Annotated in this window: 42 protein-coding genes (2 of these 42 cut by a window edge); 30 read left to right on the top strand and 12 right to left on the bottom strand. The window is 37.4% G+C overall.

Annotated elements, in window-relative coordinates:
• The 12 genes from QM524_RS15205 to QM524_RS15150 form a co-directional block, all read left to right on the top strand.
• Nucleotides 1-722: the 3' portion of a 3'-5' exonuclease gene (locus QM524_RS15205; RefSeq protein WP_283345230.1), read on the top strand. 94 nt of this gene lie to the left of the window's left edge; the window shows 722 of its 816 coding nt (coding positions 95-816); its start codon lies off the left edge, out of view; the stop codon is at nt 720-722.
• A 233-nt stretch (nt 723-955) separates the two neighbouring features.
• The gene (gene nuoK, locus QM524_RS15200) at nt 956-1,285 is read left to right on the top strand and encodes an NADH-quinone oxidoreductase subunit NuoK (RefSeq protein ID WP_095160129.1); all 330 of its coding nucleotides are present in this window, start codon (nt 956-958) and stop codon (nt 1,283-1,285) included.
• Between the two features lie 67 nt (nt 1,286-1,352).
• On the top strand, nt 1,353-3,254 hold the full coding sequence (nuoL, locus tag QM524_RS15195; RefSeq protein WP_283345229.1) for an NADH-quinone oxidoreductase subunit L: 1,902 nt from the start codon (nt 1,353-1,355) through the stop codon (nt 3,252-3,254).
• Between the two features lie 75 nt (nt 3,255-3,329).
• Nucleotides 3,330-4,781, top strand: coding sequence for a complex I subunit 4 family protein (locus QM524_RS15190; RefSeq protein WP_283345228.1), 1,452 nt, complete (start codon nt 3,330-3,332; stop codon nt 4,779-4,781).
• Between the two features lie 52 nt (nt 4,782-4,833).
• On the top strand, nt 4,834-6,255 hold the full coding sequence (locus tag QM524_RS15185; RefSeq protein ID WP_283345227.1) for an NADH-quinone oxidoreductase subunit N: 1,422 nt from the start codon (nt 4,834-4,836) through the stop codon (nt 6,253-6,255).
• Between the two features lie 2 nt (nt 6,256-6,257).
• Nucleotides 6,258-6,755, top strand: a complete 498-nt coding sequence (locus QM524_RS15180) for a GtrA family protein (protein ID WP_166577262.1) — start codon at nt 6,258-6,260, stop codon at nt 6,753-6,755.
• Nucleotides 6,756-7,117: 362 nt separating this feature from the next.
• On the top strand, nt 7,118-7,303 hold the full coding sequence (locus tag QM524_RS15175; RefSeq protein ID WP_095160125.1) for a putative periplasmic lipoprotein: 186 nt from the start codon (nt 7,118-7,120) through the stop codon (nt 7,301-7,303).
• A gap of 96 nt (nt 7,304-7,399) precedes the next feature.
• The gene (locus QM524_RS15170; RefSeq protein ID WP_283345226.1) at nt 7,400-8,008 is read left to right on the top strand and encodes a SprT-like domain-containing protein; all 609 of its coding nucleotides are present in this window, start codon (nt 7,400-7,402) and stop codon (nt 8,006-8,008) included.
• 27 nt (nt 8,009-8,035) lie between these two features.
• On the top strand, nt 8,036-11,449 hold the full coding sequence (gene porU, locus QM524_RS15165; RefSeq protein WP_283345225.1) for a type IX secretion system sortase PorU: 3,414 nt from the start codon (nt 8,036-8,038) through the stop codon (nt 11,447-11,449).
• 96 nt (nt 11,450-11,545) lie between these two features.
• Nucleotides 11,546-12,706, top strand: a complete 1,161-nt coding sequence (gene porV, locus QM524_RS15160; RefSeq protein ID WP_283345224.1) for a type IX secretion system outer membrane channel protein PorV — start codon at nt 11,546-11,548, stop codon at nt 12,704-12,706.
• A 120-nt stretch (nt 12,707-12,826) separates the two neighbouring features.
• On the top strand, nt 12,827-14,116 hold the full coding sequence (locus tag QM524_RS15155; protein WP_283345223.1) for a M16 family metallopeptidase: 1,290 nt from the start codon (nt 12,827-12,829) through the stop codon (nt 14,114-14,116).
• A gap of 115 nt (nt 14,117-14,231) precedes the next feature.
• On the top strand, nt 14,232-14,669 hold the full coding sequence (locus tag QM524_RS15150; RefSeq protein WP_095160121.1) for a CBS domain-containing protein: 438 nt from the start codon (nt 14,232-14,234) through the stop codon (nt 14,667-14,669).
• A 211-nt stretch (nt 14,670-14,880) separates the two neighbouring features.
• Here QM524_RS15150 and QM524_RS15145 read toward each other — a convergent pair whose 3' ends face one another.
• On the bottom strand, nt 14,881-15,795 hold the full coding sequence (locus QM524_RS15145; RefSeq protein WP_283345222.1) for a PfkB family carbohydrate kinase: 915 nt from the start codon (nt 15,793-15,795) through the stop codon (nt 14,881-14,883).
• Between the two features lie 90 nt (nt 15,796-15,885).
• A complete protein-coding gene (locus tag QM524_RS15140; protein ID WP_283345221.1) occupies nt 15,886-17,061 on the bottom strand; it encodes a hypothetical protein in 1,176 nt (391 codons plus the stop codon).
• Between the two features lie 206 nt (nt 17,062-17,267).
• Here QM524_RS15140 and QM524_RS15135 point away from each other — a divergent pair, with 206 nt between their 5' ends.
• The 10 genes from QM524_RS15135 to typA all read left to right on the top strand — a co-directional run bounded on the left by QM524_RS15135 (nt 17,268) and on the right by typA (nt 38,411).
• Nucleotides 17,268-17,648: a HEPN domain-containing protein gene (locus QM524_RS15135; RefSeq protein WP_095160118.1), complete on the top strand. Its 381-nt coding sequence runs from the start codon at nt 17,268-17,270 to the stop codon at nt 17,646-17,648.
• Between the two features lie 165 nt (nt 17,649-17,813).
• Nucleotides 17,814-19,304, top strand: a complete 1,491-nt coding sequence (gene cysS, locus QM524_RS15130) for a cysteine--tRNA ligase (RefSeq protein ID WP_283345220.1) — start codon at nt 17,814-17,816, stop codon at nt 19,302-19,304.
• Between the two features lie 185 nt (nt 19,305-19,489).
• Nucleotides 19,490-20,269 (top strand): rhomboid family intramembrane serine protease, encoded by a 780-nt coding sequence (locus tag QM524_RS15125; RefSeq protein WP_283345219.1) that lies wholly within the window; start codon nt 19,490-19,492, stop codon nt 20,267-20,269.
• Between the two features lie 183 nt (nt 20,270-20,452).
• Entirely contained in the window at nt 20,453-21,364 is a 912-nt protein-coding gene (locus QM524_RS15120; RefSeq protein ID WP_095160115.1) for a rhomboid family intramembrane serine protease, read from the top strand.
• A gap of 258 nt (nt 21,365-21,622) precedes the next feature.
• Nucleotides 21,623-23,584 (top strand): 1-deoxy-D-xylulose-5-phosphate synthase, encoded by a 1,962-nt coding sequence (gene dxs / locus QM524_RS15115; protein WP_283345218.1) that lies wholly within the window; start codon nt 21,623-21,625, stop codon nt 23,582-23,584.
• Between the two features lie 162 nt (nt 23,585-23,746).
• Entirely contained in the window at nt 23,747-25,570 is a 1,824-nt protein-coding gene (locus QM524_RS15110; protein ID WP_166577256.1) for a sensor histidine kinase, read from the top strand.
• Between the two features lie 156 nt (nt 25,571-25,726).
• Nucleotides 25,727-27,454 carry a hypothetical protein gene (locus tag QM524_RS15105; RefSeq protein ID WP_283345217.1) on the top strand — a complete coding sequence of 576 codons (1,728 nt, stop codon included), beginning with the start codon at nt 25,727-25,729 and terminating at the stop codon, nt 27,452-27,454.
• A gap of 97 nt (nt 27,455-27,551) precedes the next feature.
• Nucleotides 27,552-34,316 (top strand): carboxypeptidase-like regulatory domain-containing protein, encoded by a 6,765-nt coding sequence (locus QM524_RS15100; protein WP_283345216.1) that lies wholly within the window; start codon nt 27,552-27,554, stop codon nt 34,314-34,316.
• Between the two features lie 81 nt (nt 34,317-34,397).
• Complete coding sequence (locus tag QM524_RS15095; RefSeq protein WP_283345215.1) at nt 34,398-36,359, top strand: fibronectin type III domain-containing protein; 1,962 nt, start codon at nt 34,398-34,400, stop codon at nt 36,357-36,359.
• 237 nt (nt 36,360-36,596) lie between these two features.
• On the top strand, nt 36,597-38,411 hold the full coding sequence (gene typA, locus QM524_RS15090) for a translational GTPase TypA (RefSeq protein ID WP_095160109.1): 1,815 nt from the start codon (nt 36,597-36,599) through the stop codon (nt 38,409-38,411).
• Between the two features lie 638 nt (nt 38,412-39,049).
• On the opposite strand, the gene QM524_RS15085 is transcribed toward typA, so the two are convergent.
• Nucleotides 39,050-40,792, bottom strand: a complete 1,743-nt coding sequence (locus QM524_RS15085) for a hypothetical protein (protein ID WP_283345214.1) — start codon at nt 40,790-40,792, stop codon at nt 39,050-39,052.
• 372 nt (nt 40,793-41,164) lie between these two features.
• Between QM524_RS15085 and panB the strand changes: the two genes are divergently transcribed.
• Together panB and QM524_RS15075 are read left to right on the top strand one after the other, a co-directional pair.
• Nucleotides 41,165-41,980 (top strand): 3-methyl-2-oxobutanoate hydroxymethyltransferase, encoded by an 816-nt coding sequence (gene panB / locus QM524_RS15080; protein ID WP_095160107.1) that lies wholly within the window; start codon nt 41,165-41,167, stop codon nt 41,978-41,980.
• 38 nt (nt 41,981-42,018) lie between these two features.
• Entirely contained in the window at nt 42,019-42,744 is a 726-nt protein-coding gene (locus tag QM524_RS15075) for an RluA family pseudouridine synthase (RefSeq protein WP_176464323.1), read from the top strand.
• On the opposite strand, the gene QM524_RS15070 is transcribed toward QM524_RS15075, so the two are convergent.
• From QM524_RS15070 to QM524_RS15045, 6 genes are all read right to left on the bottom strand, one after another.
• A complete protein-coding gene (locus tag QM524_RS15070; RefSeq protein WP_095160105.1) occupies nt 42,710-42,895 on the bottom strand; it encodes a hypothetical protein in 186 nt (61 codons plus the stop codon). The genes QM524_RS15075 and QM524_RS15070 overlap by 35 nt on opposite strands.
• A gap of 247 nt (nt 42,896-43,142) precedes the next feature.
• Entirely contained in the window at nt 43,143-43,802 is a 660-nt protein-coding gene (locus tag QM524_RS15065; protein ID WP_166552274.1) for a phosphatidylserine decarboxylase family protein, read from the bottom strand.
• Between the two features lie 666 nt (nt 43,803-44,468).
• Nucleotides 44,469-45,551, bottom strand: coding sequence for a type III polyketide synthase (locus tag QM524_RS15060; protein WP_283345213.1), 1,083 nt, complete (start codon nt 45,549-45,551; stop codon nt 44,469-44,471).
• 97 nt (nt 45,552-45,648) lie between these two features.
• Complete coding sequence (locus tag QM524_RS15055; protein ID WP_283345212.1) at nt 45,649-46,425, bottom strand: alpha/beta fold hydrolase; 777 nt, start codon at nt 46,423-46,425, stop codon at nt 45,649-45,651.
• 308 nt (nt 46,426-46,733) lie between these two features.
• On the bottom strand, nt 46,734-48,167 hold the full coding sequence (locus tag QM524_RS15050) for an MFS transporter (RefSeq protein ID WP_095160102.1): 1,434 nt from the start codon (nt 48,165-48,167) through the stop codon (nt 46,734-46,736).
• Nucleotides 48,168-48,381: 214 nt separating this feature from the next.
• On the bottom strand, nt 48,382-48,810 hold the full coding sequence (locus tag QM524_RS15045) for a Dabb family protein (protein ID WP_095160101.1): 429 nt from the start codon (nt 48,808-48,810) through the stop codon (nt 48,382-48,384).
• A gap of 203 nt (nt 48,811-49,013) precedes the next feature.
• On the opposite strand from QM524_RS15045, the gene QM524_RS15040 reads away from it, so the two are divergent.
• Nucleotides 49,014-49,604, top strand: a complete 591-nt coding sequence (locus QM524_RS15040) for an NADPH-dependent FMN reductase (protein WP_283345211.1) — start codon at nt 49,014-49,016, stop codon at nt 49,602-49,604.
• 192 nt (nt 49,605-49,796) lie between these two features.
• On the opposite strand, the gene QM524_RS15035 is transcribed toward QM524_RS15040, so the two are convergent.
• Nucleotides 49,797-50,498 (bottom strand): molybdopterin-dependent oxidoreductase, encoded by a 702-nt coding sequence (locus QM524_RS15035; RefSeq protein ID WP_283345210.1) that lies wholly within the window; start codon nt 50,496-50,498, stop codon nt 49,797-49,799.
• Between the two features lie 283 nt (nt 50,499-50,781).
• On the opposite strand from QM524_RS15035, the gene QM524_RS15030 reads away from it, so the two are divergent.
• From QM524_RS15030 to eutC, 4 genes are all read left to right on the top strand, one after another.
• Nucleotides 50,782-52,158: an ethanolamine ammonia-lyase subunit EutB gene (locus QM524_RS15030; RefSeq protein ID WP_283345209.1), complete on the top strand. Its 1,377-nt coding sequence runs from the start codon at nt 50,782-50,784 to the stop codon at nt 52,156-52,158.
• A 293-nt stretch (nt 52,159-52,451) separates the two neighbouring features.
• On the top strand, nt 52,452-52,718 hold the full coding sequence (locus tag QM524_RS15025; protein ID WP_283345208.1) for a hypothetical protein: 267 nt from the start codon (nt 52,452-52,454) through the stop codon (nt 52,716-52,718).
• Nucleotides 52,681-53,580 (top strand): YitT family protein, encoded by a 900-nt coding sequence (locus tag QM524_RS15020; protein ID WP_166552265.1) that lies wholly within the window; start codon nt 52,681-52,683, stop codon nt 53,578-53,580. The genes QM524_RS15025 and QM524_RS15020 overlap by 38 nt, the downstream gene beginning before the upstream one ends.
• 175 nt (nt 53,581-53,755) lie before the next feature.
• The gene (eutC, locus tag QM524_RS15015; RefSeq protein ID WP_283345207.1) at nt 53,756-54,511 is read left to right on the top strand and encodes an ethanolamine ammonia-lyase subunit EutC; all 756 of its coding nucleotides are present in this window, start codon (nt 53,756-53,758) and stop codon (nt 54,509-54,511) included.
• Between the two features lie 153 nt (nt 54,512-54,664).
• Here the strand turns inward: eutC and QM524_RS15010 are convergent, their stop codons facing one another.
• Nucleotides 54,665-55,333, bottom strand: a complete 669-nt coding sequence (locus tag QM524_RS15010) for a metal-dependent transcriptional regulator (protein WP_283345206.1) — start codon at nt 55,331-55,333, stop codon at nt 54,665-54,667.
• A 673-nt stretch (nt 55,334-56,006) separates the two neighbouring features.
• Between QM524_RS15010 and QM524_RS15005 the strand changes: the two genes are divergently transcribed.
• Complete coding sequence (locus QM524_RS15005) at nt 56,007-57,317, top strand: Nramp family divalent metal transporter (protein ID WP_283345205.1); 1,311 nt, start codon at nt 56,007-56,009, stop codon at nt 57,315-57,317.
• A gap of 261 nt (nt 57,318-57,578) precedes the next feature.
• Here the strand turns inward: QM524_RS15005 and QM524_RS15000 are convergent, their stop codons facing one another.
• On the bottom strand, nt 57,579-57,671 hold the 3' portion of the coding sequence (locus QM524_RS15000) for a phytoene/squalene synthase family protein (RefSeq protein ID WP_283345204.1). 744 nt of this gene lie beyond the right edge of the window; only the last 93 of its 837 coding nucleotides appear in the window; the start codon falls outside the window, past its right edge — the gene reads right to left on this strand; it ends in the stop codon at nt 57,579-57,581.

Genomic DNA, 57,671 nt, shown 5'->3' with positions numbered 1-57,671 from the left:
TCAGTATTGCCAAAGCAAATATTGATGGGACAGTAACGGTCAAAACTCGTCGTGTCAATCCAGGAATACCAATTCCAGTGGAGTCATCGATGGTCCACGGTATTTATGATGACGATGTTGCCAATGAGCCATCATTCAAGCAAATTGCCAAATCTATGGCTCAATTCTTGGAGGGTTGTGACTTAGCAGGCTTCAACTCGAATCGCTTTGATGTACCAATGTTGGTTGAAGAATTTTTGCGCAATGATGTAGAATTCGATGTCAAAAACCGTCGCCTTATCGATGCTCAAAGGATTTTTCACATGATGGAACCACGAAACCTTTCGGCGGCTTATAAGTTCTACTGTAGTAAAGAGCTTATTGATGCGCACTCAGCCGAAGCGGATACGATTGCAACTTTGGAAATTTTGAATGCCCAAGTTAAACGATATGAAGGTGTCGTCATCAAAAACGACAAAGGAGAAGATTTCATCCCTGTCAAAAATGATATGGATGCTCTTCATGAGTTAACTTCTGCCAAACTGGTAGATTTTGCGCAAAGAATTGTGTTCAATCGTGAAGGCGTAGAAGTAATCAACTTTGGAAAGCACGCTGGAAAGCCTGTGGTACAAGTACTTAAGGACGAGCCATCGTATTATGATTGGATGATGAAAGGCGATTTTCCACTTGATACTAAGCGAAAACTTACCGAGATAAAGTTACGCGCTTTTAATAATCGTTAATAGGGAAAATAATTATAATGAAAAACCGCTTGTATTTGGTTCATATTTTAGCGACTTTTCAAACATATTCCTTATTTTTGCCCCGAATTTTCCGAAAACTGTAAGAACTATAAATGAGCCTCGCACTTCGAGGTTAACCATTTAAAGTTGAATGTTTAGACGAATCTATTCTTTCTTAGTTTGACAAAAAACAAAAGAGATAGACTTCATCTATCCACCAAACTTAAAGACTTATGCAACAAATACCTGACGTTATCCGACAAATTCCTCTGAACAACTATGTGTGGTTCAGTACGGCTTTATTTTGTATCGGCATTATTGGAGTATTAACACGCCGAAATGCAATCATCATCTTTATGTCAGTCGAATTGATGCTAAATGCAGCCAATCTTCTTTTAGCAGCCTTTTCTTCGTACAAAGCTGACCCAACTGGGCAAGTATTTGTATTCTTTATTATGGCTGTGGCGGCTGCCGAAGTAGCGGTAGGTTTGGCCATCATTGTGATGATTTATCGCAATATTCAATCAATTGATGTAGGTATTTTGAATAAATTAAAGTGGTAATTATCAGGTGTGAGTATTTGTTTTAAATCATTTACAGCAAGACTCACTGCTTATAGCTCTAAAAATTATGTCATTAGCAGTACTTATCCCCCTTTTTCCACTAATTGGTTTTTTAATCAACGGGCTTGGATTCCGTCGTGTACCAAAATCATTAGTTGGTGTAATTGGCTCGGCAGCAGCGTTAGCTTCATTTGCCTGTGCGCTTAGTCTGTTCCTCAACTTTTCTGGACAACCAGAAGTTGCTCATATCTTCGACTGGATTACCATCGGAGATCTCAACATTTCGATGTCTTTTCAAATCGATCAATTATCCTTGTTGATGTTGCTGATTATCACAGGAGTTGGTTCTTTGATTCACATATACTCAATTGGTTATATGCACCACGATGAAGGTTTTGGAAAGTTCTTTGCTTTCTTAAACCTTTTCTTGTTCTTCATGCTCTTGTTGGTATTGGGTTCAAACTACGTGGTAATGTTTATCGGTTGGGAAGGCGTAGGTTTATGTTCTTATTTATTGATCGGTTTCTGGAACAAAAACACTAACTACGGCAATGCAGCTCGCAAAGCCTTTATTATGAACCGTATTGGTGACTTAGGCTTTTTATTAGGTATCTTCCTTATTATTACACACTTTGGCACCGTTGAATACGCTGACGTATTTAGCAAAGTAGCTGAAGGTGGTTATGAGTCAGGTGACAAAACGTTGATGTACATCACGCTTTTGTTATTTGTAGGAGCCATGGGTAAATCAGCTCAAATTCCATTGTACACCTGGTTGCCAGATGCGATGGCGGGTCCTACTCCTGTATCAGCCTTGATTCACGCTGCAACGATGGTAACTGCGGGTATCTACATGATTATCCGTTCTAATGTGTTGTATAGCCTTTCACCAGAAACACTTGAAGTGATTGGATGGGTAGGTACAGCAACAGCATTGTTGGCAGCATCAATTGGTTTGTTACAAAACGACATCAAAAAAGTACTGGCTTATTCAACTGTTTCGCAGTTAGGATATATGTTTATGGGCTTAGGCGTCATGGCTTATAGTTCTTCTTTCTTCCACGTAATGACTCACGCATTCTTCAAGGCATTGTTGTTCTTGGGTGCAGGTTCAGTAATTCATGCGATGTCAGATGAACAAGATATTCGTTCAATGGGCGGTTTGCGTAAAAAATTACCAATTACATTCATTACATTCTTGATTGCTACAATTGCAATTTCTGGTATTCCTCCATTTGCAGGTTTCTTCTCAAAAGATGAAATTTTAGCTCATGTATACGAACACAACAAATTGATGTGGGTATTGGCATTGGCAGGCTCTATGATGACATCATTCTATATGTTTAGATTATTGTTCTTGACATTCTTCGGAGAATTTAGAGGAACTCACGAACAAGAGCATCATTTGCATGAATCACCAATTGCCATGACAGCGCCATTAATGATTTTGGCAGTACTTTCGGCAGCAGGTGGTTTCTTTAACTTACCACATATTTTTGGTGGACATGCAAGTCTTGCTACATTCATGGAACCATTGTTTGCTCAAAGTCATGTAGAAGCTCATGCACCAGACGAAGCTACAGAAAAAATGTTAATGATTATTTCTGTAATAGCGGCGTTAGTATCAGCAGGTGTTGCTTATGTGATTTATGTAAGCAAAAAGGCTGTTCCTGATGCAGATGGTACTGAGACTGGTCTCCAAAAAGTGGTGTATAACAAATACTATATCGACGAACTATATGATACAGTGTTTGTAAAACCAATCACAGCACTTTCAAACATCTTCTCTTCATTTGTAGAATTCTTGGTTATTGACTTAATTGTTGAAGGAATTGGCAAATTAGTAAAAGGACTTTCGGGAGAAGCACGTTTGGTACAAAATGGTACAACAGGTTATTATATCTTCGCTATGGTAATCTCGATTGCTGTGATGTTGATATGGGGTTTAAGAATCTTCATTTTAGGTTAATATTTCCCCAAAGGTATTCAGCTGTTTTCAAAACAGTTTTTCTAAATAGAATGATTAACAGATAACGTTTTTATAATGTTAACACTTACACTCATACTTCTTCCCATTATCGCAGGGTTGTTGACCCTTAGCACGAAAGGAGAAAATGCGAAAGTTATAGCTTTGGTAGCCGCATTAGTCGAGCTAGCATTAGGAGCTTATACATTTTTTGCTTTTGTACCAGACGCTACTAGCCAGTTTGGCGTATCGTATAATTGGATTGCATCAGCAGGCATCAAGTTCTCAGTGGGTATCGATGGCATTAGCCTTATCTTAGTAAGCCTTACCACTTTGGTAGTGCCGTTTATTATTTTATCTACTTTTCAAAACAATTACGACAAAGCTTCTACTTTCTACTCACTCATCTTGTTTATGCAAGCGGGTTTAGTAGGTGTATTCACTGCAAAAGATGCTTTCTTGTTCTATTTCTTTTTCGAAGCAGCCCTTATCCCAATTTACTTCATTGCAGCAATTTGGGGTGGTGAAAATAGAATCAAAGTAACTTTCAAGTTCTTCGTTTATACTATTTTCGGATCATTATTTATGTTGTTAGCTTTGGTTTATTTGTACATCAAAACGCCAACACATAGTTCTGAAATTACAGCATTGTACGAAACAGCGAGATTACTTGATGCGTCTCAACAAGGCTTTATCTTCTGGGCGTTCTTTATCGCTTTTGCTATTAAAATGCCTTTATTCCCATTCCACACATGGCAACCAGACACATACGTTGAAGCTCCAACGGCTGGTACAATGTTATTGTCGGGTATTATGTTGAAAATGGGTACTTATGGTTTGATTCGTTTATTGTTACCAATTGCACCACTAGGTGTTAAAGCATGGGGAACAGTTGCTGTTGTTTTGGCCATTATCGGAATCGTATATGGTTCAATCATCGCCATTCAGCAAAAAGATATGAAGCGCTTGATTGCTTATTCGTCTTTCGCACACGTTGGCCTAATGGCAGCAGGTATTTTCTCTGGCAACTTAGATGGTATTCAAGGTTCGTTAATTCAAATGCTTGCGCACGGTATCAACGTAGTGGGCTTGTTCTTTATCGTAGAAATCATCCAACAACGTACCAAGTCTCGTGAATTATCTAGCTTAGGAGGTATTACCCAAACTACTCCACAATTGACGGTATTATTTATTATTATCATGTTGGGCTCGGTAGCACTACCATTAACAAATGGATTCGTTGGTGAATTCTTGTTATTGAAAGGCGTATTTGAGTACAACGCTTGGATGGGAGCAGTTGCAGGACTTACAATCATCCTTGGTGCAGTGTATATGCTACGCTTAGTACAAAAATCAATGTTTGGAACAACTACTTCATTGACTGAAGGATTTGAAGACCTTGGCTTGACAGAAAGAGCTACTTTATTGCCAATTGCAACATTAGTAATTGTATTAGGTATTGTGCCTAATATCATACTGAAAGCTTCTGAGCCTGCGGTAAGTCAATTGTTATCAATCATAAATAAGTAAGAAATTTAATCGAGTCTGATGGTTCTGCTGTCAGACTTAGGATATAGCAGATATGAACGCAATTATAGCTTTATCACTCTTTGGTATTTCCAATTTGTTTTTAGGGTTTTTGAACAACCGTAAAATCTTATTGCCAGCCACCCTCCTATTCGTTCTGATAGCTCTAGGGCTAAATCTAGCCGACTGGAATCATGAGTACTATTGGTTTCACAATATGCTCAAGACTAATAACCTTTCTATCAACTTTACCTCTATTATCTTGGTAGCAACGGCATTGGTTGTAGCAATTTCACGTGGTTTTGGGGAAGATGAAGAGCATACTCACCCAGCTGAATATTATGCGATTTTGCTTTTTTCAGTGGTGGGAGCCATTATGATGGTTACTTTTCAAAGCTTGTTTATGTTATTCGTAGGTATCGAGATTCTATCTGTTGCGATGTACGTACTTACAGGATCTGATAAACGTAATCTTCGATCAAACGAAGCAGCTCTTAAGTATTTCTTGATGGGGTCGTTTGCTACTGGTATTATGCTATTTGGTATTGCATTGGTTTATGGAGCAACAGGCTCTTTCGATATCAATGGTATAGGCAATATGGTTAATCAAGCCAAATTACAAGATATCATGTTGAATCCTTATGGTCCTATTCTTTACGGTGGTATCATTTTGATTTTCGTTGGTTTACTATTCAAAATCTCGGCAGCTCCTTTCCACTTCTGGACGCCCGATGTATACGATGGAGCGCCAAGCATCTTTACAGCATTCATGTCGACGGTTGTAAAAACGGCTGGTGTAGCTGCTACTTACCGTCTACTCTCAATTTCATTTCCAGCGGTGTATGGTTTGTGGGGTAATCCATTAGTGTATATTACATGTTTGACTTTGTTTATTGGTAATATTACGGCTGTTTATCAACAAAGTTTCAAGCGTATGTTGGCATACTCAAGTATTTCACACGCTGGTTATTTATTGATTACCGTTTTGGCCAAAACTCCTACTACTAATTCGTCAATCTTGTTCTACTCTTTGGCTTATTCAATTGCTACTATCTCTGCGTTTGCAGTATTAATGGCAGTATCTGAAGCGCAGGCTAAAGCAGGTAAAACAGACGAAAGCTTTAATGCTTTAAATGGTCTTGCTAAAAACAATCCACTATTAGCATTTGCCTTAGCGGTATCAATGTTGTCTTTGGCAGGTATCCCACTTACGGCAGGGTTCTTTGGTAAGTTTTTTATCTTCGCAGATGCCTTTAGTAATGTATCTAGTCTGTTCAAAACAATTGCAGTTGTAGCGATTTTGATGTCTACTGTTGGTATTTATTACTACTTTAAGCCAATCATTGCAGCCTATTTGAAGAAAGGTGATTTAGAGAAAATTGAATTGTCTCCGATTTATAAACTTACATTGATTATAACAACAGCCTTGACAATCCTATTGGGTATTGCTCCAGATCTTGTTAAAAATATTTTCTAAAAGTGTCAAAACAAAAACAATCAAAACTGCTTAACAAGAAAGATTTCATTGCTTACTTTCTCGTAGCAGGTACAGGAGCAGTAGTTCAATTAGTGTCAGGTAGTATTTTAAGAAATCAGTTTGATTTAACCTATGGTGCATCTGTTTCTTATGGATATATTATTTCATTTTTTGTAGGATTCACGCTCACAAAAATGTTTGCATTTGATGCAAGAAACTCAAATCAAACACGTCGTGAAATGGTCAAATTCATGATGGTAGCTGCTGGCTCGTGGGGAGTAACTTGGTTTTTTGCAGTAGCTTCACTATCATTCGTAAATCAAATGCTAGGAGAGCGAACATTTACTTTGCCCATTTTACAAAAAAGTATTAATCCAAATGAGCTAGGATGTCAAATTGTAGGCATGGGATTTAGTTTTGTTTTTAACTACATCATGCACAAAACCTTCACTTTTAGAAGTACTGGTTTTTATAACAGACTCAAGGCGTTCATTCGATAATTATCATTAAAAAGTCCCTACTGGTAAATGTTCAGTAGGGACTTTTATATTTTATCCAGTATCAAGATTTGCATCACTATTTATCTTGAAAAGCTCTTGAAAAATTAAAGACCCTGAAAATATCACAAAATCAAGATGTAAACACATCATAATTAGTGTCTTAAAAGGCAAAAATTAAAATTTTCTAATGTTTTTACTAGATGGTCACAAGCAAATATTATAACTATTCAAATAAAATCAAGTAATAAATAAAGAATTTATCAGGAATTATTAAAAATTAATTAAAATTATTGCTCAATAACTTGGAGGGAATATAAGTTGTACTTAACTTTGTAACTCAAACCTTAAACACCACAAAAGAAATGAAAAAATTGTTCGCATTCGCATTAGTAGCTGGTATGATGTCATTGGCTGCTTGTTCAGAGAAGAAAGCTGAAACTACTGCTGTTGATTCAGCTGCTACAGCTGTAGATACTACTGTTGCTGTTGATACTGCTGCTGCTGATTCAGCTGCTGTTGATACTGCTGCTGCTCCTGCTGCTCACTAGTATTCCTGAACGATTTCGAAAGAAATTTGGAAAAGCCTCATTTAGAATGAGGCTTTTTGCTTTTATAGTCCTTCTGTTTTTCTGTATATTAGAGTCATGAAAAACGATTACGCCACCTTTCAACAGTATTTTCCCACTGAGGCTGTACCTTACTGTTTCCAACTTTGGAAAAAATATCAATTCCATTTTAAGATAACTCGTCCTCGCAACTCCAAATTAGGTGATTATTCTTTTCGTCGTGAAAGTGGTCATCAGATAACCGTTAATCAGAATCTCAATCCATACGCATTTACCATTACCTATATCCATGAAGTAGCGCATCTAGTAACTTTTACACATTACAAACGCCGTAAAGAGCCTCACGGGAAAGAATGGAAGATGATGTTCAAAAAGCTATTTCTCCCAATCCTCAACACAGAAGTTTTTCCTGAAAGTATTCTATCACCATTGACTGCCTATTTAGAAAACCCTTCTGCAAGTACACAAGGTTGTATTCCTTTGAGTAATGCGCTCCGAGCATTTGATACCCCAATTCTTCTCGATGAACATATTCCTTTAACCCAAGTTGAAGTAGGTAAAAGTTTTATTGTCAATGGTAGAAGCTTTGTAAAAGGTGAACTTAGAAGAACTCGCTTTCTATGTACCGAAACTACAACAGGAAAACGTTATGTAGTAGCAGCGAATGCGCTAGTCAAATTGTTATAAATAGAAAGGAAGGCTAATAGAAAAAAGATGAAAAACTGGTTGAAGGCATTAATCTGGATAGTTTTAATAATTTATACTGATGAAGGCATAGCTCAAAAAAGCGTACTTTCGGAGGGTAACTGGATAAAAGTTGGCGTTACACAAAGTGGTATATATAAAATTGATAAAGACATTTTAAGCAAAGCAGGATGGTCTTTGAGTCAAATTACACCACAGAATCTTAAATTATATGGTAACGGGGGTAAAATGTTACCTCAAAAAAATAGCACCTATCGTCCTAGCGACTTAATTGAAAACGCAATTTTGGTTCGAGGCGAACAAGATGGTAAGTGGGATGATACAGATTATATTCTTTTTTATGGAGAAGCACCCCAGCAACTGATTTTTGATAATGCTCAGAAGCAAATTTCTCATCAAATCAATACTTATTCCGACACAACCTATTACTTTCTGACTGTATCGAGCGGTAATGGACAAAGAATTAAAACTGCTACAGATGTTAAGTCTACCAATACGATTCGCCTTTTTGATGATTATCAATTTCATGAAATAGATAAACGTAATATTTTGGCGCAAGCTCCATTTGCAGGTTCTGGACAAGAGTGGTACGGAGAGGAATTTATAGCCAATAGTCAACAGGTTTTTAGTTTTGTCGGTCAAGGCATAGCCAGTAACTCGCAAATATCCTTAACATCGTCGGTACTCAATACCTCGTATGGCACTACAGCTTTTAATCTTACGATGAATAATCAAGCTGTGGGCACACAAAATATGGATGGTATCACGGCAAGTACCTATGATTATAAAGGAAAAGCAGCAAAAAATATTTTTAGTATCAATAGTGGATTGGTTACTTCGGATGTCATCAATATAGGATTGACTTTCGACAGAAAAAATCTTACATCGGGTGGTGCCTTTTTGAATTTTCTGAGTATCCAACTCAAAAGGAATATCAAGCTCAACAACGCAACATCTCTACGATTTAGGGCATTTGAGCAACTTCAATATAAAGACTTTCAGTGGCAAATTTCGGATACCGACAACACTCTTTCTGCCTGGAATATTACCAATCCTACTATTCCTGTGAATCAAACACTAACTCAAAATAGCGAAGGTTGGACCATTTCAGGAACACAAAGCAATTTGCAAGAATATATTCTTTTTAGAGAATCAAGCGCACTGCAACCCGCTTTTAGTACTAAAATAGATAATCAAAATTTGCATGGACTCAAAACGCCAGATTTGGTAATTGTCTGTGGTGTATCCATTCAAAATAGTGCTGAAGCTTTGGCAAACTTCAGACGTAGCCATGATAAACTTGATGTAGTAGTGGCGAGCAAAGAAAGTATTTACAACGAATTTTCTTCTGGGAAGCAAGACATTACAGCGATTCGTGATTTTGTAAAATACTTATACGATCAAAATCCAACCAAACTAAAATACTTACTCTTGTTAGGTGATGCGTCCTATGATTTCAAAAGACGAAGTCAGGTCGTTGGAGATGAGGTCAAAAATATCTATATACCTGCTTATCAAAGTAGAGAATCGCTACACCCTATCTTAAGCTATGCATCCGATGATTACTTTGGATTTTTGGAAGCAGAGGAAGGAGATTGGGAAGAAAATGCCAATGGTAATCATACCCTCGATATTGGTGTAGGTCGCCTACCTGTGAAAACCAAGGCAGAAGCAAATGATATAGTGACCAAGCTTATCTCTTATCACAATAGTAGTAAAGCAGGAGATTGGCGTTCAAAAATCACTTTTGTGGCAGATAATGGCGATGGCAACCTACATCAAGGCGATGCAGAAGATTTTTCTCAAATAGTAGAGAAACTTTACCCCTCCTATCAAAGTCAAAAGATTTATTTAGATAATTATCCCTTATTGTCTTTGGCTGAGGGACAAAGAAGTCCTCAAGCTAAAGATGCCCTTTTTCAAGCACTACAAAATGGATCTTTGATAGTAAATTATAATGGACATGGTGCCGAAACAGGATGGACTGAAGAGCAGATTTTAACGATTAATGATATTGATAAATTGAGCAATCTCAAAAATCTACCCGTGATGCTTACAGCCACCTGCCAGTTTGGTCGGTATGATGATCCCAATCAGGTTTCAGGAGCCGAATTAGCACTACTGAGCAATCGAGGAGGAGCAATTGCGCTATTAACGACAACCCGTCCTGTTTATCAAAGTACAAATTATTTAATCAACGAAGCATTCTATCAAAATGTATTTCCTACCAACGCTCAGGCAACGCAACGCCTAGGAGATATTGTCAGAAGTACAAAGAATGCCAGTGTCGTAGGAGTTGTGAATCGAAATTTTAGTCTGTTGGGCGACCCATCTATGCAGTTATTGTATCCACAACAAAAGATTACCATCGACAGTATGCTTGTTCAAGGTAGAGGGCTGACTGATACCCTCAAAGCATTGGAACAGGTTCGTATTGTGGGAAAAGTTCGAGCCAATAGTGGGATTGTCGACACACAGTTTAGTGGAACAGTACAAATAATCCTGTATGATAAAGCACAAAAAGTAAGTACTCTTGGTGCTAACAATGCCCCATTTGTTTACCTTGATTACAATAACATTTTATTCAAGGGCACTGCTACTGTAAGTAAAGGGCGATTTGAAACAACTGTTGTATTACCGAAGGATATTAATTATCAATATGGGGAAGGAAAGTTTTCATTATATGCCCAAAGCAGCACAGGATTAGCAGATGCAATCGGTTTTGAAAGACCAATGATAGGAGGTTCTGGTAAAATTCAGAAAGTTGATAATACAGGACCAAAAATTCGTTTATATTTAGATGAAAAAATTGAAAAAGAGACGTATATTACAACGCCTAATCCTCGGCTATTAGTAGATTTAGAAGATGAAAGTGGCATTAATATTGCAACAGACGGCTTAGGTCATCAAATACTATTAACGCTCGATGATAGTATTCAAGTAATACTAAATCAGTACTATACAAGTACGCTTAATACCTACCAACAAGGCAATATTATCTATGATTTTAAAGGTCTCGCAGAGGGAGATCATAAATTATCAATAAAAGTTTGGGATACATACAATAATTCATCAGAAAACTCGTTGCGATTTAAGGTTGTCCAAGATAACATCTCTTCCTTAAAAAATATCAAGTCCTTTCCTAACCCATTCATTGATAAGGTATATTTCAGTTTTGAGCACAATAGAGAGGGCGATGATGTAGATATTACTCTCCAAATTTTTGATTCCAGAGGAACACTTGTCAAAGAGATTTCTCAACAAGCATACGACATTTCGAGTCCCTATGATAAAATTTATTGGGATTTATCAGAAGATTCTGGTAGGATTGTAAGAGATGTTTACTTTTATCGTATTTTTGTAAAGTCACGAACAATATCATATCAGGCTTCAGCAAACGGCAAATTGGTATCCGTTAAATAATTTAAGTAAAGGATTTTAGGGCATGGCTTCTGTTTAGCATAAAAATATATTACTTTTGGAACGTGCCTCATCCGAACAACTTTAACTTTAAAAACAATGATTAGAAAAGTTACAAACGCTCTAAGAGCGTCTTTGATGCTTGGATTGACAATGTCTGCTGCAAGTGTTGTAGCTCAAGTTAGAAATGCACCGTCACCGGTAATTACTTCTTTAATTCAAACTCCAGATGCACGTGCTGCCGGTATGGGTGACGCTGGTGTGGCAACATCAAACGCTGATGGTGATGCTAATGCAATTTTTTGGAATCCAGGTAAAATGCCTTTCTCTAACAAAGATATTGGTGTTTCTTTATCATACACTCCATGGCTTCGCCAATTGGTAAATGACATGGCTCTCCTAAATGTTAGCGGATACAAAAAATTAAAAGGTGGCGATGTAATTGGACTATCTCTCCATTATTTTGACATGGGAGTATTCCAACAAACTGATAACAATGGTTCTATTCTAGGTAATTTCAACTCAAAAGAATATGCCCTTACAGGTTCTTATTCTCGTAAGTTATCTGATAAACTAGGTTTGGGGGTTAATATCAAATATATCAACTCTACATTGTTTAACGGAACGGTAACTAACTCATCAGGTGGTACATTTACTGCTCAACCAGTAAACTCTGTAGCTGCGGATATTGGTATTTTCCATACATCCAAAACTGATAAGCCTTGGAATTACAACTGGGGGGTAGCAATCCAAAACATTTCTGGTCGTGTATCTTATGGTGGTAATGAATCTAACTTCATTCCAACTAACTTAAAGGCTGGTTTTGCTGCTATCAACTCTATCGATGCTAGTAACAAGCTTACTTTGACATTGGATATCAATAAATTGATGGTGCCAACTCCAAAGTATGATTCAAACGGTAAATTAATTCAGCCTTCTACTGCTATTGGTGGTATATTGGGTTCATTTGGTGATGCACCAGGTGGTTTCAGCGAAGAATTGAAGGAAGTTAACATTTCATTCGGTACTGAATACTTGTATAACGATATGTTTGCTGGACGTGTTGGTTACTTCTACGAAAATGGATGGAAAGGTAACCGTAAATACGCAACAGTTGGTTTTGGTATCAAAATTGAGAAAAAATATAGTTTAGATTTCTCATACTTGGTTCCTACTGGAAGTGGAAGCCCATTGGCCAACACTCTTAGAGTTTCTTTGCAAGCAAACTTAAATTCAGCACCAAAAGTATCAGCGAACTAAGACTCCTAGATGTTTGATTAATAGAAAAGACATTTCTTCGGAAATGTCTTTTTTGTTTTTATACTCTTCAATGACTAATTTCAGCTTTCACTTTATTCATCCAAAAGCATTCTCATATACATGGCTATAGATATTTTAGATCGTTCTATTACTCCTGCATTTCAAACAATTCAAGAGGTATTTATTCCTCCTGTAAAAAATGTCACGTTGAGCAATGGTTTACCTCTTCATATTATCAATGTAGGCGAGCAACCTATAATCAAATTAGAGCTAATTTTTAACGCTGGCAATTGGTTTGATGATAACAAAGGGATTTCTTTTTTTACTGCTAAAATGCTCAATGAAGGAACCTCTGCTCATAACTCCGCAAGTATTAATCAATTTTTTGATCAATATGGTGCCTTTACTGAGTTTACGCATAGTGTAGATAGAGCTAGCTTTGTCCTTTATGGCTTGAGTAAACATCTAGGACAATTACTGCCTATGGTTCAGGAGATTTTGCAAGATTCCGTTTTCCCTCAAAAGGAATTAGAAACTATCAAAAAAATCCAACAACAAACCATTCAGGTTAATCAAGAGAAAACTTCCTTTGTAGCAAATCAAAAAATTCGAAATAGTATTTTTGGTGAAACTCATCCCTACGGTACTAATTTAACACAGGAAGTAATTGAGAGCATTACCAGAGAAAATTTGGTAAAGTATTATCAATCTCACTGGCAAAATCAGCCATTCAGAATATTTCTTTCTGGAAAAATCACAGAGCAAGAGATAGAAGTGGTAAACAAAGTTCTTGGCAGTATTCCTGTTGGCGGTGGTCATACAACAAGCTATGAGCACACTGATGGAGGACTTGATGCAACTTCATTTTTGATTGAGAAAGAGAATGCTCTACAATCTTCTATCCGTTTGGGGAAACAACTATTCACTCGTTCACATCCAGATTACTTTAATATGTTAATCGTAAATGAGGTACTGGGAGGATATTTTGGATCGAGACTTATGAAGAATATTCGTGAAGAAAAAGGGCTTACCTACGGTATTGGCTCTAATGTGGTTCCTTTCTCAAAAAATGGATATTTCATTGTTGGTACTGACGTAAAAAAAGAGTTTACTCAACTGACTATCGACGAAATTATAAAAGAGATTCAAGTACTCCGTACCGAACTTGTCTCGGAGGAAGAACTCAGCACTGTTAGGAATTATATGTCTGGAGCATTCGCTGGCTCATTGAATACGCCATTTGAAATCGCAGATCGTTACAAAGTGATTATGTCAGAACAATTACCTCTTGACTTTTATCAGCAGTATTTCCAACATATTCAGCAAATCACTTCTGAGGATATTTTGGAAGCCGCTCAAAAGCATCTCGACCCAGCTTCGCTTATCGAAGTAGCTGTCGGTGGTAAATAAAGATAGGTAGTTTCTATTATTTTGAACAACAAAGATGGATTTTTGAAAGAATAATTTGTTTTTAAGAAAGAAGATGGTTAATTTATTAGTAATCAAATTCTTAAAACCGACAGTTATGAAAAAAGTATCCCATCTCATCTTACACAAAGGAAATACAGTCAATACCATTGAGGCTCATAAACCTGTTTTTGAGGCTCTAGAAATTATGATTTCCAAAAATATTGGTGCACTCATCGTGTATCAAGATGGCGAATATAAAGGTTTGCTTACAGAACGAGACTACGCGCGGAAAGTGGCGATTATGGGTAAAAACTCACACGACACAACAGTTGCGGAAATCATGCAAGCCAATCCAACATCGGTAAAATTTGAGGATAGTATTGAGCGATGTATGGAAATTATGTCAGACAAACACATCCGCTATTTACCTGTTGTTGCCGATAAGCATGTAGTTGGTTTGGTATCCATGGGAGATTTGGTCCGTTTTATTATTGAAGATCAAAAAAATACGATCAATCATTTACAAAACTTTATCTCAGGAGCTGTATCATAATCGAGTGAATGGTGATTGAGAGTATGAGTGATTATTTTAATACTGGTAGAGACGCAACACTTTAGGTCTAAGGAGCTGGTATTTTGAAATATAGCATCAAAAAAGGCGTTCGAAAAACTAATTTCGAACGCCTTTTTTGATGAAAACTTGGAGAATAATCCTAAAATTCGAGATAACTCATGTTTCCTGATAATATACTGGAGTGTAATTTCTATACTTCGAAACCAGCTAACTCTTTGAACTCTTGTACACGTGACAAAAGCTCTTCGTAAGTTAAGTCAATCAAACGTTCTGTACCGAATTTTTCTACACAGAATGACGCCATAGCTGAACCATAAACGATTGCACGCTTCATATTTTCAAAGCTAATATCATCTGTCTTAGCAAGATAACCAATAAAGCCTCCTACAAAAGTATCGCCAGCTCCAGTAGGATCAAATACTTCTTCTAATGGAAGTGCTGGACAGAAGAATAGTTTATCTCTTTGGAAAAGCAATGCGCCATGTTCACCTTTTTTAATAATCAAGGTTTTTGGTCCCATGCCTAAAATTTTCTTAGCAGCCAGACGTAAAGAATATTCACCAGACAACTGACGAGCCTCTTCATCATTGATACACAATACATCAATCATTTGAAGAACAGCTTTCAAATCATCCATAGCAATATCCATCCAGAAGTTCATTGTATCCATGACAATCAATTTCGGACGGTTTGCTAAACGCTCAATTACTGTTTTTTGTACAGCAGGAGTCAAGTTACCCAACATCAAATACTCACAGTCTTGGTATTCTGCTGGAACAATTGGGTCAAAATCAGCCAACACGTTCAACTCCGTTACCAAAGTATCTCTAGAGTTCATGTTGTTATGATAGCGACCAGCCCAGAAGAAAGACTTCTCTCCTTGTTTGATTTGAAGACCAGTGGTATCAATTCCCTTGTTTTGTAGTAATTCGATATATTCTTGAGGAAAATCTTCTCCTACTACAGCTACAAGGTTTACGGGTGTCTTGAAATATGAAGATGACAAAGAAATGAATGTTCCTGCGCCACCAATAATTTTATCTGTCTTTCCAAAAGGCGTCTCGATAGCATCAAACGCTACCGAACCAATAGCTAATAAACTCATTTAGTTTTTGTTATAGTTGAATAATTGGCAAAGATACAAAATACTCTGCAAACCAGAGAGTTCTCAAAACAGGAAACCAATATTTTGATATTAACCCACACGCGGACAACGCTTAAATGGTTTTTCTCTATCAAACAGATAGCGGTAGGTAATATATTGTTTGTCGAGAGTTGTACCCAACTGAGACACAAAACGATTCATTTTGGGGTTAAAATCGCCAACCCAGTTCATATCAATGGTTTCGTATTGGAAAAAAGGGTCTTTCATACCTTCCAAACGAAGTTTCATTGCTATAGCTGACTCTACACCTTTTCCTTGATAATCTGGTACTACGCCAAAAATCAAACCGCAAGTACGCGTCACAACACCTCTCCAAAGTAAAAGTATAAACTTGATTTTTTCCCAAACCCCAAATTTCCCATTCAAGTGTTTGACAATTTGGTTGAGATCAGGAATTACGATAAAGAAAGCAATTGGTCTGTCGCCATCATAAGCAAACCATATCAATTGCTCGTCGATAATCGGCTTCATCTGAGCAACTAAGCTTTGCCCTTGCTCCTCGGTCATGGCCTTTACTCCTGGAAATTTTGCCCATGCTTCGTTATAAATAATACGGAAATCTTCTCCAAACTTGGGTAGCTCACGTTTCTTGATATGCTTAAAAGTAATATCAGGATTACCAAAAACACGGTTGGCTTTATCCATGACACTCTGAGTAGTCTTTGAGGTCAAGATACCAGCTGAATAAACATATTGTTGAAAATAGTCTTTGAAACCATAATCCTCAAAATACTGGATATAGTACTGCTTAGTCCAAGGCATTTTATAGGTAGGTTCATAGTCCCAACCTTTTATCATTAGTCCCCAAAAAGAATCACGTTCGCCAAAATTGATTGGTCCGTCCATTGCCTCCATACCACGATTAGCGAGCCATTCTTTACAGGTATCAAATAACAAAAATGCAGCTTCTTGATTCTCGATACACTCAAAAAAACCCATTCCACCAGTAGGCTGTTCTTCATTTTTGGCAGTTTCGTGATTAATAAATGCCGCTACACGCCCTATGGTTTCTCCTGTATCACTTTGTAAAATCCAGCGGATACACTCTCCGTGGTTAAAATGCTTATTTTTAGCAGGATTAAAGGTATTTTCTATATCTTGGTCAAGAGGACGAATCCAGTTAGTATCTTGGGCATATAATTTTACTGGAAACTCTAAAAACTCTTTTTGAAGCTTTTTATCATTAGCAACTTCTAAAATCCTCATCTGTTTGGTTGTTGATTAAAAGTTTTGGGCGAAAAAATCCTTCAAAGATAGTCTTTTTTACGTTATTTGATTGGACAGATTCGGTACAGGCTCAGACAAGCCTACAGATTGCGATATTTTTGTGAAGCCTTCTATTGAAATACTTCATACCGAAAGCCAATAAGTTTTATTAGTTTTGTGTCATTAATATTATCGGAAAGCTCAAGATGAAAAATTATATACTCAGAGCAGAAGACGAAATCGAAAGTGCCAAATATCTTTATCAAAACGACTTTTATCGTGGCACTCTCAATCATTGCTATTATGCATGTACATGGCTCATGCGCGGTTTACTTGCAGAAAGAGGTATCGTAATCAAGATGTTAGACTCAGCCTTCTCGTTTTTCGAAGAATATATCATCAAAAGCGAGCCTGTACCCAATAGCATACAGCAGTTTATCAAAATGCTCGTTAAAGAATACCAAGTACTACAAAAGGATATTGCTGGAGATTTTATGGCAGATGAAATTTTGTCATATATCGAAAAAACGGAAGACTTTTTGTACTTCGTAAAAGACCAAGCCGATTTAGCCGAGCGAAGTAATTAGTTTGTGTATCAATTTCAATGTGTTATACTCTTATGAACTTTAACCCTACCGAACATAGTACTTATTTTCGATGTTGCCTCTGATACATTGCTTTTCCAGAAACAACCTTTAATTTCAATCAGATGCTGTCATCAAGATGGCATAATAGGATAATCAACCAATCAGATGCAATCATTAAAAATATATAATACCCTCACTAGAGAAAAAGAACTTTTCCAGCCAATCAACGCCCCTCACGTGGGAATGTACGTTTGTGGACCCACAGTTTACAATTATGTACACCTTGGTAATGTTAGAACCTTCACGACTTTTGATACCCTTTATCGTTATTTGACACATATAGGTTACAAAGTTCGCTATGTTCGCAATATTACCGATGTAGGTCACTTGGTAGGTGATGGCGATGAAGGTGAGGACAAAATTGGGAAAATGGCAAAGTTGGAAAAACTAGAGCCTATGGAAATCGTACAACGTTATACCAACGACTTCCACAATGTATTGACCCAATTTAATCTATTACCTCCAAGCATCGAGCCATCTGCGACAGGACATATTGTTGAGCAAATCGAAACAACAAAGACCTTGATCGAAAAAGGATTAGCTTATGAATCGAATGGATCTGTGTATTTTGATATCGCCAAATACAATGCACAAGGTGGTGAATATGGCAAATTGTCAGGTCGTGTGATTGAAGATCTTTTGGTAGAAACTCGTGATTTGGATGGTGTAGGTGAAAAACGCAATCCTTTAGACTTTGCTCTATGGAAAAAAGCCGCACCAGAACACATCATGCGATGGCCTTCACCTTGGGGTGATGGATTCCCAGGCTGGCACTTGGAGTGTACTTGCATGAGTACGAAGTATTTGGGCGACACTTTTGATATTCATGGTGGCGGTATGGACCTAAAATTCCCACACCACGAATGTGAGATAGCTCAAGCCAAAGGCAGCACAGGCGTAGATCCTGTAAGATATTGGATGCACTCAAACATGCTAACGGTCAATGGTCAAAAAATGTCTAAATCTCTAGGCAATTCATTTTTACCATCTGAATTATTTGCAGGCTCACACCCATTGCTCGACCAAGCGTATTCGCCAATGACGGTGCGCTTCTTTATGTTGCAATCACAATACAGAAGTACACTTGATTTTTCTAACGATGCCCTAAAAGCTGCTCAAAAAGGCTATAAGCGCCTGATGAACGGCTTGAGAATTATCAAAACGCTTAGCTACCAAGCCGATGAAAGCATTGCTTTAGACGAAAAACAAATTACTGAAGTTAAGAAAGGAATCCAAGGTTGTTATGATGGTCTCAACGATGACCTCAACACAGCAGTAGCCATTGCAGGTTTGTTTAATTTATTGAAAAAAATTAATCAGTTGTATATGGGACAAGTATTACCTGCGCAATTAGGAGAAGAAGTATTCAACGAATTACAGGAGAAATTCGTAGCATTGACAGAAGATGTATTAGGCTTGAAAGAGGAGTCAAATGCCAATATCGATGCTTTTGCAAAAGGAATGCTGGCACTTTACTCAGAATACAAAGAAGCTAAGCAATATGACAAAGTAGACCAAATCAGAACTTATTTCAAGGCCAATGGACTTGTTATTAAGGACATGAAAACCAAAATTGATTGGGCTTACGAAGAATAGAATCAATAAGAAAGCGTTAGTTTATCAAAAACTTGTGAGATGATAAACTAACGCTTCTTGTTTTGGGTTATTGAGTTATGTCTTCAAGGTATAGAACACTTCATACTTTGCCGTCTTTAAACGAACCTTACAATTTTGCTAATTTATTAGCTATATAACTCTTATTTGGCACTATGAGAACCCCAATGTTAACTCCTATTGTCAGAACACTTATCGTTATTAACGTTATAGTGTTTATGGTACAAAGTTTTAATTCACATTATGACGATCAGATAACTTCATTATTTGGTTTGCACTATTTTACCTCCGAGCGGTTTAATCCTATTCAATTTGTATCTTACATGTTTGTACATGGTAGCTTTATGCACCTGTTTAGTAATATGTTAGGATTATTTTTCATGGGACCCTTACTTGAGAGATATTGGGGAGAAAAACGCTTTCTGGCTTTTTACTTTATTACTGGTATCGGGGCTGGACTTCTATACATGGGAGTGAAATATTACGATTACTCTGTATTAGAAGAAGCCACTAGGGCTTATATCTTGCATCCTGATTTGAGTATGTTTAATAAGTTTTTGGAGCAATTCTATCCAATGGGTATTCCTAGCGAGGCATATAGTTATATACCTAGTTCAGGACGAATTACCTTGCAAGACTCCATTATCGTGGCCGAAGAAAGCTTAAGAGCGGTACTCAACACTCCTACCATTGGTGCTTCGGGCGCTACCTTTGGGGTAATGGCTGGCTTTGCCATGTTATTCCCTAATACCGAGTTGATTGTTTTTCCAATACCAATTCCTATCAAAGCTAAATATTTAGTAGCTTTATATGCTTTATATGAATTTTATGGAGGATTACATAAAACTCCTGGTGATAATGTTGCTCATTTTGCCCATATTGGAGGAATGATTTTTGCTTTTATCTTGATAAAACTTTGGAGTAAAAATCGTAATAATTTTTATTAAGGAAACGAATAATAAATCATCGAGCAACAATTAGAAATTGTGCCTCGTTATTGATAAATTACAACTTGATAAACAATATACTCAGCTGAAGGTTATTTCTATTGAGTACACAAAATATTTTATCGTTAATTTTGCTAAAATTTAATTGACCCGTATTATATAGGTTTTGAAAAGATTATCACAATGAGTGGGATTTTGGATGATTTTAAAGATGCTTTTTCCAAGCGTAACAATGGATTAATTCAGCTAATATGGTTGAATGTGGCTATCTATATCTTTACGCTACTTTTATTTGTAACTTTTACGTTGTTCTTTAAAGGTGGTAATTTATACTACACGCTGCTTTCTTATGTAAGCCTTTCTCCTGAGCCCACCACTTTGTTATTTAGACCTTGGACGCTTCTTACGTACTCATTTCTGCATCACATCAACCCTATTGTTCATATATTTCCTAATATGCTCATGCTGTATTGGTTTGGCTCAATCCTTCAGGAATATATAGGTAGTAGAAGACTCGTAGGTCTATATATTGTTGGTGCAATATTTGGGGCTGTATTAGCAGTATTGGCATTCAATTTTATTCCTTATTATCATCAGAATATAGCAAGTACTTCTATTATTGGAGCTTCTGGAAGTGTAATGGCAGTGGTGTTTGCGGCGGCAACTTTAGCACCTGACTATTCATTTTTCTTATTTTTAATAGGTTCTGTACGCATCAAATATATTGCATTCCTGTTGTTGATTATATCTCTGGCGGGGTCTATTGGTGCCAATGCAGGTGGAGAAATTGTACATTTGGGTGGAGCTATTTTCGGCTATATTTATATTAGACAACTCAGAGCTGGAAGAGATTTTAGTACTCCAATTGAAGCAGTTATTGAGTTTTTTGAAAAATTATTCAAAAGAAAAAATGAACCCAAGATTCGGGTAGCATATCGCCAAAAAGAAGCTAGCTATAGTAGCACAGCGAGCAGTCATTCGGGATTTCCTGACGAAGAAGAGGTAGATGAAATACTAGATAAAATCTCTCGCTCGGGCTACGAAAGTCTTACCAAAGAAGAAAAACAAAAGCTATTTAAAGCTTCTCAAAAATAAAGAAAAATCTATCGCAGATTAGCGACAAAAAGGGGTTGTGCTTGAATACACACATCCCCTTTTTTATTTGCCCAAAATAATTGCGTAAATTGCACCATATTTGGACCGCGCAACGATTAATCTTTCCATTAGATTTTTTTAAACAATTTAAAACCCTCATAGTTTATACATCAGGCAATTGAATTGTTTAGCACTCAGTTGATACGTACCAAGCAACAAACAAGTAGAGTCAATGCTACTTTTAGACCAATCGAAATCATGCAAATTACACCAGGCAAAATATTAGCTCAAATCAACTCCCCAGAGGATTTGAGAAAACGTGACCGCTCGGAATTGTTGCAAATTTGCGACGAACTACGTCAGTATATCATCGATAACGTATCGGTGTATGGTGGCCACTTTGGCGCATCACTTGGTGTTGTTGAATTATCAGTTGCACTTCATTACGTATTTAATACGCCCGACGACCAGTTGATTTGGGATGTAGGTCATCAGGCGTATGGACATAAAATTTTGACAGGTCGTAAAGATTCTTTCCATTCAAATCGTTTGTATGGAGGAATTTCTGGTTTTCCAAAACGCAAAGAAAGTCCTTATGATGCCTTTGGGGTAGGTCACTCATCTACTTCAATTTCAGCAGCATTGGGTATGGCTGTGGCGTCAAAATACAAAGGCGAAAACCACCGACAACACATCGCAGTAATTGGCGATGGCTCTATGACAGCAGGGATGGCTTTTGAAGCCATGAACCACGCTGGCGATATTCCCAACAATATGTTGATTGTTTTGAACGACAACTGTATGGCTATCGACCCAAATGTGGGTGCATTGAAAGAATATTTAACTGATATTACTACTTCACATACTTACAATAGAGTAAAAGACGAAGTTTGGAACTTGCTTGGCAAAATGTCCAATTTTGGAAAATCAGCACAAGAAATTGTTTCTAAAATCGAAAATGGACTGAAAGCTACTTTACTCAAACAAAGTAATCTATTCGAGTCATTGAATCTACGTTACTTTGGCCCAATCGATGGACATGATGTTGAGTATCTAGCAACGGTTTTGAATGACCTAAAAGATATTCCTGGTCCAAAAATTCTTCACTGTATTACGACCAAAGGAAAAGGTTATGCTTTGGCCGAAAAAGATCAAACTTTGTGGCACGCTCCAGGGAAGTTTGATAAAATTACTGGAGAAATTAAGAAGAAAGTTTACGCTACTCCTCAGCCACCAAAATACCAAGACGTTTTTGGGCATACCATTGTTGAATTGGCAGAGCAAAACCCTAAAATTATGGGAGTTACGCCAGCAATGCCTTCAGGTAGCTCGCTCAATATTATGATGAAGGCAATGCCTCATCGTGCTTTTGACGTAGGTATAGCCGAACAACATGCAGTTACATTCTCGGCAGGGATGGCTACACAAGGCTTAACAGTATTCTGTAATATCTACTCTACATTTATGCAACGTGCTTTTGACCAAGTGGTACATGATGTAGCAATTCAGGAATTACCAGTAATCTTCTGTCTTGACAGAGCTGGTTTTGCAGGCGCTGATGGACCAACCCACCATGGTGCTTATGATATTGCCTATATGCGTTGTATTCCCAATATGATTGTTTTTTCACCAATGAATGAACAAGAGCTTCGCAATATCATGTTTACCACATCTTTGGATGATTTTAAAGAATTAAAGCAAGCTATTTCTATTCGTTATCCACGTGGCGAGGGTGTTATGCCAAATTGGAAAACGCCATTTGAAAAAATGGAAATTGGAAAAGGTCGCAAAGTTAAAGATGGCGAAAAGGTAGCACTCCTTACGCTGGGACATATCGGAAACTATGCTGTAAAAGCTTGCGAAGAACTTGCTATGGAAGGCATCAATCCTGCTCACTATGATATGCGTTTTGTGAAACCTTTGGACGAAGCTATGCTTCATGAGATTTTCCAAAACTTTGACAAGGTTATTACCGTAGAAGATGGTTGTCTTCAAGGAGGTTTTGGTTCGGCGGTAGCAGAATTCATGCTAGACCATGATTATTCGGCACAAATCAAACGCCTTGGTATTCCAGATAGAATTGTTGAGCATGGCGAACAAATTGAATTACACAAAGAGTGTGGCTTTGACCCAGAGGGCATCGCGCAAGCTGTAAGAGATATACTTGGTAGAGAAAAGGTTGTACATTCAAGCAACATTGTTAATCTTACCATGAACTAAAAAGGCTTATCTAATTTTTAAAGGCGAGAGTTTCTCGCCTTTTTTATTGTACATACTTTGATAAATGCAGGTAACTTCGTAGGTTTGATTTCTTATAAATGCTCTATTCCTTTACTACAACTATGCTAAACAATCGACTAGGCTATTAATTTCTCTTTTAATATGATTCGTTGGGTACTTCTAACTTTGATTATTCTTTCTTCGCAGTTCGCATTTTCTCAAAAAGAAATCGTGATTGAAAATCCTAATCAGGCACTCTCTATTGGAAATAATATTGAAATACTGGAGGATAAAAAAGGAATGTATTCATTATATGATGTATTGAAACGCCCTGATGTCGACGCTCGTTTTATCAAAAGTCTTCAAGCTAGTCCTAATTTCGGTATCACAAAATCTGTCATCTGGTCACGCTTTACACTGGTCAACAAATCTGGTCAACGTTTATATCTTGAGATAGGCGAACCCGTTCTCGATAGTATCTCCATTTATCGAGTAGATCATGGAACCATCACTCACAAAAGGCTAGGTGTTTATCAACATAAAAGTAAGAGAGATATACAAACCAATTTGTATCTGGTAGATTTGGAGCTTAATTCAGACCAAAAGTGTACCTATTATATCCGTATCCAAAATAATTTACCACTCTTATTTCCCTTAAGAGTAGCCCCCCTTAAGATTTTCTTTGAAGACAACCACCCCAAAGACCTCATGCAAGGTATTTATTTGGGTATCATGCTAGTTATGGCCATCTTCAACTTCTTTATTTTCTGGACAGTACGAAGTAAAGAATACCTATACTATGTCATGTATGTATTGGCTTTTGCGGGTTTTTTCTCATTCAATAAAGGAATTGCCCATGAGTATCTTTGGCCCAATGCTATCTGGTTCAACCATTTTACCTCGGTATTTATTTCGGCGGCTATTGGCTTTGGACTATTGTTTGCTGAAAGCTTTTTGGATGCCAACAAATACCTTCCTGCTTCGTATAAAACAGTTCGTATTCTTTTGTCTGCTATTACGTTTTTCTTGGTGGCCAATTGGTTGGGGGCTGGAGCAATGAGCACACAAATTTTACATAGTATTGCCTTTTTGGCCGTAATGTATATCCTGTTTTTAGCCATTTATATTTGGATTCAAGGTTCTCAAGCAGCCTTGTTTTTCTTAGTGGCTTGGGCTGTGATGTTGGTGAGTGCCTTGATATTTATTTTACAACTTTCTAATGTTTTACAAAGCGACAATTTTACCCGCAATGCCCTACAGGTAGGTTCAGCATTGGAAGTTGTACTCCTGTCATTTGCCTTAGCGTATCGCATCAACTATTATCGTTTAGAAAAAGAAAAGTACCAAGCAGAAGTAATCCAACAACTTCGCGAAAATGAACAAATCAGAAGCCGCATCGCACGTGACTTGCATGACGATATTGGTAGCACATTGAGTAGTATCGGAATACTAAGCCAGGTTGTTGAATACCAAATAGATAAAAATCCACTATCTGTAAAAGAGTTAGTTCAACGTATCAATGAAAGTTCTCAAAAAGTACAACGTTCATTAAGTGATATTGTCTGGACAACTAGACAGACGAGTAATAGTTTTGGCGAAGTATTAGTCAAAATGAAAGAATTTGCGGCAGAAGTTTTTGAACCTAAAAATATCAATTATTATTTCCAAACTGAAAATTTACCCGAAATTCAACTATCAGCGAACAAACAATATAACCTCTATTTGATCTTCAAAGAGGCAATTAATAATATTGTCAAATATGCTGAAGCGACAGAGGTAAACATTGAAATCAGTTTTGAAAATTCAGAGCTACGTTTATTCGTCAAGGATAATGGCGTTGGTTTTGACGAAAATCTCATCAAAGCAGGTAATGGTTTAGGAAATATGCGTAAACGAGCTGAAAGTCTTGGTGGTAGTATTACTATACTTTCTAGAGTGGGAAAAGGTAGTTTTATCGAACTCAAAGTACAAATCAAGCAATCTTAGCAATATTTCCACAATCACATAAATCACTCATAATCATAATACTTAAAGAAAAACTACAGTTTAAATACCGATTACTCAGATTCCTGATTTTTCCTTCTTAGATAGTTCAAGAAATTGTAATATTGACTCAAATATTCAATAGTCCGTACTATTACTATGAAAACTTCTAACAATTGCCGTTTAGTAGTTGTACTTATCCTGTATTTTTCCTCTCTTGAACCTCTCTACACGCAAAACCTTGAAAATTTATCTCAACAAAAGCCAGTCTCCCTATCAGGAAATATTGATCTAAGAGGAATTTACTATTCTGCCAACGGTATCTCGCCAAGATACCCAAGTACATCTTACGTTTTATCAGGAGCGCCAACGCTGAACCTTTATGGGCTTGCGATTCCATTTGCTTTTACTTTTAGCAATCAGGAAAGTAAAATTGCTCAGCCATTTGCTCAATTTGGGCTAAGCCCTACTTACAAGTGGCTCACGCTACATGGCGGCTATCGCAATGTATCCTTCAATCAGTTTACCTTGGGTGGGCATACCATGCTGGGGGGCGGCATAGAGCTAACACCTGGCAAATTCCGAATGGGATTCATGTATGGTCAGCTCAACAAAGCTACCAAATTGGATTCCACTACCCTATCGCTAGTGCCAGTGGCATTCGATAGGACTGGTATGGCTGTCAAAATTGGTTATGGCACTGACAAAACCTTTTTCGAAATCAGTGCGCTCAAAGCATCTGATAAAATGGGAAGTGCGCTGTTTGATGTATCTGCCCAACAAGGAAATCCCAATTTGTCAAGTACCACAGCAGCCGAAAACCTTGCCTTAGGTCTGAATATGCGTATCTCCTTTTCTTCAAAACTCTCGTGGGATACCGAGGCTGGAGCGAGTGGCTATACAAAGGATGTTAATTCGAGTGCTGAAATAGATAAAAGTAAACTTCCCATTTCAGGAAACACACTCGACCAGCTACTCCAGGTTAATGGGACTACCGAGCTGTACACGGCTGTTCAAACGGCACTTCGGTACAAAGCTAGGTCGTGGGGACTACGGCTCCAGTATAGGCGTATCGACCCAGAATACAAAACGATGGGAGCTTATTTCTTTAATTCCGACATCGAAAACATCACCATTGCCCCACAATTTTCCATCTTCAAAAACAAATTCAGATTTAATGGAAGTATAGGTTTACAAAGAGATAACTTAAATAAACAGAAAAAAACAGAATCCAAAAAAGTCATTGGATCGGCAAATTTGAGTACTGACTTTACCGAAAAATTAGGATTAGATATCAACTATTCTAATTACTCAAACAATCAGACACCAAACACACTCAGGATTTCGGATACTGTCAGAATTACTCAAACAACTCAAAATTTATCGATTAATCCACGCTATACAATTTTGGGAGAAAAACAGTCCAATTCTATAATGCTATCCTATAACCTGATGGATTTGCAGGATTTTAATAATACCTATTCTCAAGATAGTAAATCAAGAAATTTGAGTTCTCAAAATATATTTCTCAATTACAACCTTTCTTTCAACGCCAGTAATTTTTCTATTTATAGCACTCTCAATTACACCACTATCACAGGTTCTTATCTGAGTGATAAAAACTATGGTGTCACGCTAGGTTCTGACAAATCTTGGAAAGATAATAAGTTTAACCTAAGAGGCAGTGTGAGTTATTTGTTAGGCGACCGTGGAGGTGAAAAAAGCACTATTATCAACGGAAATGTTGGTGCTACGTATCAGGTAAATCGACATCATCGCTTCGCGCTAAACAGTTTTCTGATTAGCAATTCGCCTCAAGCAGCCTCTAGTACCAATCTCAAATACACAGAAATACGAGGCGAGGTAAGCTATAGTCTTCTTTTCTAAAACCCATATTAATCATATACTGTTTGAAACAACCTCATCAGGTTGATTTTCAAGCAGTATCCCTTTTCAAAAAGTAAGTCCTCAAACTTTTACTATTATGAAAAAGTACTTTTTCTTGATGCTTTTCCTATGGGTAAGTATTCTCAGTCAAGCTCAATCTCCGCTAAAAATTCAGGTAACAATGTTGCCTCCATATCCAACAACAATATCCGATTTACAAACTCGTAGCAATCAAGTTGTGATACTGGTACAAAACCTTTCTCGACAAAGCTACACGTTTGTTTTGGGCGGAGAATTAACCGATGACAATGGCGTTTCCTTAAAAGCAGTGCCTTTTGTCGGGCAAACAACTTTAACCGTAAATGCCCTCCAAAGCCTCCGCTTATCAGCCAATGACTTTAGTCGTATTTTTGACATCAATAAAATTCAGGTTTCTGGGATAGATAAAAATACGCTTATCCGTACAGGCGCTATTCCTGAAGGCTCTTACCGTTTGTGTTTGAGGGCTTATGACCCAGCCACACTTCGCCCTATATCTGACGAAGAACCGCTAGGATGTTCCAATACTTTCCCGATTCAAAGTATTGAACCTCCCATCATTTTGCGTCCACAAAATGAAACAGAAGTAATGGTAAGCACCCCACAAAATATTCAGTTTGCATGGACAGTACCTGCCCAAGCTCCTGCTGGTACACGCTATATTTTTAGGATTAAAGAACTTCCCACTGGTCAGAACCCAAACAATATCATGCGTTTGGGTACACCTTACATCTTGGAGCAACAAACCAATGTAAACTTTTTAAATTACGGTCCATCATTTCCTTTGCTGGTAGCAGGTCGAAGTTATGCTTTTAGCGTGCAAGCCGTAGACCCAACGGGGCGCACATCATTTCGAAATCAAGGTTATTCCGAAATATATCAGTTTACCTATCAAACCCAAAAAGCTCGTGACATTGATAATGCCATCTCAATCTTAGTTCCTAAAAAATGTGGAGATGATATAAAAGCAGGGATAAATATTGCATTCTATCTTCGCTGGAAGCCCCAAAGACCTACAGTTCCTGAACGCTACAATCTCGTAATTACTGATAGCAAACAAAGTGTCGTTGTAAATAAAACACTTAGTAACCCTTATTTTCAGGAAGATGATATCAGTAAAATAGGCGTCGTAAATGGCAATAAGTACAATATGAAAGTTCAGCAAATCGACCCCAACAATAACCAAGTTGTGGCTGAACAAAGTTGTGATTTTACCTTCAGGAAAAAAGACTCTATTTTGGTAGTAGCCCAAAGGCATATCAAAGGAAAATTAACCTATGCTTACCCTGAGCAAACAGCTGCTTATAAGGCATCCAATGCTTCCTTAGCACTTTATTTACAAGAAGTTATTGACAAAGGAGGAAACGACTATCGTGTATTGGATGAAAAACTTATGTCACAAACTACCACTCTTTCTGATGGAAGTTTTGATTTTGGGGTAAACGACTTTAACAAAGTCAATCAACCAACTGGGAAATTTTTTAAAGGACAGCCCATTACAACGATATTCAAAATTGTCTCAGATAGTCCCTATTACAAAGACTACCCAAATGCCGTTTTATTTAATACCAAGGACGGAGATATAGATTTAGGACTTATCAAAACTGAAGCAAAAGGCTTTAAATTAAAAGTTCGTTTACAAGAAGGATACAAGAATATCTCCAAAAAAGAAATATTAGAAAATCGTACTGTTTATTTATATCGTCTCAAAAAAGCTTCCTCCTCCTCTTCGAATACTGGAGGTTGGCAAATTGGCTCAGGAACTGTACCAAACGGTTTTGGCGGAGGTATTGGCAATAACACCCCAGGCATTGGCTTAGGCGGAAACTCCTACTCGGGAGTGCGTCCACCTGTTGAAGGCATGATTACTCGATTTTCATCTGCTGGTGTTCCTAGCCCATCCATTGATCCTAGAGATGTGGATTTGTTTGCCAAAAAATCTTCAAATTATGAACTCATTGCCACTGAAAAAACCGATAATAATGGTGAGGCTCTTTTCGAAAACCTTCTTTGTAAAGCCGATGAAAATGATGTCTATTATTTGTGGACAAGTGAAATGGACATCAAAGATGCTCAGCCTTTTTCTATCAGTTTTTCAAAAAACATGAATGTTACTCAGTCTACAACTTTAACTGTTATTTCGCCTTTTCCTCCTACTGCAACACTTACAGGAAAAATCATCAGTAAATATTCTGACCCTAACGAAACAGACCTAGCTCCTTTAGCAAATACAACTGTAAAGGCTCAAGTTATGTATGTTATGAAAAATGCCAAAGGTGTTAACTATAATATTTCTGGTCAACATCAAGTAAGCCCAGATGGTACTCCTTCGGTAGTGATTCGCAACAATTACAGTTTTAGTGGACAACCCGAATATGCAGATTCGGATATGATCATTGGTACTGGAAAAACGACCAACGATGGCTCTTTTTCTATGATCATTAATTTTGATAAAATGCCCAAATGGGGACTCGTCAAAAAGAACATGACGATTGGTAACACCTCTGGGGAGTTTCCTTCATACGTAACTGGTGATTTGTATCGCTACATACGCATCGTAGTCGAAAGCCCTTATTACTGTAGTCCCGACGATAACCTCGAAATATATCCTCTTGAGTCCAAAAACGTAGGCACTCTGATGTCGCTGGTTCAAAGTTTTAGTCTCGAAGTAGCCGTTAAATCTAATAGTGACCCCAATCAGGCATCACCTAATAGTGCCTTGAGTGGCATGGATGTATTTTTATTGCGCGCTTGGAAAAGTAGACCTGCGGGAGTTCCACAAAACGAAGGTATGCACCTCAATACTTACGCCAGTGATAATAATGGAAAGGGATATGAAATCATTTCAAAAGAGGTAACTAATGGTTCTGGCAAGGTATTACTCAAGCGACTAATCCGTCACTCGGGCATAGCCTCAGATGTATATTATCTGGCGGTACAATCCAACCCAAACTCAGGTACAAACAATACTTATGGCAATTTGGATAAATCCGACAAATCTAATTTCCCTTCAGATTATGTAGGGATTATCATTTCTCAGGATAATGAAAAGACGAATAATGCTTTTGGTGCTTATACTTTCAATAGTGAGTATAATCATTTCCAAAACAGTACAACACGTCTAATGAGTCCAGCCAAACCACGACTTTCGTATCGTGTTGTCCGAAAAGACAAGGCCACCGATGGTGTTGCAAGTGCTAGTGCTTCCATGGTTTTCAAGAAATTATTTTCTAAAGAAACTATTAGTACCTACTCTGACAAGGATGGTTATGTAGTATTCAATAATTTACAAACTGGTCTGGAGTCAACACTTACAATCAGTCATCCTTCTTACAACTATGAAAACCAAGACGAATACACAGAATCTATTCCAGCCCTAAAAAATGGTGTACAGCTGGTGCAAAAAGAAATCCCCCTCACACCTAAGGGACTGGTTGCAGGCACAATCGTCAATGAGCAAAATAAAGGTGTTGGAGCGTATGTCAAAGTTGGGAAAGGACCTTATGTTGAAACCTCCGCCAATACTGGTATCTATTTTACCTATGCTATTCCTAAGATGCTTTCATTGGTCAATGTTATTCCCAAGGATATATCTTATTTTGAGGAAAATGCTTGGGTAACAGTTCCAGATGGTGTAAAAGTACTAGATAAGATTACAGTATATCAACGCAATCACCGTGTCAAATTCAGAGTAATGGGCGAAACGCAACTTGTTACGCTCAATGCCAATGGTAAAACCACTACCAAGAATGTCATCCAAGCGATTGAAAAAGCTTCTGTAGATATTCTAGGGCAAGTATTTTATTCAGATAAAGATGGCTGGGTAGAGGCACAATTCAAAAATGTATCTGTCAACTATCTGCAAATGAAAGTAAGTTCCCCAGCCAAAATGGGGTATATACCACAAACCATTGCCTTTACCAACGAGGAAAGTCGAGAATACCAGCTTTATGATGATGTAATACTGAAAAACGGCTTTAAGATTGCAGGCAAAGTGATACTCAATGGTCAGCCTGTTAAAGGAGCAGAAGTATCTATGACAGCAGGCATCAATGGCGTTTCTTACACAACGCAAAGTGAAGCAGATGGAAGCTTCAAACTTTCTTATCCAGAAGCGGCCTCGTATGCACGTGTGGTAGCTACCTATAACCCCAACAATGGTAAAGCTTACATTGGTGATGAGGTGTATGTAAATACTCAAAATGCAAAAAATGTAACACTCAATATCAAAGAAAGTGATTTCAATATTACCACACTATGGGGATTTCCGATTCAAATTGAACAAGCCCAAAAACAAGCTAACGGTAATTTGTTGGTGAGAGGAACGATTTCTTTCAATAAAACAAACACAGGAAATGGCACCGTTCAAGGACCAGGAGGAATCCAAGTGAATACCAATCTAGATAATGTAATGGTGTTCAAACTATTTGACAGCGATATGAAAGTATCATTTTATGGTGCCGAATTCAGCAAGGTTGGAGACAAAACCGTTTGTGTATCTCAAAAAGTAAACCTTCAACATAGCTATTTAAAAATGCGCTATAATGATACTTACAATACCAAAACAGTTCCAGCTAATAGCGACTATTATTTGTCGATTGTCAAAAGTGGGGATTTGTCGAGTTCAGTTAATGGCTTAACTCAAATTATTGATAACTCCTTCAAATATCCAAGTAGCCATTTAGAGTTTGACGAAAATGAATTTTATTTTGCTATCAACAACAATGGGGTTTTAAACCGTAACATTCCAATTATTTCGTCCTTACCTGATATTCCGAGCAAATTTAATATTTGCAACAAGCAAGGAAACCCTATCAAGTTCAAATTTATTGGCTTTGATGCCCAAGCTCAAACAGCTACTTCTACGATAAGTGGTAGCAAAATAATTTTGGATGTTAGTTTGGATTGTAAAATACCAAATGCCAATCCATCCGCTTTTAAACTCAATGTTGGTAAAATAGAATTAACCTCTGATCAAGTAAAAGCAGTTACTGGGCAAGCGATGTCCTTTAATCTTGCAGGTAAATGGAGTGTAGAAGTAAAGAACTGGTCTATTTCACCCACCGAAGGAGGAATTACGTCTTCAAATGGTATCATCAAAACAGGCAAGATAGATGTTCCTTTTTCAAGTTTTATGCTACGTTCTAATCTTCTTGACATTAGCGATTTTAAAGTAGAAAGCCTAAATGTAGCTGGCATTGCCCAACTACAAACTACTGTTTCTGGAGACAAAATCTATTTTGGTTATGATGCCAAAACTGGTAGTGATGCCTCAGGACATTGGAAACTGAGCGTTCCGTCAGGCAGTGCTGGCTATGCTGGAAGAATCAAAAAAGAAGACCTTGTGAAATTCAAAGGATTTCCGAATCAGGACATTACCTTAAGCATGATTTCATTGCTCGACAATGGCGAGGACATTTTGTCTTTTAGTAATGAAAGTAGCAACTATAAACTTTTTAATTTAGTCAATTTCAAACCTAATACTATCAATACAGGTGCTGACTATTTCTCGTTGGTTGGCTCAGGCTCAATAGGCATTCAAAGAGTTGCCAACGACCAAATGTTGGTAGTAAAATTTGTTAAATCTACTCCAGCAATCCAACTAAGTACTTTCGACCTTGGTTTTGAAGCCAAAGGATATGTTCGCTTTTCATCGGTAGCTGGAGCAGATATGCAAACGTTTGAGAATGGTCGTTTTGTAGCTACTGGCAAAATAGAAGAACCTGGCAAATTACAGCCCATCAAGGTAGCCTTAATCCATACCCCAACCGAAACTAAGATTGTTCCTGTAGAAACAGAATTTCCAAACCTCCCAAAACAATCTATCCCGATTGGTGGCTCAGGGGCGAGTGATACCAAACTCAGAAATATTGCTCTTACCCTAACGGCAAGTCCTAATCAAGATTGGTCTTTCCTAACTTTTGAAGGGGACTTAGATAATTACAAAGGAACCCAAAGCCAATCAAATCGTATAAAATTTACTGTATTTGGTGAAATCAAGGCTTCAGACCAAAAAATCCAAGCTGACAATTTACCTTCCTTACCGGGTTTACAACTTACTTATGATATTGAGAAAAAACGCTTAATTGGCACTATAGACCTAAGTAAGCTCACACAAGGAGTTGAAGGTCTTGAGATGAAAGGAGTAGCTCAGGTGTTATTTGACCCTCAAGGTTGGATTCTCACAGCAGCGGGTATTGTCAGCAATGTCCCACTGCCTGACCCAACCGTTCTAAAAGCAGGTTTATTAATTGGTAGCTACAGCCAAGCGCTCCCAGCGGAGTCTTCTAGCGTATTGTTTACCTATGTACGAGAGAAACAGCTTCCATGTAGTTTTGCACAAGGCTTTGCAGGATTTTATGTAACAGGAGAGCGTCCTATGCCACTCGATGGTCTGTCTATGGAAATCGACTTGGTTATTGCGAGTGCCTATTTTAGCGTCGATGCCTTTATGGATGCCTATTTTTATGGAAACTTATTCGGCACTGTTGATTTTGGCGCAGGCATCAGAGCCAAAGTTCATGCAGACTATGGGCTAAAGGCTATCACTTGTACAAGTCTCACAGGATCGGTCGATGCCGAAGCTGCCATTAAAATTCAGGTACAAAAATCGAAAGGGAATTTCTCAGCAAACCTAAATGCCAAACTAGGAAACTCAAATAAGATATGTCTCAAACAACAAATACCACTACTATTCGATTGTGGTTCAACCCTCTTTGATGATTGTCTTGAGAAAGGATTCTGTGTAAGTTTCTCTGGAGGAACTAGCGGAGTTAGTGCCGACCTCAGTTTAAGCCCTTGCAAAACTGAACCTTGTAAATAGTTAAACTTTTCAATTGCCTTTATTATGAAAGTTTCTTTCAATACATATACCTCAACACTCATATTTCTGCTAATAATCAGCATGAGTGCTCCCATTTTTTCGCAAAACTTACAAACTTATGTTGGAAAAAATGGCATTTTTATTCTTTTTGGAAAAAATATCCCCATCAATTTTAATTACCAACTCGAACGCAAAATAGCCGCTTCCACAGAATGGGAACCCGTAACTAACATCACTGTTGATCGTTCTGCTCAAAGCTTACTTTTACGTTTACGACAAGCTCATCGTAAAAATTCTTTTTACGAAGTCCCTGGTGATACAGTATTCAAAAGGTTCTCCAAACTCATGAATCGTGCCGTTATCTCTGACTCCCTTTACGAGTTCAACGCTTCGCCATTGATGCTCGAAACCGCAGGATTAGGCTATTTCGACACAGAGGTACAACCCAACCAGACTTATCAGTATCGCCTTACAAGCAATTCGCCCAAAGTGTCAGAACAAACGTCTGCCCCTATTCGTTTTGTGGCACAAAAGCCAAAATATGAATTAGTGTTCAATAAAAGTCTACCAGAAGAAGACCTTGTGGGGCTAGAATGGCGTATTTCAAAACGGGGTAATTTACCTTTTAGCTGGAAGGTATATCGTCAGTATTATCTCCAAACTACCATGCAGGAAATTCCTGTCATCAAGTTTTTTACGGCATCAAGAGACAGTGTAATCCTCAGAACAATCGACAGGCAAACTTCTGCAAAGCGACTTTATCGTTATATGATTATTCCTTACGACGCCTTTGGTAATGAGGGGACTCCTAGCGATACTATTTTAGTGAAAAATGTAAAACCGTATAGTGATATCCCTATTCTTCAGCACTTTACGGCTGATAGTGATAATCAACGTAGGGGTATTTTGTTAAAATGGAGTTTTGATAAAGCCATTGCATTAAAAGACCTCCAACTCTACCGAAGCAAAAGTTTTGAAGGTCCATATCAAGCCATTGCCACTTTACAACCAGCAGACACAACATATTTGGACAGCAAGGTTGAGCCAATCGAAACCTATTTCTATTACCTCAAAATGAATTCTCTTTATAACCAAGGGTACCCTTCGGTAAAAGTTGCGGGTATGTTAGAGGGCATCGAGCAAGCTGTATTACCTCCTAAAAACCTAACCATTAAGCAACAAGGTACTATAGTGACGCTCTCGTGGACTCGCTCAGAGCGCAATACACGCGGCTATTATGTATATCGAGGCGAAGGCTATAAAGGCAAGCAAGTTCAAGCGTCAGACCTTGTTTACAGTAAAGATTCTTTAGTTTCTTATACGGACAATATCCAAAATCTTGATTCCACACAAGTTTATTCTTACTCTGTAGTGTCTTTCAATACTAGCTACAATACAAGCCCAAACTCTAACTCAGTTTATACAGTACCTTCAGCGGCCTTGTCATTACCAACACCTATTGGACTAGCAGCCTACCGACAGTCAAACAACAAAGTATTGGTTATTTGGAAAGACATGACTGTTATTAGCCCTTATGTGACAGGATATGAATTATATCGACGAGAAGTAAATCCGACAAGCAATAAAGCGCTAGATGATTACAAAATCATCTTTCAAAATTCAGTGGCAAATATCCAAAACTCCTTTGTTGATTCGCTTGGCATAACAGGCAAAAGTTATGAATATGCTGTAAAATCCGTTGGTCATCACAATTTTCAAAGTGCCCTGAGTGCACCCACAACCATTTTACTAAGTAAAGTATTACCACCTCCCCCTGCAGGGCTAAAAGTAATCACTGATAATCAATCTATTATTGTAGAATGGGACAAACCAGCATTCAAAAATCTCAAAAATTATAAGGTATACAGGTTCGATTCTCAGAGCAGAACACCCCTATTAGTTCAAACTTTACCCGTAGGTATAAACACTTACAAAGATGCTGGATTACCTAAGGGAAAAGACTACTTCTATAAAGTTTCGGTAGTTGATTCACAAAACCAAGAAAGCATTCTTAGCGACGAAGTTGGAATAAGTTGGCAGTAGCTAATCAGGGCTTATCGTAAATATGAAGAAAAAATAATTATAAACAATTGAATAATAATACATTAAAAATCATTTAGATAAAAAAAATACCATTTTTATTTGAAGGTCAATAGCACTTTTCTAAGAAAAACTCCGTACCTTTGCACCCTCATTCAAGAGCTACGTTAAGAGTTATTCGTGTTACAAAAGCAAAATGGCGATTAACGATTAGTAAATAACAGATAACATTCATCGAAGATGCAAAGCATTCGTAACATTGCAATTATAGCGCACGTTGACCACGGTAAAACGACCCTTGTTGACAAAATCATCCACGCATCGAAATTATTTCGTGATAACCAAGAATTCGGAGATTTGATTCTTGATAACAATGACTTGGAACGTGAACGTGGTATCACAATTGTATCTAAAAACGTATCAGTTCGCTACAAAGGCGTAAAAATTAATATCATTGATACTCCTGGTCACTCCGACTTTGGAGGCGAAGTGGAACGTGTATTGAAATTGGCTGACGGTGTTTGCCTTTTGGTGGATGCTTTCGAAGGTCCAATGCCTCAAACTCGTTTCGTATTAGGAAAAGCAATTGACTTAGGTCTTAAGCCAATCGTAATTATCAACAAAGTTGATAAAGAAAACTGTCGCCCTGACGAAGTACACGAGCAAGTATTTGACTTGATGTTCAACTTAGGTGCAACAGAAGATCAATTAGACTTCCAAACACTTTACGGTTCATCTAAACAAGGATGGATGAGTACTGACTGGAAACGCAAAACTGAAGATATTACTGAATTATTAGATGTAATCATCGACAACATTCCTGCGGCTCCAATCAATGAAGGTCCTGCTCAAATGCAAATCACTTCATTAGACTACTCTTCATTCGTAGGTCGTATCGCTATTGGTCGTGTTCACCGTGGTACTTTCAAAGAAGGACAACAAGTTGCTTTGATGAAATCTGACGGTACTGTGAAGAAAATGAAAATCAAAGAACTTCAAACATTTGAAGGTCTTGGTAGAGCAAAAGCTGAGGAAGTTTCTTCTGGCGAAATTTGTGCAATGATGGGTATCGATGACTTCGAAATTGGTGATACTATTTCGGATGTTGAAGTGCAAGAGGCATTGCCACGTATTTCGATTGATGAGCCAACAATGAACATGTTGTTTACAATCAACAACTCTCCATTCTTTGGTAAAGAAGGTAAATTTGTAACTTCTCGTCACTTACGTGATCGTCTGTACAAAGAAACCGAGAAAAATTTGGCTTTGAAAGTTGTTGCAACTGATTCTGAAGATAAATTCTTAGTATTTGGTCGTGGTATCCTTCACTTGTCTGTATTAATCGAAACGATGCGTCGTGAAGGTTATGAATTACAAGTAGGACAACCTCAAGTAATTTTCAAAGAAGGTGAAAATGGTGAGCGTTTGGAACCAATCGAAACATTGGTAGTAGACGTTCCAGATGAGTCTGCTGGTAAAGTAATTGAATTGGCTACACAAGGAAAAGGTGAGTTGTTGATTATGGAACCAAAAGGTGACTTACAACACTTAGAATTCAACATTCCTTCACGTGGTTTGATTGGTATGCGTTCAAAAGTATTGACTGCTACTTTTGGTGAAGCTATCATGGCACACCGTTTCAAAGCGTATGAGCCTTACAAAGGGCCAATTCCTGGACGTATCAACGGATCTTTGATTTCGATGAACTCAGGTTCGGTTACCGCTTATGCAGTAGATAAATTACAAGACAGAGGGGTATTCTTTATCGATCCAGGTGAGGAGGTTTATGCAGGTATGGTAGTTGGAGAGCATAACCGTCAAAATGATATTGAAGTAAACCTTCAAAATGCTAAACAATTAACGAACATGCGTGCTTCTGGTACGGATACTAACGTTAAAATTGCTCCGAAAATCCAATTCTCATTGGAAGAGTCAATGGAATATATCCAGAAAGATGAGTACTTAGAAGTAACTCCTCAATCGATTCGTATGCGTAAAATCTATTTAGATCCAAGTGTACGTAAGCGTATGGAACAAAAAATGGAAATGGCTTAGTCATAAAAAACAAAACCCCTCTGATTCAAGTCGGAGGGGTTGTCCTTTTACCACTAATTGCTTTATAATTTCTATCTATATAGACAGCACTTTTTATGAAAGGGTTGTATGAGTAGTCAGATTTTTTTAATATTTTTTCAAAAAAATCTATTTCTTCCTGATAATCAAAGCAATAAAAAAACTCCCAGAAAAATTCCGAGAGCTTTCTAAATTCTCCATAAGCTTTGATAATTTCTTTATTAGTTTCTTGTGTACTTTCCAATCAATTATTAGACTGCTTGCTTCCTAATTTTGACCAAGTATTTTCCACTCTTTATTATTCCTTTTTTACTGTGTTGAATGGCAGAAATGCCTTATAATTACTCATGTAAATAACCTTTCATTTTAGATATTGGATTTCGGAGGTATAACCCACTTTTTGGAATCTCATTTTACAAGCAATCAGGTATTTTTCAATATTTCCGAAATCAGAAATCCCCAATCAGCAATAGTTTAAAATTCTTCCCTATTCCCTATTCCCTATTCCCTATTCCCTATTCCCTATTAAAGACATGATTCACGGTAAAAAGGTTGTAACAACTTAAAAATAAAAAGCCCCTGATTTTTCAATCAGAGGCCTTAATAATGATCGTTAGAAACTATTTTCTTTTTGGAGAATCAGGAATAATTCTGATATCATTTGGTTTCTTAGGGTCAATATAGAATTTGTATTTTGCAACTTGTCCAGTTGGCTTACAATCACCAGCACTCAAACGTTGAACTTCGTATTCATAAACCGCTGGCGATTTAGGAAGTGGAAGATCTTCTGGCCATTTGATATTTGGGTTTGTAGCTACATTTTCATAATTAACTACTGTACTGTATTTTTTCACACCTGTTACTGTACCAGCACTTGCTTTTTTACGTCTTGGAATAAGCTTTTTAGCAGGAGCAGAAGTTACTGTAGCAGGAGTTGCCGCTTTAGCAATCTTACGAGGCTTACGCACTGGCTTACCTGTTCCAAAGTATTTGGTAGCAGTTGAACCACCGAAGATTTTAAAGATATACTGATCTTCAGTTTTTGCAACAGGAGCGATTGGCGCTGGTTTTGCTTTGTAACCGAAACTAGCTGCATTTGCTTCAGACAAACATTTACCTTGTACACTTGATTGAATAGTGTAGTAATAGAAGCTGCACTCATCACCATTTACAAGCGAAACATTATTAGGTAAGTTTAATGTAGTAGACTTGGTAGTTTGCTGATATACAGGAATACCCGAACCATCAGCTTTATACAACTTGAAAATATACTCTTCGTTTTCAGGAGTACCAGAAGTACTTTTCCAACGGAAAGTAGGCTTTTCAGTTGAACCATAATCGTACATTCTTCCACTTTCAGACTCAAGTGTTGGCACTGCGCAAACTACTGGAGCTGGAGGAGGAGGCAACAATTCATAAACTGTTTGAGCACTACAAGCACCAAATGTGTGTGCCAATGCCAAACCAAAGTTACAACCACCATGTGTTCTTGTATCTTCTTTTGTCAACAAGATATTAGAACCAGGTGTTACGTCTTGTCCTACTGTAGTAAATGGAGTCTTTGTTACAAAACCAACAGCATTCAAGCCTAGTGACCAGTTTTTAGACAAGTTGTACAACAAGTCTACGCTAAGAACACCACCTAGTTGATTTTTAGAAGCCGAAGGGTTCAAGCGGAAAATTACTTGATCTGCTCCTAAGTTACCAGGAATTGTAGCACCAAAACGAGGAGCTGAGGTATTCATCAAACCACCTTTTGCATCGATATCTAGAGAGAATTTCGAGCCTAATGGAAGGGATACAGCAGGTCCAATCATCAACAAGAAATCTTCATAGCTACCCACATTATCATATTTTAATGAGCTTGTAGGAATACCTCTTGTTGCTGCATTACGAGCAATCAAACCTTGTGGTCCTTTGTAGTCATCGCTAACACCAAAATTTTGATAACCACCAAGGATACCCAAACCAACCTTGCCCCAGAAGTGATTAACTGTTAAATAGTTATAAACACCTGATTTAAGGAACATGGTAATATCTTCACCTTCTTTACAGAACGGAGTTGCAACACCAATACGATCAGTAATTTTCCAATATTGCTTTGGTTTTGTAGAAAGAACTACATTACTGTTTTTATAAAAAGCAGTATCAAGATGATAACCCTCTGCTACTGATTTTACAATTTTACCGTTAGAGTAAGTAGTAGTTGTAATTCCACTTTCTGTCACTGAACTAACAATCGACGGCTTGCTTTCGGTCTGTGCAGTTGCTACTTGACTAGCTAAAAGGCATGAAATAACCCCCATAGATAGTCGCTTAGAAACATTGACAGCGAAACTGGATGTTGAAAAACTTTGTTTCATAACTGCTTGTTTTATAATTATTAATATAGGATTTACTGGTAATGCTTTAGTTTCGACAAAAATATAGCCAAAAAGTCACTAACAGAAACAATATAAAGTAAAAAAGTCATATTGCCAAATTGCTAAACATTGGATTATCAAACCTTCTGCTAGAGTTTTTTGACAAGAATCCTGTAAATTTGCACAATTGAAATTTTACAAGCAAAGATACGTCTCATTATTTAATATTGAATACCGCTTAATAAACGGTATTTAAGAAGAATTTCTTACTCGTATAATTAATCATTTGTTATACAATGATTTAATTTTTACTTTTTCGTCAATTCTTGTTCTCAATTTTGAAATAAGTACCATTCGTTAGATAGAACTACCATGTCCGTACATAGTGAAATTAAGAGAATCACCACCCACATTTTGCAAGAAATGAAGAATCGTGGTGAAAAAATTAGTTGTTTGACTGCCTACGATTACTCGATGGCTCGTATTGTCGATGCAGCAGGTGTTGACCTTATTTTGGTTGGCGATTCAGCTTCCAATGTAATGGCAGGGCATGAAACAACGCTCCCTATTACCCTTGACCAAATGATTTACCATGCTTCATCAGTTGTGAAAGGAGTTAAGAGAGCACTTGTCGTAGTCGATATTCCATTTGGCTCATACCAAGGTAACTCTTCGGAAGCACTTCGTTCAGCGATTCGAATTATGAAAGAATCGGGAGCGCATGCCGTTAAAATGGAAGGTGGTGCCGAAATTAAAGAATCGATTACTCGTGTTTTAAGTGCAGGTATTCCTGTAATGGGACACCTCGGACTAACACCACAGTCTATTTACAAATTTGGAACTTACTCTGTACGTGCCAAAGAAGATGATGAGGCAAGCAAACTCATCGAAGATGCCAAAATGCTTGAACAATGTGGCGCATTCAGCGTTGTTCTTGAAAAAATTCCTGCAGCACTTACCAAAAAAGTATCCGAGCAACTCACCATTCCAACTGTAGGTATTGGAGCAGGCCCTGATGCTGATGGTCAAATTTTGGTGGTACACGATATGCTTGGTATCAACAAGGAGTTTAAACCACGCTTTTTGAGAAGATATGCAGATTTAGACACCATCATGCACGAAGCCATTGGGCAATACGTAGCAGATGTCAAAGCTGTAGATTTCCCGAATGCCAAAGAAAGTTATTAATCTTCAGGAGCACACGCTCCTATTAATCAATTATTATCATGAAAGATTTCCATGTAGTTTACGAGGATAATCATATCATCATTGTAAGCAAAAGAGCTGGGATTCTCGTGCAAGGAGACTCTACTGGCGACCGCACACTTACTGATGCTGTAAAAGAATATATCAAAAAGAAATATGATAAACCTGGAGACGTCTTTTTGCATCCAGTTCATAGATTAGACCGTCCTGTAAGTGGATTGGTTATTTTTGCACGTACCTCAAAGGGGTTGGAGCGCATGATGGAGGTTTTCCGTAAACGTGAAATTCAAAAGACTTATTGGGCAGTGGTAAGAAAAAAACCAGCCAACGAGAAAGGCAAGCTTACTCACTGGCTGGTTAAAGATGAAAAGCGTAATGTTGTAACAGCTCATGATACTGAAGTGAATGGTTCTCAAAAAGCTGAACTATATTATAAAGTTTTAGGTACGATTAATAAACATTATTTGCTGGAGGTTGAGCCCATCTCAGGACGTCCACACCAAATTCGTGTACAACTAGCAAGCATGGGATGCCCTATCAGAGGTGATCTTAAATATGGCTATGACAGACCAAATGCTGATGGGAGTATTAACTTACATGCACGTCGTCTCTATTTTACCCACCCTATCAAAAAAGAACCTATTATTTGCAAGGCGGCAGTACCTCCGATTCCATTCTGGGAAGAGTTTTTAGAACTAGACCCTGAAGATATTAAGCAAAAAAATCTGGGTTTTCTTCATGAATAATCGGCGACGATACATCGGACCAAATCTGTAGTATCAGACTTGATACTGCTTGTTTGACTCCTTGCAAAATTCCGGATGCGATACTCAATGGAAGTATTAATGGTAAAAACACAAGCCATTGTAGAAGCATAAATTGATTTACCTTTTTCATAACTTTTAGATTTTAATGGTTGTAAACGATTTTATTGTACTTTAAGTGGTTAATTTTTGATTTAAGTGATATAAAGGTAATTTCTTTTAGCAATGCACACAAATTAATTTTGTTAAAATTTTACAATTTTTTATTATTTAATTCACAAACTATATAACGAAGAAGTACTGAAAAATGTTTATTACACAATAAAAAAAGCCTTTGCAATTGATTTGCAAAGGCTTTTCTAAATATAAAAATCTGATTATTAAGCTAATTCAGCGATTACAGTCTCTCCTCCTACTGGACGATCATCAAGATTCACTAATACCTTTGCATCTAATGGCAAAAAGATATCAACACGAGAACCAAATTTGATAAAGCCAAATTCAGAACCTTGCTCTACTTGCTTTCCTTCCTCTACATACCAACAAATACGTCTTGCTAGAGCACCTGCTATCTGACGAAACATTACCTCTGTTCCACTTTCATGGCGAACCACAATAGTAGTACGCTCATTTTCAGTACTTGCTTTTGGATGCCAAGCTACCAAATACTTCCCAGGATGATATTTAAAGAAAGATACAATCCCAGAAAGTGGGTTGAAATTAATATGAACATTCACTGGAGACATAAAAATCGAAATCTGACGACGACGACCTTTGAAATATTCAGGTTCTTCGACTTCTTCAATTACCACAACTTTCCCATCTGCTGGAGCGATGATATGCTTTGGATTCTTTACAGTTACTCTTTTAGGAACTCTAAAAAACTGTAAGATAATGATAGAGAACAAGACGCTGAAAACTACAGCAATCTTACGAATTAGATCATTGTCAGGAAAGAAATAATAAACAGCTGAATTCAGTACAGCCAAAAAAACAACTGTTACCAAAATGGTACCTGTACCTTCTTTGTGAATTGTCATACTTTGCTTTAGGGAAATATGGTTTCTACAAAGGTAAGAATTTTTTTGATTGGTAAAGACCTGTCGTATTAGGAATCCGTGATATTTGTTGTGGGGAGAATGAAGAAGAACCTACTAAATAATATGCATAACTTGTTATTGGCAAAGTCTAAGAAGTTTTAAAAGACCTACTGTTTTACTTCTAAACTTTTGACTAAGTTATAACTTGTATAACAAGCTATGCACATTAGACTGATTAATTACTTAGGACGAATTGGTAAAGGCTCTGTAATAGTAAGATGCATTAAAATGATGACATCAACTCTAATATGAACTGTAAACTACTTAACTAGCCCACGAAATAAACACATTAGCTATCAGCTAAATGTTGAAAGTTTCAAGAAAATCAGCTTGGGAATAACAACCCCTGCCTGCGTTTAATAATCAAACTACTTTTAGCACATCAGTACCTCTCAAGAGAGTTACATAGATGATTCATAGTAGGATATTCAATATATTTCGACGGCGGTTGTCTTATAAAGAGGGGCGGTAATGGAAAAAGACAAATATTATTATTGAGCTCCTAGTTTGAGTCATAGGAAACTATGAATCTATAGCAAAACTAATCTTTTTTAATTACTAGTGGAAGTTAAGAAATGAAAGTTTTACAAGCGTTGAAAAACTACACTAAACGCCCATTTTTGCTATTAAAGACTCTACTGTTAACCCTGGCCCAAAGGCACAACTCAAAATTTTACAGCCTTTATTTTCGTCATTTACCTGTTCTAAAACTCTTTTTAAGACAAAGAGTATGGTAGTAGAAGACATATTACCATAATCTCTTAAGACCTCGTAGGCATATTGATTGTCCAATGAACTTATTCCTAGGGCTATCTCTACAGATTCCAAAATGGCTCTGCCTCCCGGATGAATAGCATAATATTGTACTTCATCTCTACGGGTGCCGTTAGCTTCGAGAAGGTTCTCTACTAACTGATTGATACCATTTTTGATGAGTTGAGGGACATAAGATGTTAAAGTCATTTCAAAACCAAAATCAGCAATGTGCCACGCCATATCTGACTGTCCTTCGGTAAATAAGTCACAAAAAAAGGATTCTAATTTTAAGACTTTTGGGTGAGTAGCATGAGACTCAACTATTACTGCTGCTGCACCATCTGAAAATAGCGCATTTGAGAGTAAAAAGTCGAGATCTTTCTTTTTCTGAAAATGTAATGTACAAAGTTCTACACTCACGAGTAAAACCTTTGCTAGAGGATGTGCCAAGCAAATATCGTTGGCAACTTTCAGACCGTTAAAAGCACCATAACAACCCATAAAATTGATGGCTGTTCTTTTGGTATGGGTAGGCAAACCCAAGGCCTGCACCAGCTCAATGTCTAGCCCTGGCGCGTACATTCCCGTACAACTTACAGTAATTAGGTGGGTAATGCCCTCCAGAGATAAGCCTTTCGTAGCCTCCACACAAAGCGGTAAAGCTGTTTGCTTGTACACTTGCATACGATGTGCTACAGAAGGAAAAGGTTCTAAATTTTGTGTATTAGGATAAAATTGGTAGGATTCAATGGGAAGGCCATAATCTGGTATAACAGAATGGCGATACTGAATTTTGGTACTTCTATAAAGTGCTATGAGCTTACGTTTTTCTATTTCGTCCAACTCCAAAGAACGCGCCATAAACTCAGCGATTTCGAGTTGTCCAAAACGATTGGCAGGAACTGCTGTTCCGATAGCAGTGATATAGCTCATAGATTTTTAGTATAACGTGTGAATTGTCTTTATAGATTAAAGTCAGGTTACTTAATCATTGTTATATACGATAATATCCACACAATTGTTCAGTTTTTCAAGAAAAACCTTCTTTGCTTAGATAGGTTACCACCTTGTCAACCAATTTGGTATGACCTGTATCAAGCAAAACAGTTTGCTGTTTTTGTACATATTTACTCAATGGCAAAATTTGTTGTGGAGGAAGTAGTTGGTCGTACCTTCCCACAAAAAAGCTAAACTTGGTCTGAAATCTTTGTGCAAGTTGTATTAGTTTGGGAATATCAAATTGTAACTCTTTAAAGCCTATCCAAGCATGGAAAATTTGCTTTTGTTTGAGGGGCGTACCTAACATAAAATCGGCCATACGAACCGTACTTTTTGATACTATTCCCAATTTTTGAAGAGAATTGCCTATTTTCATAAAGGTTGGCTGATGAGCAATCACTCGGCGAAAGCCCCATCTTCCCAATTTACTTCCCGTAGCCAGTCGATACAAAGGGTTTACTTTGATACCGTCTGGCGCTAAAAGTAATACATGATTTATTCTTGCAGCAAATTCCTCAAAAGTCGCCAAAGCAAAACGACCACCTATACTAAAACCTATCACGTCAAATTCCTGAATATTCTCTTTTTCCAATAATTGGACTAAGCTATCTTTCCATAATTGCTTTGTTACAACAAATGGGTCTTGATGAATATGTTTTCCATGAAAAGGTAAATCAAAAAGATAGGTAGTGTATCTCTCTGAGAAAACTTCGGCAAAGTGCATGAAACATGAAAAATCCTGCCCGATTCCGTGGAATGCGAGCAGGATTTTAGCACCATTTCCTATTTTATGATAATTCAAAACCATGAGGAATATTTGGCGACAGGTTAAGTATTAAGTATTAGTGCTGAATTATGAGTTATGAATTGTGAATGTAAAATTTTAATTATCAATATCTTACATCTCCAATTGATTAAATATAATTCTGCACGATTACTTAGTGCAAAATAAAATTTTAGATTTTTATTTTAGGCACAAGGCAAAGAGTGTTAAATTGTTTTTAGTAACGATAGATAAGTTTTACCCAATGCCCATAGCTGAAAGCCGAAAGCTCAATGATTAAACTTTATTTTGCCCACTAACTTAATTCATCACTCACAATTCTACATTAATATCTAGTGTCCTTTACCTGTGTTTTTGACTACTTCTTTATCAAAGTCGATATTCTGTTTGCGCAGTACAGCTTGAACACGAATACCAAAGAAGAACAAGTAACCAAAACAAGCTACTGCCAACAAATATGACAATTGAATACCAATACTATCTGCTAAAATACCTTGAACTACAGGAATCACAGCACCACCCAAAATCATCATAATCAAGAAGGCTGCACCTTGGTTTGTGTATTTTCCTAAACCAGCAGTACCCAGTGAGAAAATCGAAGGCCACAATACTGAACAGAATAAACCTCCACTAATCAATAAGAACAATGCGATTTTTCCTGTAAAAATTACCCCCAATAACGATGTTACTGCGCCACAAGCTGTATAAATCAATAAAGTTTTTACTGGCTTTTCTTGACTAGCAAAGAATGCTGCAATCATCATCACAACACAAAAACCGTAAGGTAATAAGTCTTGAACAGCACTACCACCCAAGGCATTTACGCCTAATACAATAGCAAATGCGACGAATGGAATAACTACCTTTAAAATAGTTTGAGTGCTTTGGCTAAAATTAAAGTTTCCGATTGAAGCAGTCCAACGACCTACCATCATACTTCCCCAGAAAAGAGATACGTACTTCGCAATTTGAGAAGACTCTAAGTTTTCGGTTACTTTCAAATATTCACCCAAGTTACTACCAATCGTTACTTCAACGCCTACATAAACGAAGATTGCCGACATACCCAATAATAATTGTGGATATTTCAAGGCACCTGTTCCGATTTCTACATCTTCGTCGTTAGTGATACGTGGTAGTTTAGAAAGTTTGAAAAATACTGCGAATAAGGCAAAAACAACCCCCAAAATCAAATAAGGAGCTTTTACCGAATCAATCGAAGCATTTTTAGCTGCATCAGCCGAAATTGAACCGAAGATAGCGTAACTAATCAAAGCAGGACCGATTGTACCGCCTAGGTTATTAACAGCACCTCCTAAGTTGATACGCTGAGCACCAGTTGCAGGGTCGCCCAAGGCAATCATAAAGGGTTGGGTTGCTGTTTGCTGTAATGAAAAGCCCAGTCCTACAATAAATAGGGCTGAAAGGAGGATAGGAAATGATTTTAGTTCAGCAGCTGGATAGAACAAAATTGTACCAACAGCCGAGATAATCAAGCCATAAATGATACCATTTTTGTATCCAATTCTGTTGAGTACATCGCCTTTAATGATGCCAGAAACCACAAAATAGAGAATGGAACCTACGAAATAAGCAGCGTAAAAAGCAAAGTCTACTAATTGAGCTTGCCATTGTTGCAATTCGAATTTGTCTTTGAATAGTGGGATAAGAATACCGTTTGAAGCAGCTACAAAACTCCAAAAGAACCACACTGTTACCAGCGTGTAGAGCGCAGACTGATTACTTTGCGTTGAGGAATTAGACATAGTTTAGTACTTTTTAAAAAAGAGAATAGACAACTTTGCTTAAAACTACTACTTTTTCTGGCAAAAATTATCTTTACTTTTTAAAATAACTTAAAAAGCCGTATTCCATATTTAGAATAAGTATTAAAATGCCGATTGTGTAGATTTATCACAATCGGCAAGGGCAAATATTTTTATTTTTGACATAACCACAACTTGTGACTATTTTATCAAACTACAATGCTATAGAATCATATACCACAACCTTCGACCACAAATGTTTATGATCTTCAATGAATTTCTTGTGAAGTGGATGTACTAAATATTTCTCTTCATCCTCTTTCGAAGCAAACAATAGTAATACCGAAAATGTGTAAGACGCATCAGTCACAGGTTTGTCAAAATCATTAATTGAAGCCTTTCCGATATGCGCTTGTTTGATTTGTTCAATTTTACCTAATCCTTTCAAACCTGCAAGCAATTGCTCATAAGCCTTTTTATCTTTGCTGTCTTTCAACCAAAAAAACACATGATGTGAAAAAACAGGCAGTGCCTTTGGAACGGCTGCTTCAGAATTACTCGGTGTCATAACAGTTAGGGCTGTGCCAGCAGTGGCTACTTGGAGAGATTTTTCAATAAAATTTCTTCGAGATGTATTTTTCATTTTTGAATAGATTTTTGTGTTTGATTACAAGATAGCAAATCATTTAAAAGAATCTATGTCTTTATGCAGGGCATTATTTTTTCACAAAAAATAACTTTTATAAACTTATCCCTAGTGAGTTGAGTTACTTACTTAGTAGTCAAATATCTAACAATCAACTTTATTTTAACCTACAACCACGGTTATTGACAACTCGTACAATCATGAATATTACGATTTTATCGACCTCACCCAGAAAAAACAGTAGTTCTCTTCGTTTTTCAAAATACTTAAAATCGCTTAGCCAAGAGGCAGGCTTTGACCAAATCGAAATTGTTGACTTCGAAAATTACGATGTACCATTTTTTGGTCAGGGTTTTATCAAAAAAGATAGCTTGAGTGCTTTTCAAGAAAAACTAATTGGCGCTTGGGCTAAAGCAGATTTGGTGTTCATTGTAATGCCCGAATACAATTGGTTTCCAGATGCAGAATTAATCAACTTGTTGAATCAGTTGGGAGGCAAAGATTTTGCGCATCTTTTTGGAGAAAAAACCTTCGCATTGGCGGGTGTATCAAGTGGTCGTGGCGGTAAGCTTCCTGCCATAGAAATGACGGTTATGTTGGGAAAACTCATCAATTTCTTGAATCAATACTCTGTGATTTCACCTCGTATTTATGAATCGCACGAAACACATATCAACCTCAACGAAAATGGCGAATTAGCCAATGACAATACGGTTTACGAAAATTCAGTAAAAGCTTTTGTAGATTATTCTATCAAAATTGCTCAACGCTGGAATAACGGAAAAGCATAATGTTGAAATTGAGTGATTTAGTGGTTGAGTGATTTAGTGATTATTTTAAAATGACACATATTTAGAGGCAAGGCATTGCGCCCCTACAAGTACGTAAAATCAAAATAATCACTCAACCACTCAATCACAAATCACTCAATTAGTATTTGTACCTTAAAAAAAACTCCGCACTCTACACTCCAAACTCAGCACTTAACTATATCTATCATTACGCCAAGGATAAGCTGTATTCGAGTATCCTCTTTCTTCCCAAAAACCTAGCTTATTAGCCGATAAAAATTCGATTCTTTTAATCCATTTTGAGCCTTTCCAAGCATACAACTGTGGCGTAATCATACGCAAAGGACCTCCATGTTCGAGTGGTAAAGGTTCTCCGTCGACAGTATGTACGAGCATCACATCAGGCTTGAGTGCCTCCTCCAAAGATACGTTGGTGGTGTAGGTATCATAGCCATAACACATCAAATGTGTGGCAGTTTCTTTAGGTTGTACCAAAGCTGCCAAGTCCATCAAACGCACGCCACGCCAAGACATATCTAGTTTTGACCAAGTAGTCACACAGTGAAAATCAGAAATATCGTCGGTTTGAGGCAATGCCAAAAAGTCTTCCCATTTCAATACTACGGGGTTTTCTACTTCGCCATCAATGATTAAGCGCCACTTGTCCATCGGAATTTGTGGATGATAACCCAAGTCTAGCACAGGCCACTTTTGTGTAATAGTTTGTCCTATGGGGGTTTGAGGCATTCCATGGCGATTGATTGGTCCTCGTCCCATTGGATTTGGGTCAGCCATAGATGGGGTCTCCTTCATTTTTTCTTCAAAACGAGCTTTAAGTTTCATTCTCGCTTCAATGATTTTATCTAATTTCTCAGGATTTTGTTCACCTGTCATACGCTTTGTGGGCTATAAGTAAAAATAGTTGAGTAAATACCTGCCGTAGGCAATAAGCTTTATGCCATAAGCCAAAAATGCAATAACCTCTTTACAATACAGAAAAATTTATGATTAGATTCCTAATCAGCTCTTCAAGGATAAATTTATTCAATTGAAAAACAGAATCAAACTCAAAAAGTTTTTAAATTAAGTGGAAAAGGAAAGGGAATATATCCTCGATATGAATCATGGTACTTTCTTTTTAGTAATCTCTTTCTTTAAGTCAAGATAGTCTTACAATATGTTTCAACAAACGATTAAATACAAAACCTATCAATTTGCCGACCTCAGAACACTTATGGCAAAAGCTACCCCCAAAAGGTCGGGGGATGAACTAGCTGGTGTGGCTGCCAACAGTGCCGAAGAAAGAGTGGCAGCACAAATGGCATTGGCTGATGTACCATTGAAGGTTTTTCTGAACGAAGTACTTGTTCCTTACGAAAAAGATGAAGTTACCCGCCTGATTATCGATACCCACGACTTGGCGGCCTTCTCTCCTATTAGTCACTTGACAGTGGGAGACTTTCGGAATTTTCTTTTAGCTGAAAATACGACGACAGAAGTTTTACAACAAATCAGTAAAGGTATAACTCCCGAAATGGCGGCAGCAGTTTCTAAGCTCATGCGCATTCAGGACTTGATTAATGTTGCCTCTAAATGTAGCGTTGTTACCAAATTTAGAAATACTATTGGTTTAAAAGGACGTTTTTCGACTCGTTTACAGCCCAATCACCCTACTGACGACTATCGTGGTATAGCAGCCAGTATGATTGATGGTTTGTTTTATGGAAACGGCGATGCTGTCATTGGCATTAACCCAGCCACCGATAGTGTTCCAACCGTAATACAATTGGTTTCGATGTTAGATAGTATCCGTCAAAAATTTGACATTCCTATACAAACCTGTATTTTGAGTCATATTACCACAACGATCAAAGCCATAGAAAGAGGTGCGCCTATTGATTTGGTATTTCAATCTATTGGAGGAACAGAAGCCACTAACACATCTTTTGGCGTTAATTTGGACATCTTAAAAGAAGGTTACGAAGCTGGTTTATCACTCAATAGAGGCACCGTTGGGAATAACCTTATGTATTTTGAAACAGGGCAAGGCTCCGCTTTATCTGCCAATGCGCATTGGGGACTCGACCAACAAACTTGCGAAACAAGAGCTTATGCAGTAGCCCGACACTTCAATCCATTATTAGTAAATACCGTAGTAGGATTCATTGGCCCTGAGTATTTATTTGATGGAAAACAGATTATTCGTGCAGGCTTAGAAGACCATTTTTGTGCCAAATTATTGGGTTTGCCTATGGGAGTAGATGTTTGTTACACCAACCACGCCGAAGCCGACCAAGATGATATGGATTCGCTATTGACATTACTTGGTACGGCAGGTTGTAACTTTATTATGGGTGTTCCTGGTGCTGACGATGTGATGTTACATTACCAAAGTACTTCATTTCACGATGCACTCTATGTTCGTCATTTATTGGGACTAAAGCCAGCTCCTGAGTTTGAAGAATGGCTACTCAAAATGAATATTATGGATGAGCATTTTAGACTAAAAAATATTTCTAGCGAGCATCGTCTTTTACAACAAACAATATCTTAAGTTGTGTAAATTAGGCAACAGGCACAAGGCAAAGAGTTTTAATTCGGCAACCCAATGAATTCAAAAAAGCTTTGGGGCTTAAAGCCTAAAGCGTATTAATGCAATTTTATGTAGCAAATTTACTTATGTTGACAGTATTCTTCTGATTACGAATACTTTCCACTAACGGTTACACCAGTAACTTTTAACTTTATCTCATATTAGAATACTATTAGAATAGGGTAATCCACGGAGTTATTATTCCAAAATCAGTGTTAACAATATACGTTAAGCAGTCAAAATCTTTACATTGTATGAAAAGTCTCATTTCAAAAAGTCTTCTTGTGTTACTTAGCTTAGCTACTTTAAGCTGTGATCAAATTCAGGAAAAATCTTTAGAAAATGTCAAGAAAATGAAAGAATCCGTTCCTGAATACACCGTTGTGGTGATTGACGGATGCGAGTATCTTCGACTTGAACATACACATGGGTATGCCAGCTTAACGCATAAAGGAAACTGTAAAAACCCTATTCACATCTACAATGGTACAAAAAATTCTCCTCAAAACCCTAGGCATTAATGAATATAACCCTGCACAAAGCGTCAAGAACGTTTCTCTGATTGCCTTAGGTGTATTACTCGCAGGAATTGGTCTTAAAGGATTTTTGCTTCCCAATAGCTTTTTGGATGGAGGCGTAATGGGTATGTCTTTGTTGATTAACATCACAACTGACATTCCGCTTCCTTATTTAATTGTTATCGTAAATCTTCCGTTTATATTTTTGGCATATAGTCAAGTTTCCAAGTTTTTTGCCATCAAAACACTTTTAGGCATTGTCGGGCTTGCAATCTGTATCGCCTTTATCGAAATCCCTCTAGTTACTTCTGACAAGCTCCTGATTGCGATATTTGGCGGTTTCTTTTTGGGCGCTGGTATTGGTATGTCTATCCGAGGTGGTGGCGTGTTGGATGGCACCGAGGTATTAGCCTTATACATTAGCCGTAAAACAGTATTGTCGGTAGGTGACGTCATTATTATTATCAACGTGTTGATTTTCTCGGTTGCTGCTTTTTTAATTAATATCGAAACAGCCTTATATGCCATGCTTACCTATTTGTCGGCTTCAAAAACCATTGACTTTTTGATTCATGGTATAGAGGAATACACAGGCGTAACGATTATTTCGGAAAAAAGTGAAGAAATCAGAGTGATGATTATAGAACAACTCGGACGTGGTGTAACGATTTTTAAAGCGAAAAGAGGTTTCGGAAAAAGAGGTCGTAAAGATGAAGATTTGGACGTAGTTTATACGGTATTGACTCGTTTGGAAATCCAAAAACTCACCAACGAAATCGAAAATATTGACCCTACGGCCTTCGTCGTACAACAAAGTCTCAACGACGTAAAAGGTGGTATGATAAAGAAATTACCCTTGCATTAATTGAGTGAGTTGGTGATTTGTGATTGAGTGGTCTGAACGTTTCAAACTATTGCAGATTTGGGATTTCTGATTTCGGAAACATAGAATATCCTCAATATAAATAACCTAAATTTATTGAAGTTTCATTCACTAAATCACTCATTTACAAATCACTAACTCACTAAATAAATTAATTATGGCAACAGAAAAACAACTGATTCAGACTGATATTTGGGATTTTTTGCAAAGCTATACCTCTGCCCGTATTGCTCGTGGACGTGCTGGACATAGCTTACCAACCAAAGAACTTCTTCAGTTTCAGGCTGACCATGCTCAGGCTCGTGATGCTGTGCATTCTTCTTTAGACATACAAAATATTCAAGATAGAATTTTGCATGAAACTATTGTCTTACAAAGTAAGGCTACTTCTCGTGCTCAATATTTACAGCGTCCAGATTGGGGAAGGCAATTGTCTGAAGCTTCTAAACAAGCGCTAAAAAACGTGGTTGATATACCACAAGATATTGCTATTGTCATAGCAGATGGCTTGTCTGCCAATGCCGTCAATACTCATGCTATACCTGTGGTAAATGGTTTATTGAATGTGTTGATTCAACATCATTGGCGTATTGCGCCTATTGCCTTGGTAGAACAAGGCAGAGTAGCCGTTGCGGATGAAATAGCAAGTGCCTTCAAGGCCGAAATTGTACTTATTTTGATTGGCGAGCGCCCAGGACTAAGCTCACCTGATAGCATGGGAGCTTATTTGACATATCAGCCGAGTGTAGGCATTACCGATGAAAGAAGAAACTGTGTATCTAATATTCGTCCTGAAGGGTTGAATTATCCTGCGGCTATCGAAAAAATACTCTATTTACTCACCGAAATGAAAACACAGCAAATCAGTGGGGTAAATTTGAAGGATGAAATGCAAGGGAAGCTTTTATATTGAGTGATTTAGTGATTGAACGAATGGTGATTATTTTTATTAGAATTTTACTCGTAGAGACACAATGCTTTACGTCTTTACTGATAGAATATAACTTTTAACGTAATCACTCATTCACTCAACCACTCATTCACTCAATTCAGCCTGTCTCATGTTTTATTTTACCACCTTTACCAAAAGGTTTTTAGCTACTTCATGACTCATAAATTGTGGATTAGCTTGAGCAATTTGTACGGACAATGATTTATCAAAATCATTGATTTCTAAAATGTACAATTCCGAACCTAGACTAATGCCTAATTTGGCTACATACTGCAAAAAGGCAGAAGAATGCTCCGAAACACCCATCATCAACACGCGCTCTCCTTGTTTGACTTCTGATAAATTTTGATAAGTTAGTTTTGGCATCCTTCCATTAGGATCTGGAATAGGGTCACCATGTGGATCAAACTTAGGAAAACCCAAAAACTCATCTAACTTTTCAACTAACTCCTCTGAGTCTATATGCTCTAATTGCTCAGCAATATCATGAACCTCGTCCCAGTTAAACCCTAGTTTTTCTACCAGAAATACTTCCCACAAACGATGCTTACGAATCACTTTAAGCGCCACTTGTTCGCCAGCCTCAGTAAGACGTACTCCTTGGTATTTTTGGTAATTAACCAAATTCTTTTCCGACAACTTCCGAAGCATATCCGATACCGACGCTGCTTTGGTCTGAGTGAGTTCAGCTACGGCATTGGTGCTAATATCTGCATCGGTTTCGGCAGAAAGTTTATAGATTATTTTCAGGTAGTTTTCTTCTGTGAACGAAGTGATTTGCATGAATTTTATAGTTATACTTCTTCGAAAAAGGATTCGTTGATGCGTTTTTCAAAGAAGTGAGTAGTTGTCAAATAACAAAATTTAGAATTTAAGTAAAAAAGTTAATATTATATCAGTTATTAGAATGCACGCATAATTAGCAAGATAAGATTTAAGCTATGTGTTTAGGCACTAGGCACAGAGTGTTAAAATGTTTTTAATAACCACAGACATACTTTTTTCCAAAGCCCACCGCCGAAAGCCGTTATCTGAAAGCCCTAAGCACAATCTTAAATTTTATTTTGCGTACTAACTTACAACACAGATACGATTAGTCGATTTCAGAAAAACAAATCCTTCTTTCAGTAAACTAAGCCTTTAACTATGCTTTTAATTTATACAAAGGTAATTTTTTACTTGAACAAAAGTAAATTTTAGGCTAATCTAAAAATTTGTTTTGAATTATAAAAAATACATTTTAAGTTTGTTAAGCATTTAGTAAAAGCTTGGAGCTCAAAGTTTAGGATAACTACTTAGCACTTTATTCAAAAGTAAGAAGCAGTTTTACGAAAGCTTAAAAGCCTCAAATGGATTGTAAAAACCCAATAGCTATTTTTTTGAGATTTTAATCTTAGAAATCAGCTACTCAATACACAAACACTCTCAAAGATTAAAACCTAATATTACCAAAACTATGAGTTGGAAAAATGAACAAGTAACACCTTCTCTCCCTGAAGTATATGCCTCGATAGATGTACCCAAAACGGGTTCATTCTGGCGGAAACTTTGGGCTTTTACAGGACCCGGACTAATGGTAGCTGTTGGCTATATGGACCCAGGCAACTGGGCTACCGACATTGCTGGCGGCTCTAAATTTGGATATACCCTTCTTTCAGTTATTCTCATTTCTAATTTGTTTGCGATGCTTTTACAGCATTTGTCGCTCAAATTAGGAATCGCTACAGGAAAAGACCTTGCCCAAGCGTGCCGTGATGCTTATTCCAAACCCGTTGTTATTGCGCTTTGGCTACTTTGTGAAATTGCGATTGCCGCTTGCGACTTAGCCGAGGTAATTGGCTCTGCCATTGCTTTAAATCTATTATTCGGAATGCCTCTGAGCGTTGGAGTTGTGGTGACAGTATTAGATGTATTGGTGCTATTGTATTTTCAAAACAAAGGATTTAGAATGTTAGAAAGTATTGTAGCTGCCTTGATTTTTATGATTTTCCTTTGTTTTTCTTACGAAATAGCCGTTTCACATCCTTCGTTTTCTCAAATTGTAGGCAATCTTGTTCCCAAAAAAGAAATCATTTTAAACCCAGATATGCTCTATGTAGCCATTGGGATTTTGGGAGCGACGGTTATGCCGCATAATTTGTACTTGCATTCAAGTATTGTACAAACACGTGATTTTGAAAAATCGGCTGAAGGAAAACGTTCTGCCATCAAATTCGCTACAATTGATTCTACTATTTCATTAGGATTTGCCTTTTTTATCAATGCCGCTATTTTGATTGTATCGGCAGCAGCTTTTCATACTTCTGGCAATCAGCAAGTAGCAGACATACATGATGCCTATCACTTGCTCGACCCTGTATTAGGTGTAAAAATGGCAGGTATTTGTTTTGCGGTAGCCTTATTAGCTTCAGGACAAAATTCTACTTTGACAGGTACTTTGGCTGGACAAATTGTAATGGAAGGCTTTTTAAACTTGCATTTAAAACCTTGGTTACGTCGTCTAATTACTCGTTTGCTAGCAGTAATTCCAGCCTTAATTGTAACCTTGATTTATGGAGAAAAAGGAACGGGAGAGTTATTGGTATTGAGTCAGGTAATATTATCGCTTCAGTTGAGTTTTGCGGTAGTTCCACTTGTGATGTTTACTAGTTCCAAAAAGAAAATGGGAGAATTTGCCAACTCGAAATTGGTAGAAATCACCTCATGGGTCGTATCAATTATCATTATAGTTTTTAATATGTACTTACTTTGGGATACATTGATGTAATGAAGGTTATTGAGTGAATGGTGATTGAGTGGTTGAGTGATTAGTCTATCCGTAGTAGAGACGCAATGCTTTGCGTCTTAAGCCCAGTCAGACATAGCATAGTAATATCAAAAAAGGCGGTCGAAAAACAATTTTCGACCGCCTTTTTTGTGAACAGTTTAGGAATAATTCTATTGCTAAAAATAGTTTAAAACGAAAGACATGGCATATATACCGGTAATAATCACTCAAGCACTCAATCACCATTCACTCAATGAGCCATTAAAGCACATTTAGCCTAAACTGAAAGTAAGTTTTTGCAAGCAGAGCAACTTTCTGAAAATCAGGCACTCTGATTCTTTCATTCTGAATTTT

This window comes from Flectobacillus roseus (genome assembly GCF_030056595.1).
Taxonomy (GTDB): Bacteria; Bacteroidota; Bacteroidia; order Cytophagales; family Spirosomataceae; genus Flectobacillus; species Flectobacillus roseus.
The sequence above is the reverse complement of the archived record's forward strand: the minus strand, read 5'-3'. Positions and strand labels throughout refer to the sequence as shown.

Bases quoted from the DNA above. Each gene is read 5' to 3' on its own strand.
- nuoK (WP_095160129.1), top strand. From the start codon at position 956: ATGCAACAAATACCTGACGTTATCCGACAAATTCCTCTGAACAACTAT.
- nuoL (WP_283345229.1), top strand. From the start codon at position 1,353: ATGTCATTAGCAGTACTTATCCCCCTTTTTCCACTAATTGGTTTTTTA.
- QM524_RS15190 (WP_283345228.1), top strand. From the start codon at position 3,330: ATGTTAACACTTACACTCATACTTCTTCCCATTATCGCAGGGTTGTTG.
- QM524_RS15185 (WP_283345227.1), top strand. From the start codon at position 4,834: ATGAACGCAATTATAGCTTTATCACTCTTTGGTATTTCCAATTTGTTT.
- QM524_RS15175 (WP_095160125.1), top strand. From the start codon at position 7,118: ATGAAAAAATTGTTCGCATTCGCATTAGTAGCTGGTATGATGTCATTG.
- QM524_RS15170 (WP_283345226.1), top strand. From the start codon at position 7,400: ATGAAAAACGATTACGCCACCTTTCAACAGTATTTTCCCACTGAGGCT.
- porU (WP_283345225.1), top strand. From the start codon at position 8,036: ATGAAAAACTGGTTGAAGGCATTAATCTGGATAGTTTTAATAATTTAT.
- porV (WP_283345224.1), top strand. From the start codon at position 11,546: ATGATTAGAAAAGTTACAAACGCTCTAAGAGCGTCTTTGATGCTTGGA.
- QM524_RS15155 (WP_283345223.1), top strand. From the start codon at position 12,827: ATGGCTATAGATATTTTAGATCGTTCTATTACTCCTGCATTTCAAACA.
- QM524_RS15150 (WP_095160121.1), top strand. From the start codon at position 14,232: ATGAAAAAAGTATCCCATCTCATCTTACACAAAGGAAATACAGTCAAT.
- QM524_RS15145 (WP_283345222.1), bottom strand. From the start codon at position 15,795: ATGAGTTTATTAGCTATTGGTTCGGTAGCGTTTGATGCTATCGAGACG.
- QM524_RS15140 (WP_283345221.1), bottom strand. From the start codon at position 17,061: ATGAGGATTTTAGAAGTTGCTAATGATAAAAAGCTTCAAAAAGAGTTT.
- QM524_RS15135 (WP_095160118.1), top strand. From the start codon at position 17,268: ATGAAAAATTATATACTCAGAGCAGAAGACGAAATCGAAAGTGCCAAA.
- cysS (WP_283345220.1), top strand. From the start codon at position 17,814: ATGCAATCATTAAAAATATATAATACCCTCACTAGAGAAAAAGAACTT.
- QM524_RS15125 (WP_283345219.1), top strand. From the start codon at position 19,490: ATGTTAACTCCTATTGTCAGAACACTTATCGTTATTAACGTTATAGTG.
- QM524_RS15120 (WP_095160115.1), top strand. From the start codon at position 20,453: ATGAGTGGGATTTTGGATGATTTTAAAGATGCTTTTTCCAAGCGTAAC.
- dxs (WP_283345218.1), top strand. From the start codon at position 21,623: ATGCAAATTACACCAGGCAAAATATTAGCTCAAATCAACTCCCCAGAG.
- QM524_RS15110 (WP_166577256.1), top strand. From the start codon at position 23,747: ATGATTCGTTGGGTACTTCTAACTTTGATTATTCTTTCTTCGCAGTTC.
- QM524_RS15105 (WP_283345217.1), top strand. From the start codon at position 25,727: ATGAAAACTTCTAACAATTGCCGTTTAGTAGTTGTACTTATCCTGTAT.
- QM524_RS15100 (WP_283345216.1), top strand. From the start codon at position 27,552: ATGAAAAAGTACTTTTTCTTGATGCTTTTCCTATGGGTAAGTATTCTC.
- QM524_RS15095 (WP_283345215.1), top strand. From the start codon at position 34,398: ATGAGTGCTCCCATTTTTTCGCAAAACTTACAAACTTATGTTGGAAAA.
- typA (WP_095160109.1), top strand. From the start codon at position 36,597: ATGCAAAGCATTCGTAACATTGCAATTATAGCGCACGTTGACCACGGT.
- QM524_RS15085 (WP_283345214.1), bottom strand. From the start codon at position 40,792: ATGAAACAAAGTTTTTCAACATCCAGTTTCGCTGTCAATGTTTCTAAG.
- panB (WP_095160107.1), top strand. From the start codon at position 41,165: ATGTCCGTACATAGTGAAATTAAGAGAATCACCACCCACATTTTGCAA.
- QM524_RS15075 (WP_176464323.1), top strand. From the start codon at position 42,019: ATGAAAGATTTCCATGTAGTTTACGAGGATAATCATATCATCATTGTA.
- QM524_RS15070 (WP_095160105.1), bottom strand. From the start codon at position 42,895: ATGAAAAAGGTAAATCAATTTATGCTTCTACAATGGCTTGTGTTTTTA.
- QM524_RS15065 (WP_166552274.1), bottom strand. From the start codon at position 43,802: ATGACAATTCACAAAGAAGGTACAGGTACCATTTTGGTAACAGTTGTT.
- QM524_RS15060 (WP_283345213.1), bottom strand. From the start codon at position 45,551: ATGAGCTATATCACTGCTATCGGAACAGCAGTTCCTGCCAATCGTTTT.
- QM524_RS15055 (WP_283345212.1), bottom strand. From the start codon at position 46,425: ATGGTTTTGAATTATCATAAAATAGGAAATGGTGCTAAAATCCTGCTC.
- QM524_RS15050 (WP_095160102.1), bottom strand. From the start codon at position 48,167: ATGTCTAATTCCTCAACGCAAAGTAATCAGTCTGCGCTCTACACGCTG.
- QM524_RS15045 (WP_095160101.1), bottom strand. From the start codon at position 48,810: ATGAAAAATACATCTCGAAGAAATTTTATTGAAAAATCTCTCCAAGTA.
- QM524_RS15040 (WP_283345211.1), top strand. From the start codon at position 49,014: ATGAATATTACGATTTTATCGACCTCACCCAGAAAAAACAGTAGTTCT.
- QM524_RS15035 (WP_283345210.1), bottom strand. From the start codon at position 50,498: ATGACAGGTGAACAAAATCCTGAGAAATTAGATAAAATCATTGAAGCG.
- QM524_RS15030 (WP_283345209.1), top strand. From the start codon at position 50,782: ATGTTTCAACAAACGATTAAATACAAAACCTATCAATTTGCCGACCTC.
- QM524_RS15025 (WP_283345208.1), top strand. From the start codon at position 52,452: ATGAAAAGTCTCATTTCAAAAAGTCTTCTTGTGTTACTTAGCTTAGCT.
- QM524_RS15020 (WP_166552265.1), top strand. From the start codon at position 52,681: ATGGTACAAAAAATTCTCCTCAAAACCCTAGGCATTAATGAATATAAC.
- eutC (WP_283345207.1), top strand. From the start codon at position 53,756: ATGGCAACAGAAAAACAACTGATTCAGACTGATATTTGGGATTTTTTG.
- QM524_RS15010 (WP_283345206.1), bottom strand. From the start codon at position 55,333: ATGCAAATCACTTCGTTCACAGAAGAAAACTACCTGAAAATAATCTAT.
- QM524_RS15005 (WP_283345205.1), top strand. From the start codon at position 56,007: ATGAGTTGGAAAAATGAACAAGTAACACCTTCTCTCCCTGAAGTATAT.